At 62.6% G+C, this 55151-nt stretch carries 52 protein-coding genes, 1 tRNA gene and 3 pseudogenes (2 of these 56 only partly in view); 22 read left to right on the forward strand and 34 right to left on the reverse strand.

The features are described 5' to 3' along the window. A protein-coding gene (locus CLU91_RS05050) for an efflux RND transporter periplasmic adaptor subunit (protein ID WP_100873267.1) crosses the window boundary here: on the reverse strand, positions 1 to 855 show its 5' portion. It extends 252 nt beyond the left edge of the window; the window shows 855 of its 1107 coding nt (coding positions 1-855); the start codon lies at positions 853 to 855; the stop codon falls past the left edge of the window. A gap of 83 nt (positions 856 to 938) precedes the next feature. Then, entirely contained in the window at positions 939 to 1559 is a 621-nt protein-coding gene (locus CLU91_RS05055; protein WP_100873268.1) for a TetR/AcrR family transcriptional regulator, read from the reverse strand. Between the two features lie 93 nt (positions 1560 to 1652). Here CLU91_RS05055 and CLU91_RS05060 point away from each other — a divergent pair, with 93 nt between their 5' ends. After that, positions 1653 to 3131 carry an efflux transporter outer membrane subunit gene (locus CLU91_RS05060; protein ID WP_100873269.1) on the forward strand — a complete coding sequence of 493 codons (1479 nt, stop codon included), beginning with the start codon at positions 1653 to 1655 and terminating at the stop codon, positions 3129 to 3131. Between the two features lie 7 nt (positions 3132 to 3138). On the opposite strand, the gene CLU91_RS05065 is transcribed toward CLU91_RS05060, so the two are convergent. The 6 genes from CLU91_RS05065 to CLU91_RS05090 all read right to left on the reverse strand — a co-directional run bounded on the left by CLU91_RS05065 (position 3139) and on the right by CLU91_RS05090 (position 9400). Further along, positions 3139 to 4230 carry a porin gene (locus CLU91_RS05065; RefSeq protein WP_100873270.1) on the reverse strand — a complete coding sequence of 364 codons (1092 nt, stop codon included), beginning with the start codon at positions 4228 to 4230 and terminating at the stop codon, positions 3139 to 3141. Positions 4231 to 4254: 24 nt separating this feature from the next. Next, entirely contained in the window at positions 4255 to 4899 is a 645-nt protein-coding gene (gene maiA, locus CLU91_RS05070) for a maleylacetoacetate isomerase (protein ID WP_100873271.1), read from the reverse strand. Further along, entirely contained in the window at positions 4896 to 6257 is a 1362-nt protein-coding gene (locus tag CLU91_RS05075) for an MFS transporter (RefSeq protein ID WP_100873272.1), read from the reverse strand. Before CLU91_RS05075 ends, maiA begins: the two co-directional genes overlap by 4 nt. A 65-nt stretch (positions 6258 to 6322) precedes the next feature. Beyond that, positions 6323 to 7030 (reverse strand): fumarylacetoacetate hydrolase family protein, encoded by a 708-nt coding sequence (locus tag CLU91_RS05080; protein WP_100873273.1) that lies wholly within the window; start codon positions 7028 to 7030, stop codon positions 6323 to 6325. A 106-nt stretch (positions 7031 to 7136) separates the two neighbouring features. Beyond that, positions 7137 to 8189, reverse strand: a complete 1053-nt coding sequence (gene gtdA, locus CLU91_RS05085; RefSeq protein ID WP_100873274.1) for a gentisate 1,2-dioxygenase — start codon at positions 8187 to 8189, stop codon at positions 7137 to 7139. Beyond that, entirely contained in the window at positions 8186 to 9400 is a 1215-nt protein-coding gene (locus CLU91_RS05090) for a 3-hydroxybenzoate 6-monooxygenase (protein WP_100873275.1), read from the reverse strand. The genes gtdA and CLU91_RS05090 overlap by 4 nt, the downstream gene beginning before the upstream one ends. Before the next feature lie 149 nt (positions 9401 to 9549). Between CLU91_RS05090 and CLU91_RS05095 the strand changes: the two genes are divergently transcribed. The 5 genes from CLU91_RS05095 to CLU91_RS05115 all read left to right on the forward strand — a co-directional run bounded on the left by CLU91_RS05095 (position 9550) and on the right by CLU91_RS05115 (position 12715). Beyond that, positions 9550 to 10470 carry a LysR family transcriptional regulator gene (locus tag CLU91_RS05095; protein WP_100873276.1) on the forward strand — a complete coding sequence of 307 codons (921 nt, stop codon included), beginning with the start codon at positions 9550 to 9552 and terminating at the stop codon, positions 10468 to 10470. A gap of 48 nt (positions 10471 to 10518) precedes the next feature. Beyond that, entirely contained in the window at positions 10519 to 10980 is a 462-nt protein-coding gene (locus CLU91_RS05100; RefSeq protein WP_100873277.1) for a GNAT family N-acetyltransferase, read from the forward strand. A 71-nt stretch (positions 10981 to 11051) separates the two neighbouring features. Then, positions 11052 to 11339, forward strand: coding sequence for a putative quinol monooxygenase (locus CLU91_RS05105; protein WP_100873278.1), 288 nt, complete (start codon positions 11052 to 11054; stop codon positions 11337 to 11339). Positions 11340 to 11417: 78 nt separating this feature from the next. Continuing rightward, entirely contained in the window at positions 11418 to 11984 is a 567-nt protein-coding gene (locus CLU91_RS05110) for a hypothetical protein (protein ID WP_100876591.1), read from the forward strand. Further along, the gene (locus CLU91_RS05115; protein WP_100873279.1) at positions 11984 to 12715 is read left to right on the forward strand and encodes a hypothetical protein; all 732 of its coding nucleotides are present in this window, start codon (positions 11984 to 11986) and stop codon (positions 12713 to 12715) included. The genes CLU91_RS05110 and CLU91_RS05115 overlap by 1 nt, the downstream gene beginning before the upstream one ends. Before the next feature lie 148 nt (positions 12716 to 12863). On the opposite strand, the gene CLU91_RS27775 is transcribed toward CLU91_RS05115, so the two are convergent. Both CLU91_RS27775 and CLU91_RS05120 read right to left on the reverse strand, forming a co-directional pair. Then, complete coding sequence (locus CLU91_RS27775; protein WP_157814604.1) at positions 12864 to 13160, reverse strand: hypothetical protein; 297 nt, start codon at positions 13158 to 13160, stop codon at positions 12864 to 12866. A gap of 72 nt (positions 13161 to 13232) precedes the next feature. Then, a complete protein-coding gene (locus CLU91_RS05120) occupies positions 13233 to 13802 on the reverse strand; it encodes a sigma-70 family RNA polymerase sigma factor (RefSeq protein WP_157814605.1) in 570 nt (189 codons plus the stop codon). A 337-nt stretch (positions 13803 to 14139) separates the two neighbouring features. On the opposite strand from CLU91_RS05120, the gene CLU91_RS28395 reads away from it, so the two are divergent. Next, positions 14140 to 14400: a hypothetical protein gene (locus CLU91_RS28395; protein ID WP_100873281.1), complete on the forward strand. Its 261-nt coding sequence runs from the start codon at positions 14140 to 14142 to the stop codon at positions 14398 to 14400. Positions 14401 to 14518: 118 nt separating this feature from the next. Continuing rightward, entirely contained in the window at positions 14519 to 14677 is a 159-nt protein-coding gene (locus CLU91_RS27780; RefSeq protein ID WP_157814606.1) for a hypothetical protein, read from the forward strand. Between the two features lie 56 nt (positions 14678 to 14733). Here CLU91_RS27780 and CLU91_RS05130 read toward each other — a convergent pair whose 3' ends face one another. The 7 genes and pseudogenes from CLU91_RS05130 to alkB all read right to left on the reverse strand — a co-directional run bounded on the left by CLU91_RS05130 (position 14734) and on the right by alkB (position 20779). Next, positions 14734 to 15468 carry a hypothetical protein gene (locus CLU91_RS05130; protein ID WP_100873282.1) on the reverse strand — a complete coding sequence of 245 codons (735 nt, stop codon included), beginning with the start codon at positions 15466 to 15468 and terminating at the stop codon, positions 14734 to 14736. Between the two features lie 54 nt (positions 15469 to 15522). Then, complete coding sequence (locus CLU91_RS05135; protein ID WP_100873283.1) at positions 15523 to 17976, reverse strand: penicillin-binding protein 1A; 2454 nt, start codon at positions 17974 to 17976, stop codon at positions 15523 to 15525. A gap of 74 nt (positions 17977 to 18050) precedes the next feature. Then, positions 18051 to 18446, reverse strand: coding sequence for a hypothetical protein (locus tag CLU91_RS05140; RefSeq protein ID WP_100873284.1), 396 nt, complete (start codon positions 18444 to 18446; stop codon positions 18051 to 18053). Further along, on the reverse strand, positions 18443 to 19261 hold the full coding sequence (gene blaOXA, locus CLU91_RS05145; protein WP_100873285.1) for a class D beta-lactamase: 819 nt from the start codon (positions 19259 to 19261) through the stop codon (positions 18443 to 18445). Before blaOXA ends, CLU91_RS05140 begins: the two co-directional genes overlap by 4 nt. 87 nt (positions 19262 to 19348) lie before the next feature. After that, the gene (locus CLU91_RS27785; protein ID WP_157814607.1) at positions 19349 to 19507 is read right to left on the reverse strand and encodes a hypothetical protein; all 159 of its coding nucleotides are present in this window, start codon (positions 19505 to 19507) and stop codon (positions 19349 to 19351) included. Between the two features lie 24 nt (positions 19508 to 19531). Then, positions 19532 to 20081: pseudogene (locus CLU91_RS05150) on the reverse strand (GTP cyclohydrolase, FolE2/MptA family). A gap of 35 nt (positions 20082 to 20116) precedes the next feature. Continuing rightward, positions 20117 to 20779 (reverse strand): DNA oxidative demethylase AlkB, encoded by a 663-nt coding sequence (gene alkB / locus CLU91_RS05155; RefSeq protein WP_100873286.1) that lies wholly within the window; start codon positions 20777 to 20779, stop codon positions 20117 to 20119. A 94-nt stretch (positions 20780 to 20873) separates the two neighbouring features. Between alkB and CLU91_RS05160 the strand changes: the two genes are divergently transcribed. Next, on the forward strand, positions 20874 to 21347 hold the full coding sequence (locus CLU91_RS05160) for a heme-degrading domain-containing protein (RefSeq protein WP_100873287.1): 474 nt from the start codon (positions 20874 to 20876) through the stop codon (positions 21345 to 21347). A 41-nt stretch (positions 21348 to 21388) separates the two neighbouring features. Here CLU91_RS05160 and CLU91_RS05165 read toward each other — a convergent pair whose 3' ends face one another. Together CLU91_RS05165 and CLU91_RS05170 are read right to left on the reverse strand one after the other, a co-directional pair. Next, on the reverse strand, positions 21389 to 22126 hold the full coding sequence (locus CLU91_RS05165) for an SDR family NAD(P)-dependent oxidoreductase (RefSeq protein WP_100873288.1): 738 nt from the start codon (positions 22124 to 22126) through the stop codon (positions 21389 to 21391). Continuing rightward, positions 22119 to 22841 carry a GntR family transcriptional regulator gene (locus tag CLU91_RS05170; protein ID WP_100873289.1) on the reverse strand — a complete coding sequence of 241 codons (723 nt, stop codon included), beginning with the start codon at positions 22839 to 22841 and terminating at the stop codon, positions 22119 to 22121. The genes CLU91_RS05165 and CLU91_RS05170 overlap by 8 nt, the downstream gene beginning before the upstream one ends. 135 nt (positions 22842 to 22976) lie before the next feature. On the opposite strand from CLU91_RS05170, the gene CLU91_RS05175 reads away from it, so the two are divergent. Then, a complete protein-coding gene (locus CLU91_RS05175) occupies positions 22977 to 23429 on the forward strand; it encodes an acyl-CoA thioesterase (protein WP_198521252.1) in 453 nt (150 codons plus the stop codon). Here the strand turns inward: CLU91_RS05175 and CLU91_RS05180 are convergent. After that, a complete protein-coding gene (locus tag CLU91_RS05180) occupies positions 23426 to 24109 on the reverse strand; it encodes a YoaK family protein (RefSeq protein ID WP_100873291.1) in 684 nt (227 codons plus the stop codon). The genes CLU91_RS05175 and CLU91_RS05180 overlap by 4 nt on opposite strands. Before the next feature lie 189 nt (positions 24110 to 24298). Between CLU91_RS05180 and CLU91_RS05185 the strand changes: the two genes are divergently transcribed. After that, a complete protein-coding gene (locus tag CLU91_RS05185; protein ID WP_100873292.1) occupies positions 24299 to 25663 on the forward strand; it encodes an amino acid permease in 1365 nt (454 codons plus the stop codon). Positions 25664 to 25727: 64 nt separating this feature from the next. Here the strand turns inward: CLU91_RS05185 and CLU91_RS05190 are convergent, their stop codons facing one another. Continuing rightward, positions 25728 to 27350, reverse strand: a complete 1623-nt coding sequence (locus tag CLU91_RS05190) for a hypothetical protein (protein WP_157814608.1) — start codon at positions 27348 to 27350, stop codon at positions 25728 to 25730. 423 nt (positions 27351 to 27773) lie between these two features. On the opposite strand from CLU91_RS05190, the gene CLU91_RS05195 reads away from it, so the two are divergent. From CLU91_RS05195 to CLU91_RS05220, 6 genes are all read left to right on the forward strand, one after another. Continuing rightward, positions 27774 to 29489: a methyl-accepting chemotaxis protein gene (locus CLU91_RS05195; protein WP_100873294.1), complete on the forward strand. Its 1716-nt coding sequence runs from the start codon at positions 27774 to 27776 to the stop codon at positions 29487 to 29489. 23 nt (positions 29490 to 29512) lie between these two features. Continuing rightward, positions 29513 to 30142 (forward strand): adenylyl-sulfate kinase, encoded by a 630-nt coding sequence (gene cysC, locus CLU91_RS05200; protein WP_100873295.1) that lies wholly within the window; start codon positions 29513 to 29515, stop codon positions 30140 to 30142. A gap of 33 nt (positions 30143 to 30175) precedes the next feature. Further along, positions 30176 to 31291, forward strand: coding sequence for a sulfotransferase family protein (locus CLU91_RS05205; RefSeq protein ID WP_100873296.1), 1116 nt, complete (start codon positions 30176 to 30178; stop codon positions 31289 to 31291). A 115-nt stretch (positions 31292 to 31406) separates the two neighbouring features. Beyond that, a complete protein-coding gene (locus CLU91_RS05210; RefSeq protein ID WP_100873297.1) occupies positions 31407 to 32750 on the forward strand; it encodes a sensor domain-containing protein in 1344 nt (447 codons plus the stop codon). A 48-nt stretch (positions 32751 to 32798) separates the two neighbouring features. Then, positions 32799 to 33185 (forward strand): hypothetical protein, encoded by a 387-nt coding sequence (locus tag CLU91_RS05215; RefSeq protein WP_100873298.1) that lies wholly within the window; start codon positions 32799 to 32801, stop codon positions 33183 to 33185. 67 nt (positions 33186 to 33252) lie between these two features. Then, entirely contained in the window at positions 33253 to 33693 is a 441-nt protein-coding gene (locus CLU91_RS05220) for a DUF411 domain-containing protein (protein WP_100873299.1), read from the forward strand. Positions 33694 to 33785: 92 nt separating this feature from the next. Here the strand turns inward: CLU91_RS05220 and CLU91_RS05225 are convergent, their stop codons facing one another. The 7 genes and pseudogenes from CLU91_RS05225 to CLU91_RS05265 form a co-directional block, all read right to left on the reverse strand. After that, complete coding sequence (locus CLU91_RS05225) at positions 33786 to 36017, reverse strand: NADP-dependent isocitrate dehydrogenase (RefSeq protein ID WP_100876592.1); 2232 nt, start codon at positions 36015 to 36017, stop codon at positions 33786 to 33788. Between the two features lie 655 nt (positions 36018 to 36672). After that, positions 36673 to 38210 (reverse strand): annotated as a pseudogene (locus CLU91_RS27790) (IS3 family transposase). A gap of 78 nt (positions 38211 to 38288) precedes the next feature. Then, positions 38289 to 38570, reverse strand: a complete 282-nt coding sequence (locus CLU91_RS27795) for a hypothetical protein (protein WP_157814609.1) — start codon at positions 38568 to 38570, stop codon at positions 38289 to 38291. Positions 38571 to 38615: 45 nt separating this feature from the next. Then, positions 38616 to 38690 (reverse strand) — tRNA-Val (locus CLU91_RS05250). Positions 38691 to 38772: 82 nt separating this feature from the next. Further along, positions 38773 to 39489 carry a DNA polymerase III subunit epsilon gene (gene dnaQ, locus CLU91_RS05255; protein ID WP_100873304.1) on the reverse strand — a complete coding sequence of 239 codons (717 nt, stop codon included), beginning with the start codon at positions 39487 to 39489 and terminating at the stop codon, positions 38773 to 38775. Positions 39490 to 39576: 87 nt separating this feature from the next. Beyond that, positions 39577 to 40014 (reverse strand): ribonuclease HI, encoded by a 438-nt coding sequence (gene rnhA, locus CLU91_RS05260; RefSeq protein ID WP_034784447.1) that lies wholly within the window; start codon positions 40012 to 40014, stop codon positions 39577 to 39579. Further along, a complete protein-coding gene (locus CLU91_RS05265) occupies positions 40007 to 40783 on the reverse strand; it encodes a class I SAM-dependent methyltransferase (protein WP_100873305.1) in 777 nt (258 codons plus the stop codon). The genes rnhA and CLU91_RS05265 overlap by 8 nt, the downstream gene beginning before the upstream one ends. 19 nt (positions 40784 to 40802) lie before the next feature. On the opposite strand from CLU91_RS05265, the gene gloB reads away from it, so the two are divergent. Beyond that, positions 40803 to 41612, forward strand: coding sequence for a hydroxyacylglutathione hydrolase (gloB, locus tag CLU91_RS05270; protein WP_100873306.1), 810 nt, complete (start codon positions 40803 to 40805; stop codon positions 41610 to 41612). A gap of 79 nt (positions 41613 to 41691) precedes the next feature. Here gloB and aceB read toward each other — a convergent pair whose 3' ends face one another. Then, the gene (aceB, locus tag CLU91_RS05275) at positions 41692 to 43290 is read right to left on the reverse strand and encodes a malate synthase A (RefSeq protein WP_099763521.1); all 1599 of its coding nucleotides are present in this window, start codon (positions 43288 to 43290) and stop codon (positions 41692 to 41694) included. Positions 43291 to 43506: 216 nt separating this feature from the next. Here aceB and CLU91_RS05280 point away from each other — a divergent pair, with 216 nt between their 5' ends. Next, positions 43507 to 44418, forward strand: coding sequence for a LysR family transcriptional regulator (locus CLU91_RS05280; protein ID WP_046682926.1), 912 nt, complete (start codon positions 43507 to 43509; stop codon positions 44416 to 44418). 290 nt (positions 44419 to 44708) lie between these two features. On the opposite strand, the gene CLU91_RS05285 is transcribed toward CLU91_RS05280, so the two are convergent. The 4 genes and pseudogenes from CLU91_RS05285 to CLU91_RS05300 all read right to left on the reverse strand — a co-directional run bounded on the left by CLU91_RS05285 (position 44709) and on the right by CLU91_RS05300 (position 48074). Then, a complete protein-coding gene (locus tag CLU91_RS05285) occupies positions 44709 to 44912 on the reverse strand; it encodes a cold-shock protein (protein ID WP_010398811.1) in 204 nt (67 codons plus the stop codon). Positions 44913 to 45210: 298 nt separating this feature from the next. Next, positions 45211 to 45573, reverse strand: a complete 363-nt coding sequence (locus tag CLU91_RS05290) for an Hpt domain-containing protein (RefSeq protein WP_100873307.1) — start codon at positions 45571 to 45573, stop codon at positions 45211 to 45213. 21 nt (positions 45574 to 45594) lie between these two features. Then, positions 45595 to 46245, reverse strand: coding sequence for a uracil phosphoribosyltransferase (gene upp, locus CLU91_RS05295; RefSeq protein ID WP_096235746.1), 651 nt, complete (start codon positions 46243 to 46245; stop codon positions 45595 to 45597). 146 nt (positions 46246 to 46391) lie between these two features. Further along, positions 46392 to 48074: pseudogene (locus tag CLU91_RS05300) on the reverse strand (isovaleryl-CoA dehydrogenase). Between the two features lie 395 nt (positions 48075 to 48469). On the opposite strand from CLU91_RS05300, the gene CLU91_RS05305 reads away from it, so the two are divergent. Continuing rightward, positions 48470 to 50209 (forward strand): putative bifunctional diguanylate cyclase/phosphodiesterase, encoded by a 1740-nt coding sequence (locus CLU91_RS05305; protein WP_100873308.1) that lies wholly within the window; start codon positions 48470 to 48472, stop codon positions 50207 to 50209. Continuing rightward, positions 50206 to 51702, forward strand: a complete 1497-nt coding sequence (locus tag CLU91_RS05310) for an HDOD domain-containing protein (RefSeq protein ID WP_100873309.1) — start codon at positions 50206 to 50208, stop codon at positions 51700 to 51702. The genes CLU91_RS05305 and CLU91_RS05310 overlap by 4 nt, the downstream gene beginning before the upstream one ends. Positions 51703 to 51817: 115 nt before the next feature. On the opposite strand, the gene aroC is transcribed toward CLU91_RS05310, so the two are convergent. Continuing rightward, positions 51818 to 52912 carry a chorismate synthase gene (aroC, locus tag CLU91_RS05315; RefSeq protein WP_099667641.1) on the reverse strand — a complete coding sequence of 365 codons (1095 nt, stop codon included), beginning with the start codon at positions 52910 to 52912 and terminating at the stop codon, positions 51818 to 51820. A gap of 433 nt (positions 52913 to 53345) precedes the next feature. On the opposite strand from aroC, the gene CLU91_RS05320 reads away from it, so the two are divergent. Next, positions 53346 to 55151, forward strand: partial view of a putative bifunctional diguanylate cyclase/phosphodiesterase gene (locus tag CLU91_RS05320; protein WP_100873310.1) — the 5' portion only. The gene runs 456 nt beyond the window's last position; only the first 1806 of its 2262 coding nucleotides appear in the window; the start codon lies at positions 53346 to 53348; the stop codon falls past the right edge of the window.

Raw genomic sequence — 55151 nt, forward strand, 5'->3', positions numbered from 1 at the left:
GTCGCCGGCAGCTTGCGCGCCGGCCAGGCGCAAGGTGACGGTGGCGCCCAGCGGCGCGCTTGACAGCGCCGCGTCGAGCACATAGCGCGCCTCGAAGGTGCGCGTTTGCCGGTCCGCCGTCTGCGACAGCTGGCGCAAGGTGGCCGGCACGCTGGCGCCCGGCCTGCCGAACAGGGTCGCCTGGCCCGTGGAGCCGAGCGCTGGGCGCAAGGTTTCCGGCAGCTGGATCGCCGCTTCGCGCCGGCCGTCATGGGCCAGGCGCACCACCACCTGCCCGGCCGCGACCACCTGGCCCGGTTCGGCCAGGGTATCCATCACGACGCCGTCGGCGTCGGCCAGCAGCACCGCGTACTGCAGCGCATTGCGCGCCACCCCGGCCTGGGCTTCGGACGCCTTGAGCTGGGCGCCGGCCGCGTCAGCCGCCGCCTTCACCTGGTCGTAGCTGGATGCCGAAATGGCGCCCGTGCCGCGCAAGTCGCGGTAGCGCGCTTCTTCGTCCGCCGCCTGGCGTGCGCGGGCGCGGTCGGCGATGACGGATTCCTGCCGCGCCTGCGCCAGCAGTTGCAAGTCGTCGGCGTCGAGGCGCATCAATGGCTGGCCACGGCGCACGGCCTGGCCGGCGTCGACCAGCCGTTGGCTGACCTTGCCGGCCACGCGAAAACCGAGATCGCTCTGCACGCGCGGCGCGACCACGCCCGTGAAGCTGCGCGCGCCCGCTTCGGCGCCCTGCACCGTGACGGCGCGCACCAGCGGCGTGGCCGTGCGCGGATCGGCCTGCGCCTTGTCGGCACAGGCGCTCAAGGCCAGGGGTAAGGTGGAAATGACAACAGATGAAGCGAGGCGGCGCCAGCGCATAGGAATTCCATGAATGAGTGATCAGAGCCCTCATTCTGGTACTAGTGACCAATTAAGTCAATCGTCACTTATCATTGAAGCGCTTACGGCGACAAACTGCGCAACACCAGGCTGGACAACTGCACCACGGCCGTTTCGCTGCTGTCGACGCTGTGTTGCAGCAGCAAAGGATTGACGTAGGGGCGCATCACCAGGTAGATGGCGCTGGCCGTCTCGTCGAGCGGCGTCTTGCGTTCGAAGTCGCCCGTCTTGCGCCCCTGCTGCAAGATATCCTGCAGCAAGGCGCCCATCGCCAGCTCGTAGGCTTGCACCGCCGGCCAGCGCTCGGTGGCGGCCGAGGCGGCGATGTCGTACAGCTTGCGGTCCTGGAAAAACAACCGCAAGCTGGCCTCGACGCTGGCCTTGAACATGCGCCGCAGCTGCTCTGGCGGCCGCCCGGCCGCCGCGACGGCCGCCTTCACCTCCGTCTCGATCTGGCGCAGGCAGTTGCCGCAGATATGCTCGCCGATGGCTTGCTTCGATTCGAAGAACTTGTAGATATAAGCCTTGGAAAAGCCGATCGCCCTGGCCAGATCGGAGACGGTCGTCTTTTCATAGCCGTAGCGGCTGAAGTAATCGGTGGCGGCGGCAACGATCTGGTCGCGCACGTCGTGGCCGGCGGGGCCGCGCGCAGGGCTGGGTGTGTCGGGTGTAGTGGAATTCATGGCGACAGCTTAACGCGCCGCGCCGGAATGTACAATAAGTGACCGAAATGTATTATAGTCACACATTATTCTCTTTTGAACTGGAAGACCACCATGCCACTGCCACGTCTGCGCCTCCCCTTTCTGCTGATCGCCGCCGGCCTGGCCGCCACCGGCTGCACCGTCGGTGGCGATTACCGCCGGCCCGAGCTGCCGCAAGCGGCGCAGTATCTGCACCAGGCAGCGCTCGGCGCGCGCCAGGGTGCCAATGCCGCCGACGCTGCAGAACTGCGGCAATGGTGGACGGCCTTCGGCGACCCGCGCCTGACCCGCCTGGTGACGGTGGCGCTGGCGCAAAACCTCGACCTGGCGCAAGCGCAGGCCAGGGTCAGCCAGGCGCGCGCCGCCACCGGTGCGGCCGACGCCGCGCTGCTGCCGTCGGCCAGCCTGGGCGGCCAGGCGGCGCGCGCCTACCAGTCCGTGCAAACGCCGCTGGGCCAGGTCTTGAACGCCACGCCAGGCTTTGAGCGCGCCGGCAGCGCGCGCGAATTGAACCTGCAAGCGTCGTGGGAACTCGACCTGTTCGGCGGCTTGCGCCGCGAACGCGAAGCGGCGCGCGCCGATTACGCAGCGAGCGAAGCGGGATGGGCCGCCACGCGGCTGGCCGTGGCGGCGCAAACGGCCGACCTGTACCTGTCCATCCAGGGTTTGCAGGCGCGGCTCGACCTGGCGCGCCGGCAGGCCGGCACCGACGCGGCGCTACTGGAACTGGCGACGCTGCTATATGACAAGGGATTGGCGAACGAACCAGCGCTGCGGCAGGCCGAAGCGTCGCTGGCGCAGGCGCGCGCCGTCGTGCCCGGCCTGGACGCGGCGCGCGAAGTGGCGCTGCATGCGCTCGACGTGATGCTGGGCGCGGCGCCAGGCACCTACGCCGGTGAGATGGCCGCCGTCGGCGCGATGGCGCGCGCGCCGCGCATCACGGCAGGCGGCTCGCCGGGCGAACTGCTGCGGCGCCGGCCCGACCTGATCGCCGCCGAACGGCGCCTGGCCGCCGCCAGCGCGCGCACCGGCGCGGCCGTCGCCGAGTACTACCCGAAACTGAACCTGGGCGCGCTGTTTGGCAGCGCCACGGCCGGCGGCGCCCTGTTCGGCAGCGGCTCCGGCCAGGCCGCCGGCATGCTGGGCCTGCGCTGGCGCCTGTTCGATTTCGGCCGCATCGACGCGCAGATCGAAGCTTCCCGTGGCCGCGAAGCGGAGCTGCTGGCGGCCTACCGGCTCGCCGCGCTGCACGCCGTCGAAGACGTGGAAAACGCCGGCTCGGCACTGCTGCGCCATGAAGAACAGGCCGCGTTGCTGGCGCAAAGCGTGCAAGCGTTTGAGCGCGCCCGCGCCGCCTCGCTGGCCGCCTACGAAAAAGGCGTAGTCAGCCGGCTCGATGTGCTGCAGGCCGACTCCCGGCTGCTGCGCGCAGCAGACGCGCGCGAACAGGCGCAAACGGCATCGGCGCGCGCCGCCGTCGCCACCTACCGGGCGCTGGGCGGCGGCTGGCAGGCGCCGCAAGCCGGGTCAGAAGCGGTGGCAGCCCGGTAAGACTGCGTCAGAAGAAATGGCGCACACCCGCCATCACGCCATTCTGCGTGCGCCCCGCGCCCACCGTGCCGCCCGCGTCCAGCGCCACGGCGGCCGCGCCATCATTGTCCATGCGGCCGATGGCGGCGTAGATGGCCGTGCGTCTGGACAGGTGATAGGTCAGGCGCGCGGTGGCCAGGGTGGCATCGTTCGGGCTATCCTTGATGGCCAGTTTGGCCACCTGGCCATCGAGCACCAGCGCGGGCGCGACGGGCCACGCGGCGCCGAAATACAGCAGTTGCGAGTCGACGGGGCCCGTGGCGGCGCGTATGGTGCGGTCGATGATGCCGCCGCCCAGCTTTAACTGGCCGAGCATGGCGTAGGCGCTGGCGATCACGCGGCGGTCGAAGTGGCGGCTCGACGTCAGGCCGTTGGCCGCGCCCGCGTTACCGTACAGGATGTCGTACGAGGCCGTGGCGCCATAGCGGCCCGTGTCGTAACCGAGCAAGGCGGTGATCTGGCGGCAAGCCTTGGCATTGCCCGCCACTTCGCCCGCGCAGCCAGTGGCGGCCGGCCCGCCCGCCGCCGAGGCATCGCGACCCAGGCTGTAGGTGGCACCCACGGTCACGTCGGAAAACGTGCCCAGGTAGCCGATGGCGTTGTCGCTGCGCGCATTCGGCAGGTACAGATCGAGGCTGCTGATGGAAAACAGGGCCGGGCCCATGATGTCGGACTTTTGCGTGGCCCAGAACGACATATTCATTTGCCGCCCCAGCATCACGCTGCCATAGCGGCCCTTCAAGCCCACATATGACTGGCGGCCGAACAGTCTCCCGCCCTGCCCCACGATGCCGGTATCGACGCCGAATCCCGATTCCAGCGCAAAGACGGCCTGCAGGCCGCCGCCCAGGTCTTCCACGCCCTTGAGGCCGAAGCGCGATGGCAATGAACCCGTCAAGGTGGGCATCTTGGTGACGCTGCCGCCGGCCGCATTGGCATTGCTCGTGTAGGCCAGCGAGCTGTCGAGCACTCCGTACAGGGTGACGCTACCTTGTGCATATGCGGTGCTGCAGGCGCACGCGCCCAGCAGCGCCATGGTGATGGCCTTGGTTTTTTTCATGCTTGTCTCCGTTTTTGTATTTATTTATTCGGCGTCGGGCTGCGCATCCGGGTGCGCTTCGCTGAACGCCGGCAGCGCCTCGCACTGCGCGACGATGCGGCGTATCGTCGGATACAAAGCCAGGTCGCATTGGAAGCGCAGCGCGTTGTACACCTGCGGCACCAGGCAGCAATCGGCCAGGGTCGGCGTGTCGCCATGGCAGAACCGGCCCGTGTGCGGGCTATGCACCAATTCCGCTTCCAGCGCGGCCAGGCCCAGATGGGTCCAGTGCTGGTACCACGTATTCTTCTGCTCCTGCGACAGGGCCAAAGGCCCCGTCAGGTAATTGAGGACGCGCAGGTTATTGAGCGGGTGGATGTCGCAGGCGCACACCATGGCCAGCTGGCGCACGCGGGCGCGGCCCAGGGCATCGGCCGGCAGCAGCTTTTGCCCTGCCTGCGTCTCGTCCAGGTATTCGATGATGGCCAGCGATTGCGTCAGCACGGCGCCGCCGTCCTCCAGCACGGGCAACAGGTGCTGCGGGTTCAGGCTGGAAAACGCCGGCGTGAACTGCTCGCCGCCATTGCGGCTCAGGTGCACATAGGCCGTGTCAGCGTGCAGATTTTTCAGGTTCAGCGCGATGCGCACGCGGTAGGACGCGGAGCTGCGGTAATAGCCATGCAGTTTCATACGGTGCTCTCTTTCAGGGTAGCGGGAACGGCGCTGGCGACAGTCCGGGTGCGTATCAGCCGGCCCATGGCCAGCAAGGCCAGGGACGCCAGCACGGCCGGGATGGCCAGCAAAAAGAAGATGGTTTCGTTATCGAGTTTCAGGGTCAGCATCAGACCGCCGGCCATGGAGCCGAGCACGGAGCCGCTGCGGCCCACGGCGGCGGCCCAGCTGACACCCGTGGCGCGGCTCGACGTGGGGTAAAAGGCGGCGGCCAGCGCATTGGCGCCCACTTGCGAGCCGCTGACGCCAAAGCCCACGCCAAACACGGCCAGCACCAGCAGGGCCAGGCTGCTGCCCGACAGGGCCACGACGACGATGCAGCCGGCGGCGGCCAGGTAGGCGATGCTCAGCACTTTATGCGGGCTGTAGCGGTCCATCCAGCGCCCCAGCAGGATGGCGCCGACGGTGCCGCCCACCTGGAACATCATCGTCACGAGCGAAGCGTTCGACAGGGACAGGCCATTGCCATTCAACAGAGTCGGCATCCAGCTCGACAGCAAATAGATAATCAATAAACTCATGAAAAACGTGGACCACAGCAGCAAGGTGCCGCCGATCACGCCGGGACGGAACAATTCGGCCATGGGCGAGCCGGCGAGTTTTTTATCGCTGACGACGAGGCGCGGCAAGGCGGCCAGGGTGGGCGCAATGCGGCGCACGATGTTCAGCACCACGCTGCCGTCGCGGCCCTTGAGCACCAGCCAGCGCAAGGACTCCGGCAGCGCCAGCAGCAGCACGGGCACCAGCAGCAGCGGCAAGGCGCCGCCCAGCACCAGCACGCCGCGCCAGCCGATCAGGTGCAGCAGCTGCGCCGAGGCCAGTCCGCCCAGCGCGGAACCGATGGTAAAGCCGCAGAACATCATCGTCACCAGACCGGAACGGCGCTGCTGCGGGCAGTATTCGGACGTCATGGTCACGGAAGTGGGCATGGCGCCGCCGAGGCCCAGCCCCGTCAAGAAGCGCAGCACCAGCAGCATCGTCAGATCCGTCGACCAGGCCGACAGCAGGCTGGCGGCGCCGAAAAACGCCACGGAGACGATCAGCACGGGACGCCGGCCATAGCGGTCGGCCAGGGGACCGAACAAAAACGATCCCGCCATCAAGCCAAACAGGCCCGCGCCGAACAGGGGCGCCAGCGCGGCTGGGGTCAAGCCCCATTCGGCGCGGATGGCGGGCGCGATGAAGCCGATCGAGGCCGTGTCGAAACCGTCGATGGCGACGATCAGAAAGCATAGCCAGAGGATCAGCTTCTGGTAGCGGGAAAACGGGTGCTGGTCGAGGAATTGCTGGACGTCGGTACTGGCGTGGGTAGTCATGGTCTTGTCTCCGTTGTTATTGTTCGCTTGGGCTGCGCGATCTGTGCCGCGCTGGCCCGGTGGTTTTACTTGACGGCGACGGTGATCGGCGTCAGCCCGGCGATGCGCGCCGCCATGGTTTGCCCGCTGGTGACGGCGCCCACGCATTCGGGCGTGCCCGTCATGATGATGTCGCCCGGCTGCAGCTCGAACAGCGTGGACAGATTGGCGATGACTTCATTGACGGACCAGATCAGGTGCGTCAGGTCGCTCGTCTGCACGACCTTGCCGTCGACTTCCAGCACGATGGCGCCCGTGGTGATCTCGCCGCTGTCGGCCATCGACGTGAGCGCGCCGATGGGCGCCGAATAGTCGAAGGCCTTGCCGATTTCCCATGGCCGCCCCTGTTCGCGCATGCGCATCTGCAGGTCGCGCCGCGTCATGTCCAGGCCCACGCCGTAGCCGAAGATGTGCGAGGCCGCGTCCTCCAGGGCGATATTGCTGCCGCCCTTGCCGATGGCGACCACCAGCTCGATCTCGTGGTGGTAGTTCGACGTCTGCTCCGGATACGGCACGCTGGCCGTCACGCCGGGCAGCACGGGCACGACGGACTTGTCGTCATTCGGCTTGCAAAAGAAGAATGGCGGTTCGCGGTCGGGGTCAAAACCCATTTCGCGCGCATGGGCGGCGTAGTTGCGGCCCACGCAGTAGATGCGGCGTACGGGGAACTGCGCGTCCGTGCCAAGGATGGGCAGGCCGGCGATGGTTTGGGGGGCGAAGATGAAGTTGGTCATGATTTTTAGTGGTCCGTTGAGGGAAATTGAAATCTGGGGTCAGTCCCTGCGGGATCGGAATGCGTCCCACTGGGACGCATTCCCCCGGCGGGTCTGACCCCGGCATTTAGTCAGTCAAAAACTGCTCGCGCAGCACGCCCATGGCAAGCTGCACGGGGCGGTCGGAAAAACTGAACAGCACGACGTCGTCCTGCGGGCAGTCGAAGGAGACGACGGCCCATGACGGCACGACGAAGGTGTCGCGCGGGGCGAAGTCGAATACCTGCGCGCCTATCGTCACCTTGCCGTGGCCTTCGACGACGCTGTAGACGGTGCCGTCGGTGCTGCGCGCTCGCTTGCCCTTGAAACCCTTGGGCAGCAGCTGCATGAAGGTGGCCATGGTGGGCATGGGCGAGCCGCCCGTCAGCGGGTTCACGTATTTGAGCTTGTAGCCGTGCCAGTCGTCGATGGCGTCCGTGCGCGACAGCAGGTCCAGCGCTTCGCGCGAGCGGGCATACGGGTAGTTGAAGATGGGCGAGGTGGCGCCCTGGTGCAGCGACTTGACGGGTGCCATGTTGTAGCCGTAGCGGGCGAAGCTCTGGCCTTCCGGACGGCTGACGGACTGGCTGTCCTGCGTATCGTTTTCCGCGAAACCCGAGTCGAAATAGCGCAGCATGGGAATATCGAGGCCATCGAGCCAGACGACCGGCTCACTCACGCCATCGACGCCGAGGTTGCCATGGTCATGCCAGGTCCACGACGGGGTGATGATGAAGTCGCCCGGGTGCATGGTGGTGCGCTCGCCCGCCACCGTCGTATAGGCGCCCTGCCCGCTCACGACAAAGCGCAGCGCCGACTGGCTGTGGCGGTGCGAAGGCGCCACTTCGCCGGGCAAAATCAGCTGCAGGCCCGCGTACAGCGATTGCGTGATCGACGAGCGGCCCGGCAAGGCCGGGTTTTCCAGCACGAGGACTCTGCGCACGGCTTCGTGGGCCGTGATGACTTCGCCGGCGCGCGCCAGCTGGGGCGCGATATCCGCATAGCGCCACAGGGCCGCCGCATACGGCGCCGTCGGATGCTGCGGCACCAGGGTGTGCAGGGATTGCCACAGCGGCGACAGATGCATGCCGCTCAGGGCTGCATATAAGGCTTCGCGTGCGGGCGTTGGATGGGACGTCATGCTGCCTCCTTCTCGGTGGTGGCCAGGCAGTTGTGCGCCGTCCAGCCATACAGCCAGGCCAGCGCTTCATAAAATTGCGCGGGCGTGCGGCCGCGCCACAGCTCATTGCGCACCAGGCGCTCAACGCCTTTGGCGTGGTACAGCCGGCCCATTTCGCGCGCCGACAGCACGACCCTCGCCGTGCGGGCGATGCGCGAGCTTTGATACAGCTGGAAGGCGGCGGCCATGTCGAAGCCGCAGGCGCGCACGGCTTCGCCCAGGGTGACGGCGTCTTCCAGCGCCATGCAGGCGCCCTGCGCCAGGTATTGCAGCATCGGGTGGGCCGAGTCGCCCAGCAGGGTCATGCGCTTGGTGCTCCAGTTGGCGACGGGGTCGCGGTCGGCCGTGCTCCAGCGTTTCCAACTGGTCGGCTTGTGCAGCAGCTGGCGCGGCTGATCATGCACGCCGTCGAAGTAGGACAGCACTTCTTCCTTGCTGCCGTCCGTGACGCTCCACTGTTCCTGCTCGCGGCTGTGGAAAGTCACCACCAGGTTGTATTGCTCGCCATTGCGCAGCGGGTAGTGCACGAGGTGGCAGTTCGGCCCGGCCCAGACGACGGGCGCATTCCAGCGCAGGTCGGCCGGCATGTCGGCGGCCGGCACCACGGCGCGGTACACCACGTGGCCGGAAACGCGCACCTGGTCGCCCACTATGCGCTCGCGGATGACGGACTTGACGCCATCGCAGCCGATCAGCGCATCGGCGCGGAAGCTGCGCCCCGCCGCATCGAGCACGGTGACACCATCGGCGTCTTCCACAACCTGCGTCACGTGCGAGGACGTCACAAACGTGATCAGCGGCGAAGTGCGCACCGCGTCGAGAATGGCGCCGTGGATGTCGGCCCGGTGGATGACGGCGTAGGGATTGCTGAAGCGCTCGCGGAAGGCCGCATCGACGACAAAGGTGCCAACCTCGCTCGCATCGACGGCGTCCATCATCACCAGGCGTTCCGTGAAGACGGCCTTGGCACGCGTGCGTTCGCCCACGCCCAGCGCGTCGAGCGCGGCGAAGGCGTTGGGCGCCAGCTGGATGCCGGCGCCGATCTCGCCCAAAGTGGCAGCCTGTTCCAGTACGGTGACGGCCAGCCCCAGGCGCGACAGGGACAGCGCGGCGGCCATGCCGCCGATGCCGCCGCCGACGATCAAGACCGACGGTTTGTGGGTAGCTTCCATTTCTTTCCTCCAATTGATCTGTGTGCTTGCGCAATGCACGTTTGCCGTGCTCTTGGTATGGCAAACAGTGTGCCGACAGGTCAATATTTGGTAAAGCGATGGAATACAATAACAACAATCACATTTTTAAATAATGGTGGAATCCTCTTATGTCGCGCTTCGATATCGAACTGCTGTTCATCTTTGACGAGATCTATAAAAGCCGCAATGTGACGCGCGCGGCGGAAAACCTGGGTTTGCCGCAATCGACGGTGAGCATCGGCCTGGGGAAACTGCGCACGCATTTCGGCGACCGCCTGTTCGCGCGCACCTCGAAAGGCATGGAACCGACGCCGCGCGCGCAGAACGCGGTGCAGGACGTGCGCGCCGCGATTGCCGCCTGGCAGCATGCGCTGGCCGACCAGCCCGTGTTCGACCCGGCCGCCAGCACGCGCGAATTTGCCATCTGCATGACGGATATCAGTGAAATCGTGCTGCTGCCCACGCTGCTCAACCACCTGCAGCAGATCGGCCCCCACATCACCCTGGACGTGTCGAAGATCGCCACTGACACGCCGGCGCGCCTGGAAGGCGGCGAAGTGGACCTGGCCGTGGGCTTCATGCCGCACCTGGAATCGGGGTTTTATCAGCAGAAACTATTCGACCAGCATTTCGTCTGCCTGGTGGCCAGCAGCCACCCGCGCATCCGCGACACGATGACGGCGGAAGAGTTCCTGCAAGAGGGGCATATCGAAGTGAAAAGCTCGGGCACGGGCCACTCCATCGTGGAAAAGGTGCTGGCGGCGGCCGGCGTGCAGCGGCGCATCGTGCTGAAACTGCCCAGCTTCCTCGGCGTGTCGCGCATCGTCGCCGAAACCGAGTACATCGTCACGGTACCGTACCGCTACGCGCTGCAGATGCAGGACCACGAAGCGTTCCGCATCCTGCCCCTGCCCGTGGCGCTGCCCAGCTTCTCAGTCAAGCAGCACTGGCACGAGCGCTACCATGAAGATGCGTCGAACCGCTGGCTGCGCCAGACGATGGCGCAGCTGTTTGGGGCGGGTGATGGAACAACGTTGCCTATTGAGTAATTTTTCCCCATACTGGCAAGCCGTGTCCTTGCATTCCATTGATTGAACATGCTCATCAGCCTGCGCCCCGTCACCGTCGACAATTTTGACCTCATCAGCGACCTGCCTTTGCTGCCCCAGCAACGCGACTATCTGGCCAGCAACGACTATTCCATCGCGCAAGCGAGTTTCCACCCCGCCATCCTGCATACGCGCGCCGTGTATGGCGACGAGGAAGTGATCGGCTTCCTGATGTTCGTCTCGCCCGACGCCGATGATCCGCCCGGACACTACCAGATCTGGCGCTTCATGATCGATCACCGGCGCCAGGGGCAAGGCCATGGCCGCGCCGCCCTCACCCTGGCGCTGGCGGAAATCCGCGCCCGCCCGGACGCGCGCAGCATCGAAATTTGCTACAAGCCCAGCAATGCCAACGCGAAACAGTTCTATGCCAGCATGGGTTTCGTGGAAAAAGGCTTGGATGCCGATGGCAATGACATGCTGGCCGTCATTCAGCTAGCTCCGGCCTGACTGGGCATGGCAGGCAAGAATGGGCAAACTACGCTAAGCTGCACCCGCCCCACCACTTTACAAGGACCACCATGACCCTGATCGTCGTTGCCACCATCGATGCCCAAGCTGACCATATCGACACCGTGCGCGCCGCCCTGGAAGCCGTCGTTACGCCTAGCCGCGCGGAAAGCGCCTGCCTGCGCTACGACTTGCACCTCGACAACAAGATTCCCACGCGCTTCATCATGCTGGAAGAATGGAGCGACCAGGATGCGCTGACGGCGCATTACGCGACGCCCCACTTCAAGGCGCTGGTGGCCGCCGTGGGCGACAAGACCGTCAAGATCGACGTGGCCGAGTTGAGCAAGCTGAAGTAACCGCACGGCAGCGTTCAATCGCGCGTTCCCCAAAGAAAGTTGCCACTTATAATGTGGCAACTTTCTTTTATGGCCATCATGACACCATTTTCCTCGATACGCGGCGCCGCAGCGGCAGCCGCCATGACACTTTGCGCTGGCGCCTTCGCGCAAGCGCCCATGCCCAAGCTCGTGGGCGAATACAATCTGCTCTCGTCGAAGACCGTGCCGCCCAGCAACTGGGGCTATTCCAAGGCCCGTGTTTCAATCAAACAACTCGACGACCATCACTTGCTGATCCTGCTTGCCTGCGAGTGGAAACGCGAGCCGAAGGCCGTCTGCGGCGACTATTTCTATGCCCAGTGGCGCGACGACGGCCTGTATCTGCAGGACATGAACACGTTTGCCATGCGCCTGTACTTCGATCCCGCCACGCGCAAGCTCACCATCATTTCGCGCGGCGCCGACGCCAGGCAAAGCGTGCGCCACGAAGTGTTCGGCACGACGACCGAGCCGCTGGTCGACACCGCCCTCGTGCGGCGCATGAAGCGCGAACAATCGAATGCCGACAGCAAGGAAAACCGGCGCGTGTTCGGGCCCTACACCAAGTGGCAGTATCAGGAAAACCGCATCGAATTCCAGCGCCAGGACTTGACGGCACCGTGATGGCGCGCCTGATCCAGCCCCTGCGGCGCCAGCTGCTGCGCCTGACTGGTGCCCTGCTATGCTCTCCCGTGCTCGCGCGCGCGGCCGGCGGCGGCCTGCCCGACGCAGTGCGCCAGCGCATCCTGGCCACCCTCGACGCTCCGCTGCCCACCGTGCTCAATGTGCACCATCTGGCGCTGATACGGCGTTTCAACATCGGCTGGTCGCCCGTGGAAAGCGGCGCGCCCATGCTCAATCCGGTCTACCCGCTGGGCAAAGGCGATACCCTGCAACTGGCCATGCAAGCCATCGCCAGCAAGGATGCGGCACTGGCCGCCCAGCGCCTGATGGAGGCGGCGCTGCTGCTGCCCCACTTCGTGCAGATGGCCGACCTGAAGCCGGGCAGCTATGCCAACGGCAAGGCGCCGTTTACCTTGACTGCCCGGCATCTGACGCTGCTGCGGCAACAGTCGTGGATGACGCTGGAAATGCTGGGCATGGGCGTGGAAGACTACCTGGCCGAAGGCTTTTGGCCCACCCCGTCCGTCGACGGCAAGCGCCCGTATGGCGACTTCACGAATTACCCGGTGGAAATGGCACAGGCGCTGGGCCTGCCCGTGCGCAAGGAAGCGGACGGCAGCCTGGCCATCACGCCCGCGCTGAGAATGGAACTGCAAGCGCTGCACCAGCAGACCATGGCGGCGCTGCAAGTATTCGTGCGGGAAGCGGGCTTGCGGCGCAATACGGTCTGAAGCGTAACCGGCTTCCTGTCGTTTACGTAAGCCCCCCCCGGCCGAATATTATCCCAGCCGATGAGCAGCCCCCACCGCCGTCCGACGCGGTACCGAAGCGTGACATTTGCCCTCACATTTAGACGCATGGCAGCTTGTTTTCTAGCCTTCAATCTGATTTCCCTCTTGTCGCGGTCTGCCTGGACTGGAAGCAATTGGCAGGCCCATCCTCGAATCCAATCATTTTTGGTGGCGACGGTTCTTTTCTGTGAGCATATGTCAACACACGCAATGCGACAGATAGCGGCACGCCATTTGTTCGCAAGTATTTTGCTGCCACTGCAGTGCCAAGCATTTCCTGGAAAATAATCGCAACGTCTATTTTTTGTGCGGTCAATGCATCGATCCGTCTTCGGCGATCAAGCTCCTCTTGCGCCAGGCCACTGATGTAATTTTTATTTACCATGTAAATTTATGTTAAGTAGAGACAAATAATCGCCACTTGCGCCTGTGGTAGCGCAATGATGCGGGACTGGATTCAATCATCCTTTTCCAGCCTCTTGCGTATCTCTGCCCTGACCCTGTGAATACGGCTTCGCACTGTTCCCATAGGGCATCCCATCTTTATTGCAATCTCACCGTAGCTCATTCCATCATTCTCACGTAGCAATAATGCCTTTTTCAACAGAGGTGGCAAGTTGGCGATCAATCCAACAATCTCCCGCCCAGTTTCCGTTGCAATACATATTTCTTCTGGACTATTTTCATTAGAAAGATTGAATGCATCAACAGCATCCTTCATGCCGTTGAATGAGAAAAATATACGTGATTCAATCTCCAATTCATTAGAATAATATTTTTCGATACTATGCATGGCTATTGAGTACAACCATGCATATAACGTCGAATAGCTACGACATTCTTTAAACCATAGAAATGCATTGAGAAAGATAATCTGAACCATATCATCGATATCTTGCCTATGATGAACATGATGACTTACTAAACTTCTCATATGAACACTGTATTTGACATAGAGCGTATGAAATGCCGATGTATCCCCGACACAAATTCTTTCCCTTATGAAATTTTCATTATTTTCAAGCATGAATTGCTCATCAACACCAAGGATGAGCTTGCATCCTAGCAGCAAGAATTTATCCTGAGATCAATACACCAATAATCTTGATTTATATCAAATTAAAAAAGTATCATCGGAAAATTAATTAAATAAATACTTTCCAAAGACAACAATTAAAATTGGAAATTATTTTTCCTCTCTGCAACACAATTTATCCATAAAGAAATTTTAATTTATTTTTCGAAAACATTTTTTCATTTTGGAAATTTTTCAGGAATTTATTGATGTGCTCGTTTTCGTGTGCGGCGAAAAATTTTTATATAGTAATATTTAAAAAATTTACGCACCTGGCTGAGCATTTTTGATGATTAAAAATACAAGAACTTCATACGTCATCGAGTTCACGCAGCGAACGACGCGGGTATTAAGGTCGCTCGATGTCGATTCTGGCCGAATGAAGATTGATATAAAAGACACGACGATGCCGTTCGACACGCGCATAGTTGATGCCTGGGTCTGCATGGAAGACGGTGTCCTGTGGCTGGAGCATGAAACGGAAGGGGAGCAAACGGTGAAAATCAGACTTGCTAAAGTGCTACGTTGGTCACGTCAGCCCAGATGGTAGCCAAACTGCAGACGTCACTCTGCAATTCGACGCCTGTTCCCATCATATAATCTACTGGCCCACCCCATCCGTCGACGGCAAGCGCCCGTATGGCGACTTCACGAATTACCCGGTGGAAATGGCACAGACGCTGGGCTTGCCCGTGCGCAAGGAAGCGGACGGCAGCCTGGCCATCACGCCCGCGCTGAGAACGGAACTGAAAGCGCTGCACCAGCAGACCATGCCGGCGCTGCAAGTGTTCGTGCGGGAAGCGGGCTTGCGGCGCAATACACTATGAAGCCGGCGGGCATCAAGGCCACAAGCATCGCAGCTATCGCTCCAGGCTCTCGCCGCTCACTCCTTATCCAGGAAAAATCCGACAGGAAACAGGCACTTGAGTTCCGCGCGCCGTCGTAAAAACATTGGGAAATTATTTTCAACATCTTCAATACGTTCCGTTACCCTGACCAGGATACCCTCACCCATCTGTTCCACGAAAAATCCAGCAGCCAGCAGCCGCTCCACATCGATGCGCGGACAAAAATCTGGCCCATAGAACATGGCCCACGCTGCTTCCGGAATGTCCGGCCTGAGGGACGCATTGAACGATCCCAGGCGAAAACTATCGTAGCGGCCGAGGCTTGCCAATTCAAGTGGAACGAAGGGATGCAGCATCGCGATCTGAGGCGGAAAGATATGGCACCACTGCTTGAAGAGCATGTGGAAATCGACGTTCTGGCTATACGCTGACGTGAAACTCACGCCACCGGGTACGATCTGGCCACGGATATTACGCTTTGTGTGACTCACATAGCCGGTGGACTTGATGGCTTTTTTTCGTCGCCATGCGAATTCTTCCGCCACTTCAAACATGCCGCCGTCAAAACGCAAGGTACAAGGTGCTGCCCAGCACTCTTCCATCGCCATTTTTCCGGCGTAAGATTCGGTGAATTTATCCGGATTATGCGATATCTGCTCCGGCAAGAGCAATCCGGCGTGCTCCTCCAGCGTGCCGATGAACTGTTCGCCAACCGCCCATGACTCCGTGGGCGCCTTCGTGCGTATGGTAAGTTGAATATATGGTTTCACGCGTTAGCGGCTTTCCAGAAGTACTGCGTCCCCCAACCCCATCGACACAGCGGATTAACCTTGCGGTGCAGGCGCCGGCTGCGGATTCGGCGCAGGCACAGGCGCCGGCTCCGGCACCGCCTTGCCATGCGTGTCCTGCTCGCCTTCGGCCGGCACGGCCAGCGGCGCTGGCGGCACGCCTTCCTGCAGCAAGTCTCCCGGCTCTTCCACCGGCTCGTCCTGCGGCTCATCGACCGGTTCCACATGGCGCAGCGGTGGCGGTGGCTTGCCGCCGGGGAAGATGGCGTCGCGCGACAGCTTGCCCGTGTCCAGCGCCGTCTTGAAGAAGTCGCCCACTACCAGCACGGCGTTGTGGCCGCCCTGGCCCCAGTAATTGCTGCGCATGGTGACGCGCGCGTCATTGAAGCCCACCCAGGCGCCGCCCACCAGTTGCGGATGCATCAAAATGAACCAGCCGTCCGCATTGTTTTGCGTGGTGCCGCTCTTGCCGGCCACGTCGGAGCGGATGCCGAAGCGGCTGCGGATGGCCGTGCCCGTGCCGCGGTCGATGACGCCGCGCATCATGTCGGTCAGGGTGGCCGCCGATGCCGGCTGCATGGCGCGCTGGGGCTTGTCTTCGCCGAAACGGGCGATGACCTTGCCTTCGCGGTCCGTGATGTGCGTGACGACGAACGGCAAACGCGCCTCGCCCTGCGCCGCGATGCTGGCGTAGGCGTTGACCATTTCCAATAATGTGACGGGACTGGTACCCAGCGCCAGGGACGGCACTTTTTCCAGCTTGCTGTCGCGGATGCCGAGCGCGCGCGCCAGTTTGATGATCGGCGGCAAGCCCACGTCCTGCATCACTTGCGCCGTGATCGTGTTTTTCGAGTACACGAGGCCGTCGCGCATGGTCATGTCGCGTCCCGTGGTACCGCTCATGTCGGTCGGGCGCCATTTGGTGCCGTCGGCCGCCTTGATATCCATCACTTCATCGCGGTAGACGTGGTCAGGGCTTAAACCCTTTTCCAGCGCCGCGCCATACACGATGGGTTTGAAGGTGGAACCGGGCTGGCGCGCCGCCTGCGACACGTGGTCGAATTGCTCGCGCGCAAAGTCGCGGCTGCCCACCCAGGCGCGCACGGCGCCCGTGGCCGGGTCCATGGCCGCAAAACCCGCTTCCAGGCGCGTCTTCGACTTGCGCAAGGCCGCCATGAAGGCGCGGTCGCCCTTCAGTTGCGCCAGCGCCGCCTCGGGCGTGCTGCCGGCCGCCGTCAGCTTGCGGTAGTCGGCCGACTCGCGCACGAAGGCATCGAGCAGGGCCGGACGCGATTTCCAGAAATACTCGAAGGCCACGCTGCCAGCCTGCATGCCCGCGTACATGCCCGTCGACGTGGACGATGGCACGCCCGCGCGGCTCCATTCCACATCGGCAATCGCCTGCAAGGCATTCGCCTGGCGTTCGACGGCGCGCTCGGCCGCCTGCTGCAAATCGTGGTCGAGCGTGGTGTGCACCACCAGGCCATCGCGCTCCAGGTTGTAATCGTTCTCGTCGGCCCAGTCGATCAGCCACTTGCGCACATAGGCCGTGAAATGGCTGTCCGATTGTGCCCGCTCGCTCTGGCGCTCGAAATGCAGGCGCAGCGGACGCTTGATCAACTGTTTATAGCGCGCCTCGTCGATGACGTCGTGCTTGCGCATCTGCCCCAGCACCACATTGCGCCGCTGCAGGGAACGCTCGGGATTACCCACGGGATTATAGTAATTCGTGCCCTTGAGCATGCCGACCAGGGTGGCGCTTTCCAGGATGTCGAGGCGCGAGGCGGGCTTGTCGAAATAGGTGCGGGCCGCCATTTCGATGCCGTAAGTGTTGTACAGGAAGGGTACCGTATTCAAATACGCTTCCAGGATTTCCGTCTTGCTGTAGGTGGCCTCGATTTTCAGGGCCGTGATCAGCTCCTTCAGCTTGCGGTTCAGGTTGCGCGAACGGCCGATTTCCTCGGGGAACATATTGCGCGCCAGCTGCTGCGTGATGGTGGAACCACCCTGGGGATTGCCGCCGGCCGTGTGCAGGATGGCGCCCGCCGTGCGCGTGAAGTCGATGCCGTGGTGTGCGTAGAAACGGTGGTCTTCCGTCGAGATCAAGGCGCTGATCACGTTCGGCGAAATCTGTTTCAAGGTGACCCGTTCCTGCAAGCCCTGGTCGAAACGCACCAGTTCCTTGCCGTCGGTGCTGACCATGGTGCTCGGTGCGGCCGCGCGCGCCTGGCGCAAATCGTGGATGCTGGGCGTCAAGGGGATCAGCAGCAGCAGGTATAAAATCACCAGCGCCAGCACGGCCAAAAATGACCATAAGGCCAGCACCAGCGCGCGCCGCACGGGCGGCAAGGTCATCAAGTGCGCATGGCCGCGCCGGTACAGCGCCACTGCTTTTACCCACGCCAGCCCTGCCACACGCACGACCTGCGCGCGCGCCAGTATCCACGCCTGCCGTGCTTTTTCCTGAAACTGCTCCATGCCTGATGCCATGCTTGTAACCTTGTCTGATGCCGGATGATCCGTTTCAGCAAGTATATAGGGCGGGCAACAAAGCGGGCCGGATTTTACGCCAGGCAAGCATCGAGGCGCGCCAGCGTGACGCCGACATACGCACCCACGCAGCGCGCATCATGCGTTGTAAACGGGTTTTCCACTTGCAGCAGGCCACAGTCGCAGACGACGGGGTCAACCTGGGTCACGACGCCGAGCGCCAGGTAGCGCCAGCCGTCGAGCCGGCGCAGCCCCTGCTCCCGGCCCGGATTGGCGCGGAAGATGGCGTCCCAGTCGTCACGCTCGCTGGGCATGGGCGACAGTGCGAGCTGAACTTGCGTGCCGGCGGCCAGTTGCGCGCCGCCAAACTCGTCCATCACGTGCAGGCGCTGGCCAGCCACGTCGATGACCGCTTCCAGATAGTCACCCTCGGTAGCGATGAAGGTGGCGGCGACGATGCTGGCCGTCACTTCTGCGCCTGCTCCAGCAGAGCCGGCAATTCCTTCAGCATGGCGTCGCGCGTGCGCAAGCCAGCCGACTGCTCACCCTTCTTATCGTCCTGCACCAGGCGCGCAAACACGATGCTGCGCTCCCCCTTGCTGGCCCAGCCCACGAACCAGCCGTAGCCATGCGCTTCGTCAAAGCTGCCGTCGGCCTTGCGCGGGAAGGCGGCGCCCGTCTTGCCGTGCACTTGCCAGCCATCCACGTCCGCCAGGCGCGTCAGGCGCTGCGTTGCCTGCATCGCCTGTTTCGTCACGGGCAGCTGGTAATTGACCAGTTTGCGCAAGAAACCCAGCTGTTCCAGCGGAGAGATCTTCAGCGAAGAGCTGATCCACGAGCGCTCCAGGCTATTGTCCTTGCCCTTGTCGCCCGACACATCCGCATTGCCATAGCGCAAAGCCTTGGCGTACTTCTGGAAGCGCTCGGCGCCCAGCGCCTGCGTGATCTGCTGCGAATACCAGACGACGGAATACTGCATCCAGCGCGACGGGTCCGTATCCTGGCGCCACGCTTCGCCGCCCCAGTCCACATAGCCCTGGCGGTATGGCAGGGCCGGCTTGTGCTCGTCCTTGAGGAAGCCGGCGTCATAGCCCATCAGGCTGAGGGCGATCTTGAACGTGGATGCGGGGGTGACTCTGTCGAGGCAATTGCCCTCTTGCAGCAAGACGGCGCCCGTCTTGGCGTCGGCCATGGCGGTGCAGATGGTGGCGGCCTGGGCTTGCGAAGCGGCCAGCGGGGCGCCTGCCAAGCCGAGGATGAACGGGAAGAATGCGCGGTATTTCATGGGCCTCCGGGGTTGGGGGAGAAGGACAAAGCGAAATTGTACCGGGCTGCACGGCGCGATGCCAGCGCTGATAACATTGCCTTGACGTTAGTGACCGCCCGGTTGGCGTTCCCGCTTCAGCCGCTCCTCTTCCAGCTCGTCCATGCCCAGCTTTTCCTCGTCGATCAGCGCATGCTCGCGCCGTTCGCGCTCCAGTTCCGCTTCCAGGCTGTCATCATTGACTTCCCGCTCGATTTTCTCCGGCATGCTGTCCTCCTCCACGGTGGTTGACTAGTAATCTCCGGCAAGCTTGCCCGCCTGCGCCACGGCATCGTGCGGATGCAGGCTTTCCATATGCCGTACGGTAACACGCGCCTGCGCATGATGTTGCGCCAGCGCCGCCTGCACGCGGCGGGCCGCGTCTTCCACATACATCAGGTTAGCACCATTCAAGCGCGCGAACGCCTGCTCGTCGGCCCGTTTCACGGCCGTTGCAGCGGCGTGGCCAGGCTGGCGTGTTCCTGCAGCCAGTCGCACGCGGCCGCGCCGTCGATGCCGCCCGCGCCGCAAACGCGTCGGCCAGCAATTGACGCGGCTGCGCGGCGGCAAACGCATCGAGCAGCAGATACAGCCGCGGCATGTGCATGCCCTTGACTGTCGGATCGGGCAAGTCCACCTGCACATCGGCCCAGGCATGCACTTGCTGTGCCTGCCCGCCCTCTTCCAGCCACACGGGCAAGGCGATGCCCTGCATGCCCACCCATTCCAATGGCAAGGGGTGGCCCAGATGGGGGCCGGCCGCCACGTCAGGCAGGGGTGAGGCAATCGAATCACGCTTCATGGTGATGGCTTCATATAATGAGAGATGCCAACAGATCAGCTGGCCTTGCGAAACGTCAGATTGATGCGCTGCGCGCCCAGCAGCGCGTGTTCGCCCTCCTTCAGCGGCGCCACACCGTGGAAGCGCAGGCGGTCGGCGCCGCCCCACACCACCACGTCGCCATGCAGCAAAGGAATGCGGGCCGCCTTGTCGGCCCGCTCGGCGCCGCCGAACAGGAAGGTGGCGGGCAAACCGAGCGAGACGGAGACGATGGGCGCGGTAAAATCGCATTCGTCGCGGTCCTGGTGCAGGGCCATGCGCGCGCCGGGCGCATAACGGTTGACCAGGCAGGCGTCGGGCATGAAGCCCGGATAGCCGGCCGCCAGCGCCGCCTGCTGCGCCAGGCGCAGGAACACGGGCGGCATCGGCGGCCAGGGGCGGCCGCTGGCCGGATCGAGACGCGCATAGCGGTAGCCGCGCCCATCCGTGATCCAGCCCTGGGCGCCGCAATTGCTCATGGCAACAGACATGCGCAAGCCGCCCGGCGTGGCCATGTGGCGCAGGGGCGCCGCCAGCACGATGGCGTCCAGCGCTGGCAGCACCTCGTCCACATACGGCAGCGCGAAAGCGCGCAGCAGGAGCGACGCGGACGCGCCCGGCACCAGCGGCGCGGGAGCGGCCGGCGCCTGGTCTTCATCAGCAAACAGAGGCAGGTTCATGGCGCCTATTGTAGGCGCGGCACGGAAAAAGCGCGCGCGGCTGCTCCATGGTGCGCTACAGTAGCGTTTCCAGCCACTCCCCGACTACCTGACGATGGATCATTACGCCGATTTGCTGCAAACACTCGCGCAGCAGGAAGAAACCCTGCAATTCGAACGCTTCGACAACGACGCCGCGCTGGCCGTGGGCCTGTGGATCGTCGAGGAAGTGCGCAAGCGGGGCAAGGCCGTCACCGTCAACATCACGCGCAACGGCCAGGTCCTGTTCCACCACGCCATGACGGGCGCCACGGCGGACCAGGCGGACTGGATACGCCGCAAGAACCAGACGGTGCAGCGCTTTTGCCGCAGCTCCTACTACATGGGCATCTCGTATAAAAGCCGCGGCAGCACCTTCGAAGACGTGAAATACCTCGACGACATCGAGTATGCGGGCCACGGCGGCGCGTTCCCGTTGCTGATACGCGGCGTGGGAATGGTCGGCACGGTGAGCGTTTCCGGCCTGGCGCAGGCCGACGACCACGCGCTGGTGGTGGCGGCGCTGCAGGCGCAGCTGGACGCGCACTGAGGCCTCGCAGGCGCCATCGGCGCCGGCTACCGGGACAGGTTCTAAATGCGCTGGCCGCCGTCGATGGGAATTTCCGCGCCCGTGATGTACGAGGCGCGCTCGCTGCACAGGAACTCCACCAAATCGGCCACTTCGGCCGTCGTGCCCAGGCGGCGCAGGGGAATTTGCGTGTCGACGATGTGCGAGGTGCCGGGCGACAGAATCGCCGTGTCGATCTCGCCCGGCGCAATCGCATTGACGCGCACGTTCAGCGGCGCCATGTCGTTGGCCATTTCGCGCGTCAGCGACGCCAGCGCCGCCTTCGAACTGGCGTAGGCGGAACCGGCAAACGGGTGCACACGGTAGCCGGCGATCGAGCACAGGTTCACCACGGCACCGTGCGCATTCGACAATTCCTGCGCGAAGCCGCGCGTCAGCGCCAGCGGCGCAAAAAAGTTGGTGTTGTACATTTCCTGCCACGTCTGCATGTCGGTGGTCAGCGAATTGACGCGCGAGCCGCCCGGCCCCTTCGGCGACACGCCCGCATTGTTCACCAGCGCGTGCAATTTGGCGTCGCCCAGCATGGGGCGCAGCGTATCGACCATCTGCCCGATCTGGCTCAGGTCCGACAGATCCATGCACACATGCGTGTTGTGCTCCTGGCTGCGGGGACAGCCGCCGGGAATCGGGCTGCGCGAGACGGTGATGACCCGCCAGCCCAGACTGCGGAAGCGTTCCGCCACGGCGTGGCCGATGCCGCGGCTGGCGCCCGTGACGATGGCGGTTTTTTGTTCACTCATGTTCCTGTTCTTCCTTGCTCTGTTCTTGTCCGGTTGTGCCGGCGTGGAGGCGCTCCTGGCGCATGACATAGGCCAGCATCTGCGTGCCGCCGTCGAGGATGTCCTGTTCGATGGCGCGCCGCGCGGCCGCACCGTCGCGCTGGCGCAGCGCGCTGATGATGGCGTGGTGGTGGCCGACCCGCATGTCGGGCGAAAAGCTGGCGTAGCCGGCGGCGATCAGCGGCGCCGTCTGCATCCACAGGTGGTCGACGAAGCGTTTCAAGGTCGGCATGCCGGCCGCCTGCGCCAGCCCCAGGTGAAACGCCTGGTTGCATTGCAGGGCCGCCGCCAGGTCGTGCCGCGCAATCGCCTCTTCATTGGCCTGCAGCAGGCGCTCCAGGTCGGCCAAGGTGGCGTCGTCGATGCGCTGCGCCGCCTCGAACGCGCCCAGCCCTTCCAGTTCCAGGCGCAGCGCGCGGATTTCCAGGTAGCGCGCCACGCTGAGCACGGGCACGCGGAAGTCACGGGGCGAGCGCAGCACCAGCGCCTCTTCCTGCACCAGCTGCAGCATGGCGTCGCGCACGGGCGTGACGCTGGTGCCCAGCTGCAGCGCCAGTTCGCGGATGCGCAGCCGGTCATTCGGCTGGAAGCGCCCGGCCGCCAGCGCGTCGCGCAGCATCGCGTACACGGACTTGCCCAGATTGACGTGCACCAGACTGTCCAGTTGATGGTTCATGCGTGTTCTTGATCTTTTGAAATTATGATGCATCATACATCAAGAAGAAAAACAGTGTTTTTCCAGACGTGCGCCGCAGGCAGCAAACGCCGCCAGCACGTACAATCAGCCGCCACCGTATTAAAAGGAATGCACTTGAACTGGGATTATCCGCACGCCCACACCCTGCCCGTCACGCCGGAACCAGGCGACATCGACGGCTTGCAGCACACCAACAACGCCGTGTATGTGCGCTGGTGCGAGCATATCGCCTGGCACCATTCGGCCAGCCTGGGGCTGGACCTGGACGATTACCGGCGCCTGGACCGGGCCATGGCAATCCGCCGCGGCGAATACGACTACCTGCTGCCAACGCGGGCCGGCGAAACGCTGACCCTGGCCACCTGGCTGTGCGCCAGCGACGGCCGCTCCAGCATGGGACGGCGCTTCCAGCTGGTGCGCGATAGCGACGGCGCCACCGTCGTGCGCGGACGCTGGGAATTGATCTGCATCGAATTGAGCAGCGGCCGCGCGCGCCGCCTGCCACCGGAATTCCTGGCCGTGTACGAACCGGCCATCGTGGCGGCGCACCAACCGGTGCAGGTTTAGCTGGCCAGGCGCGCCGGCTCCAGCGCGATCAGCACCAGCAAAATGGCCAGCGGCACGGCCAGCGCGGCAAAGCCCACGGCCAGGTAGGCAAAAGCGGCCAGAATGGCGCCCGCGGCAAAGCCCAGCAAGGGCCAGAAGAATTTCACGCAGCGTTCGCGCGTGGCGCCATCGGCCGCGCCGCGCAGCACGTCGACCGTGTCGATGACGACTTGCGTGACATTGCCGGTCATCATGGACGTGGGCGCCAGGTGCGCCAGCAGCAGGCGGCTGATGGCGCTGTGCGCGCCCATGGCGGCCGCGCCGAACAGGCCGGCCGCCATCGCCAGCGCGCCCGGTTCCGCCGCCAGCGGTTCGGCCAGCACGCCACACACCATGAAACCGAGCAGCAGCGCCAGCTCCAGCAGCAGCGCCAGGCGCAGCGCCGGTCCGCCGCGGCGCTCGACCGCCACCGTCAACAGCCGCGCCGCCGCCACGCCCACGATAAACGCGGGGAACGCCAGCAGCTTGAGGGCGATCGAGGCATGCGTGGCATTGGCCAGCGCCGCGCCGATCAGCACGAAGTTGCCCGTCACATGGGCTGTGAACAGGCCGAACAGGGCGACAAAGCCCAGGGTATCGACATAGCCGGCCAAAAAGCCCAGACTGATGCCTTGCAAACGGCTGCGCTGCGCAAGATTCATACACACTCCTTGAAATTGGCCATCATGATACCGTGCCGCCATCGCCCACGGCAGCGGTTTTGCGCGCCGTTCGGCGAAGATGCGAGGCTTTTCCTGCGCCTGCGCAGTGCAACATGCATTTCGCTCCTGCTTTGCGCGCCCATGCTTTAGAATCAGCGACCTCAGCCCCGTAAAAACAGGATAAAACATATGACGGCAGTCGGGAATACCGAACCACAAGAGCTCAAGCGCGGTCTGAAAAGCCGCCACATCCAGCTCATCGCCCTGGGCGGCGCCATCGGCACCGGCCTGTTTCTGGGCATCGCGCAAACCATCAAGATGGCCGGCCCTTCCGTGCTGCTGGGCTATGGCATCGCCGGCGTGATCGCCTTTTTGATCATGCGCCAGCTGGGAGAAATGGTGGTCGACGAACCCGTCGCCGGCTCCTTCAGCTACTTCGCCGACAAATACTGCGGCCACCTGCCCGGCTTCCTGTCGGGCTGGAATTACTGGGTACTGTATGTACTCGTCAGCATGGCCGAGCTGACTGCCGTCGGCATCTACGTGCAGTACTGGTGGCCGGACGTGCCCACCTGGGTCTCGGCGCTGATCTTCTTTTGCGCCATCAACGCCATCAGCCTGCTCAACGTGAAGGCGTTTGGCGAAATGGAATTCTGGTTCGCCCTGATCAAGGTGGTCGCCATCATCGGCATGATCGTCTTCGGCGCCTGGCTGCTCGCGTCTGGCGACGCCGGTCCGCAAGCGTCGGTGGCCAACCTGTGGCAGCACGGCGGCTTCTTCCCGAATGGCTGGCAGGGTCTGGTGATGGCCATGGCCGTCATCATGTTTTCGTTCGGCGGCCTGGAACTGGTGGGCATCACGGCGGCCGAGGCGGACGACCCGAGCACGACGATTCCGCGCGCCACCAACCAGGCCATCTACCGCATCCTGATCTTTTACATCGGCGCGCTGGGCATTTTGTTGTCGCTGTACCCGTGGCAAAACGTCGTCACCGGCGGCAGCCCCTTCGTGCTGATCTTCCATGCGCTCGACAGCAACCTGGTGGCCACGGCCCTGAACGTGGTGGTGCTGACGGCCGCCCTGTCCGTGTATAACAGCGGCGTGTACTGCAACACGCGCATGCTGTTCGGCCTGGCCAAACAGGGCAATGCCCCGCGCGCCCTGCTGCACCTGAACCGCCGTGGCGTGCCGCTCGTCGCGCTGGGCGTGTCGGCCCTGGCGACGGGCGCCTGCGTGGTGGTCAATTACTTCATGCCGGGCGAAGCATTCGAAGTGCTGATGGGACTGGTGGTCTCGGCGCTGATCATCAACTGGGCCATGATCAGCTGGATCCATTTGCGCTTCCGCGCGCAAAAGAAGGCCGAGGGCAAGACGACCTTGTTCCAGAGCCTGGGCTACCCGTTCACCAACTACCTGTGCCTGGTCTTCCTGGCCGGCATCCTGGTGATCATGTACCTGACGCCGGGCCTGCGCATCTCCGTCTACCTGATCCCCGTCTGGCTCGCTGCGCTGGGCGTCGGTTACTGGATCAAGCAAAGCAAGGCCAAGGCCTGACGCGACAGCTTCACCAACGAAAAAGCCCGCCTTCTTGTATGAAGGCGGGCTTTTTTTCTGCACGCTAGGCGCCGGCCGCCCCCTTATTGGCTTCCTGCGCCTCGGATAGGGCGTCCCCCTGCCACGGGCTGATCCACAGGCCGGGATAGGATTGCAGCATGATGTCGTCGTTCAGTGTCAGCAAATCCTGTTTGTGCCGCTCGGCTCTTCCCTCGACAGTCTCGTCCGTAGTACCCGTCTTGTAAGGCAACAGCTGCGTGAGCAAGTCGCGCTGCACCGAATGCTGGGTCGGCGTGGTCGTGTCCGACTGCAGTTTGCCCATCACATAGGTCATGACCTGCGTGGACTGGGTGGCCGTCTGGCGCAGGCTCGCTTTGACCAGCTTGCCTTCCTTGTAGGCCAGTTGCGCATCGCTGCTGGCCGTGTCGTCGATCTGGTGGTAGGTGTAATTCTGCGATTCCGCCGCTTCCGTCAAGCGCAACGGCACGCCGGGGATCAAGGGCATGTGGAAGCTGGCGCTCAGCTTTGATTGCTGCTGCTGCTGGATCGAGCGCTCGTCCTGGCTGGCGCCGGCCAGGGTCGTCTGTTGCGACAGCTCATAGTTGAAGCCATCCGTTTCCGCCAGGCGCATGGAATTGCTCGATTTCGCCGTTTGCGACACCGAAGCGCTGAAGTCCGCCATGCCAGTCAGGATCGCCTTGTCCTCGGCTGCCAGGCGCCACTTGCCCGCTGCCGGTACGCCGCGCACATCCTGCGGCGCGGCGGCGTTGCTGTGCAAGGCGCCAAACGCATCCTTGAACATGGCCATCAGCGCGGGATCGCCATGCCCGCGCGACGCGGCCTGGCCGATCTGCTTCATATAACTGCTCATGGCCTTGGCTTGCTGTTCCTGGCTGCCCAGGGCATTGAGCTTGCTGGCATCGACCTTCACGTCCAGCGATCCGGCCACGCCCTTGAAGCTGACCTTGCGCTGCGCGCTGTCGGCCTGGAAGTCCAGCGTCTGCGTGCTTTGCGGCTCGGTGCGCACTTTCACTTCCGCGTGCAAGTTCACCGACGCCAGCACATTCTGGTCAAATTGCATCAGACCGCTCAGCTTGATCTTCGGCTGGCCCTCCGCCATGCCATCGATGGCTTGCTGGAATGCTTCCGCCAAGCCGCCCAGCGCGCCGGCCTCGGCCTCGCTGAGTTCGCCGCTCGTGCTCATGCGCACGGCCAGGCCATCGTCCTGGCTATCGAGCGACAGCTTGACCTCCACGCCGCTCTTGGTGGTAATGCTGAGAGTGACCTTGTCTTCGCCATTGCCGTGCAAGCTGGCCGCTTGCATGGCCCCGATGTCGCTATAGGTGTTGGGTTCCATGCGCGGCGGCGATTGCTGCACCGCCTGCGACACATTGCGCACGCCCCCCTTGATCTGTTCCAGCAAGCTCGCGCCCAGGCCGGCGAAACGGCCGCCAACCGTCTGCGAAAAGAAGTTTTTCGTCATTTGTTCACTGACGCCATCGCGCAACGGGCTTTCCCATATCTTCGGCGACGGCGCCAGGTCCACGACGGCTTGCCTGGCCCCGATGGCAACGATGGTAGACGGGCCCGGCGCCGGAGACGGCGCGGCATCGGCCTTGTTGGCCGCGGCACTGAGCGCGCGGGACGGACTTGGATTCCAGCTCGGGATCGAGGAGACGGAGGTCATGGGTCTTATGCCTTGCTAAACGAAGATCGGTGATTGAATAAAAGATGCATAACTTTCATTTTTTGATAACTATTTACATCTGAGCACGCCCAGGCTTTCACGGAGAAAGGAACGGGATGCATCTGAAACGCTAAGCAGACACAGCTATAACGACGCGAAAGGTGAAATCATGAGTGTAAAGTAGCATGAAAAATTTTCATTCTTGATACAAATCACGCTGCGCCGCCACGCCTGCGCCCGCGCGCGTTCGCCATCTAACTCAATCCGAACTGTTGCCTCAAGTAAATTTCTACTGTTGCTCAAATGCTGAAGGTGACTTTGTGTGATATTCCGCCTGCCCGCAATCACTATGATCGCTGGGTGCTTCACGATAAATCCGCATTAGCTGATGCGAAACGGCAAGCACAGCCTTAAGGAGGCAGCATGAGATTTTTGAACTTAACCATCGCCAAGCGGCTCGGTCTGGGCTTTGGCCTGGTCGCCCTGTTCCTGTTGCTGGTCATCGCGCTGGGACTGACCAGCATGCGGCAAATCCAGGACCGCATGGATGAAGCGACCAAGGTCAACAACGTCGAAACCAGGCTGGCCCAGACTATGGACTTGACAGTCACCGAGCGGGCGCTGGCGCTGCGCAATCTGATTTTGCTGAAAGAGAACAAGGAAATCCAGATCGAGGTCGCGCGCATCGCGGAGCAGGAAAAAAAATACGCCGCCGCCCAGCAAAAGCTGGGGACGATGTTCGCCACGCTGGAAGGCACCTCGGGCGAAGAAAAAAGCCTGCTCGAACAGATCCGCAGGCAAAGCGAGCTGGCGGCCCCCTTCATTCAGCGGGCCGCCGCGCTGGCGCTGGAGCAGAAGCAGGACGATGCCTACAAGCTGCTGCGTTATGAATTCCGCCCCGTGCAAAAGCGCTGGTGGGAATTGCTGCGCACCTTGATCGCCGTCGAGGAAAAGCAGAATCACGAAGCCTCCAGCATGGCCGAGGCGGCCTACAGCCAGGCCCGCCTGGTGATGCTGAGCATCGGCTCGCTGGCGCTGCTCACCAGCCTCTTGGCCGCCGTGCTGATCACGCGCAGCGTGACGCGCCAGCTCGGTTGCGAACCCGACGAAGCGGCGGCGATCGCCGGACAGATCGCCAGCGGCAACCTGGCCGTGCCCATCCATACCCGTGCCGGCGACACGCACAGCCTGCTGCACGCCATGCAATCGATGCGCGACAGCCTGGCGCAAATCGTCCAGCAGGTGCACGCCAGCACCGAGACCATCGCCACGGCGGCGGGACAAATCGCCATGGGCAACCTGGACTTGTCGTCGCGCACGGAACAGCAGGCCAGCACGCTGGAGCAAACCGCGTCGTCCATGGAAGAACTGACCAGCACGGTGCGCATCAACACCGACCATGCGCGCCAGGCCAACGGGCTGGCCGAATCGGCCTCCGATGTCGCCACCAAGGGAGGCGCCGTGGTGGCGCAGGTGGTCGACACCATGGCGGCCATCGATGTCTCGGCGCGCAAGATCGTCGACATCATCGCCGTCATCGACGGCATCGCCTTCCAGACGAATATCCTGGCGCTGAACGCGGCCGTCGAGGCGGCCCGCGCCGGAGAACAGGGGCGCGGCTTTGCCGTGGTGGCCACCGAAGTGCGCAATCTGGCACAGCGCTCGGCTGCCGCCGCCAGGGAAATCAAGGACTTGATCGGCGACTCGGTCGACAAGGTCCAGGCCGGCAACCGGCTGGTGGAGCAGGCCGGATCGACCATGCACGAAGTGGTCGCCAGCGTGCGGCGCGTCACCGGCATCATGTCTGAAATGATGTCCGCCAGCCAGGAACAATCGGCCGGCATCGAGCAAATCAATATGGCCGTGACGCAAATGGACAATGTGACGCAGCAAAATGCGGCACTGGTCGAGGAAGCCGCCGCCGCCGCGCAAGCGATGCAGGAACAGGTCAACAGCCTGAACGAGGTAGTCAGCGTCTTCCGTGTGGGCAACATCGACGCTGGCCGCGAGGCGGGACTGCGTGTGATCAGCCGTCCGCCGCCACCACGGCCGCTGGCGGCGCGGCGCCCGCCCGCCACGGCGAAGCCGGCCCGTCCGGCCGCCGCCAGGCCCAGCGAAATCGAGTGGGACCAGTTTTGAGCCGGTAACGGGGGGAGTGGCACATGGGTAAACTGGAACAGATCGCCGCCGCGGCCGACGTGGTGGCGACGCACATCTTCCCGCATGCGGGCCATATCGGCAAGGAACAGCGGGGGCCGCTGGCCGGCCAGCGGGCCGCGACGCTGTGGCTGACCGGCCTGAGCGGCGCAGGCAAGTCGACGCTGGCGTACGCGCTGGAACGGCGGCTGCTGGCGGCGGGCCGCCTGAGCTGCGTGCTCGACGGCGACAATATGCGGCACCACCTGAATGGCGACCTGGGCTTTTCTGCCCGCGACCGCCAGGAAAACATCCGCCGCGCCGCCGTCGTGGCCAGGCTGATGAACGACGCCGGCATGATGGTCATCTGCGCCTTCATCTCGCCGCTGCGCAGCGACCGCGACATGGCGCGCCAGATCATCGGCAGCGACGACTTTATCGAAGCCTACGTCAGCACGCCATGCGCGCTGTGCGAGGAACGCGATCCCAAGGGGCTGTACAAGAAAGCGCGTGCCGGACTGATCCCGGCATTTACGGGCGTCTCGGCGCCCTATGAAGCGCCGCTGGCGCCGGCGCTGACGCTCGATACCAGCACGCTGTCGCTGGAACAGGCTTGCGAACGGCTGTACCAGCAGCTGTGCCCGCGCTTCATCTGATGCCGCGCACCCACCTGTTCGAGGAATGATGCGATGAGCAGCCACCACCCCGGCCACGGCGCCCGCCCGCGCCCTGTCATGATGATCCCCCTGCGCCGCTGCGGCAGCCATGCCCTGCGCCTGCGCCTGAACCTGTCGCCGCAGTTTTATTCACCGTATCCGCTGCACCTGGTCGACATGATGCCGCTGCTGCCCCTGTACGGCGACTTGCGCGATGACCGCGCCTACTTTCGCCTGGTGGTCGACGTGGTCGGCCTGGCGGCGGTCAGCATGGTCAAATGGCCCGGAGTCGTCTTCGATCCGGTGGAAGTGTTCGAGACGCTGCGCGGCCAGCCGCGCAGCATCCACCGCGTGGCATGGGAGCTGCTGCTGCGCGCGGGCGAACGCCGCCAGGCGCAGGTGGTGATGGACAAGTCGCTCGACAGCGTGCACTACGCCGACGACATCGTGCGGCTGTATCCGGACATGCTGTTCCTGAACGTGGTGCGCGATCCACGCGCGCAAGTGGCGTCGATGAACCGCGCCATCATCCACGATTTCGACACGCTGCTCAATGCCAGGACCTGGCTGGCCGCCCACACGGCCGCCGACCACGTCGTGCAGCGCTATCCTCAGCGCGTGCTGACCATACGCTATGAAGATTTCCTGGCGCGGCAACACGAGACGCTCGAAACGGTATGTGATTTTCTCGGCATCGCCTTCCTGCCGCAAATGCTGGACGTGGCCGCGTCGGCCGAAGCGCGGCACATCGCGCAATTGTCGTCGCTGTGGTCGGCCAACTGCCATGCGCCGATCGCGGCCAACATCGATAAATTCCGGCAGCAACTGTCGGACGATGAGATCAACCTCATCGAAACGCTCGCCGGCCCGTATATGGACCGCTACGGCTACACGCGCCTCGCCCGTGGCGACGCCGCCATCACGCCCGCGCTCATCGAACTGGCGGGCGTGCGCTCGGCGCAAGGACGCGAACGCGCCTGGCGCGCCCTGGAACACGATAACTTCCGCGACTACGCGCTGCGTCGCTGCCGCGCCGACTATCTGGCCCAGCTGCATGCACGCCTGAGCCAGAGCGGCGGCGCACCGCACAGCGGCGCCATCGTCACGCTGGATCCGCTCGACCCGGACGCGTTTGTCGTCGATGACTGACATGCTGGTGCCGGCCATGCCCGGCGCCAGCGGCATGCCGCCGTCGCTGCCTCTTTGTTTTCTAAAAACAACAATTACCATATCGATCGGCAATGTCCACTAAAATAGTGAACATATGAAACATCTGATTAGCGCGCCGGTCGCCAGCTTCACCGATTTGCTGCTCGACGCCGTGTGCATGGTCGATGTGAAGGGACGCTTTGTCTTTGTCAGCGCCGCCTGCGAACGTATCTTCGGCTACACCCAGCAAGAAATGATCGGCATGGTCATGCTCGACCTGGTCGCGCCAGCCGACCGGCAGCGCACCATCGCGGCGGCGCAGGCCATCATGGACGGCCATGCCCAGGTCCACTTTGAAAACCGCTACACCCGGAAAGACGGGCGAGTCGCGCACATCATGTGGTCGGCCCGCTGGTCCGCCACCGACCAGCTGCGCGTGGCCGTGGCGCGCGATATCACGACGCTGAAACAGACGCAGGCGAAGCAGGCGGCGCTGTACGCCATCTCCGAGGCGGCGCATGCGACCGAGGAACTGCCGGCCCTGCTCCAGCGCATCCACCAGATCGTGCGCGAACTGCTGCCCGCCTGCGGCCTGACAGTCTCCCTGCGCGACGAGCACGGCCAGCACTTGCACCATGCACAGCAGGAGCTGGAGCTGGACGGCACGCCGGCAACGCATGCCGCGCTGGCGGGCTTGCTGTGCGAAGAAGTACAGCACAGCGGCCGCGCCTTGCTGATCGAACCCGGCCAGCTGGCCGGCTTGCCGCCCGCATTGCAGGGAGCCGCGGCCGACCTGCCTGAGTACTGGCTCGCCGTCCCGCTGCAGTCGTCGCGCGGCATCATCGGCGTGCTGGTATTGCAAAGCGGCCAGGGAGCTGCCACCGGCAACGAACACGAGCTCGATTTGCTGCAATTCGTCGCCAAGCAACTTGCCATCGCCATCGAGCGCAAACAACTGCAGAGTCGCATGCACTTCATGGCCATGCACGATGAACTGACCCGCCTGCCGAATCGGCGCCTGTTCCATGACCGCCTGCAGACGGCGTTTGCGCGTGCCCAGCGCCATGATGGCCGGCTGTCGCTGCTGTTTCTTGACCTGAACCGCTTCAAAGTCATCAATGACCAATACGGCCATGCCTGCGGCGACCTGCTGCTGCAGGCCGTGGCAAGCCGGATCAGGGCTTGCCTGCGCGAAACCGATACCCTGGCCCGCCTGGGCGGCGATGAATTCGTCGTGCTCTTGGAAAACAATCCGCTGTCGCACGATGTGATGCTGATCGAGCAAAAAATCCACGCGGCGCTGGCCACCCCGCTGCGGCTCGGCGATGAGCGCCACCTGCGCATCAGCGTCAGCATCGGCGTCGCGCACTACCCGGACGACGGCGATACCATGCAACTGCTGCTGCGCCATGCGGACCGGGCCATGTACGCATCGAAGGCGGGCGCCGCCGAGCGCTAGCAGCTGCCTGCTTCTGGCAACAATGCCCGTATGCTATACTTTCCGGCGATGCTAAGACTCTTCAAAACATGGCTGATCCTGCTGCTGATCACGGCGATGCCGCTGCAAGCGGCAGCAAGCGGCGCCAAGCGGATGTGCGCGCCGCTCGCTGCCTTGCCTGCCGCCATGATGGCAGCGGACTGCCAGCATCACGCTGCGGCGCACCCAGCCGCGCCGGACAGCACTGGCACAGCCAAAGAAGGCAAGGCCGATGCCAAGCACCCAGCTTGCGGCGTCTGCTTGAACTTTTGCCTGGGCGCGCTGATGCCGCCCTGCCTTTCCCTGCCTGCCGCAGCCTGCACCGGCGCGCAACAAGTCACCATCGCAACGGCCACCTTGCTGACAGGATTCATTCCTGACGGCCCGCGCCGGCCGCCAAGACCGCTTTCCGCATAACCCCAAGCACGTTCCAAACGGGCCACAAGCGTGGCCACGATAGACCTACTTCGTCTGAAAGCAGCACATGATCAAACATTTATTCGTGCGCGGCGCCGTCGCCGCCATGCTGGGCCTGCCCGCGTTCGCCATGGCGGCCCTGCCCGTCATTGACGTCTACAAGAGCGCTTCCTGTGGCTGCTGCACTGCATGGATCAAGCACCTGGAAGCGAACGGTTTTAGCGTGCGCGCCACGAACGTCGAGATGCCGGCGCAATATCGCCAGCGCGCCGGCATACCCGACCAGTTCGGCTCCTGCCACACGGGCATCGTCAACGGCTACGCCATCGAAGGCCACGTGCCGGCCAGCGACATCAAGCGCCTGCTGCGCGAGAAACCCCAGGCCAAGGGCTTGGCCGTGCCGGCCATGCCGATGGGCTCGCCAGGCATGGAAGGACCGCGCAACGATCCCTACGACGTGTTCCTGGTGAAAGCCAATGGCACTACGGTCTACCAGCACTACAAATAAAGGCAGGAAACAAAAAAACGCCGCCGGAATCGCTTCCGGCGGCGTTTTCATATCAGGCAGCAGTAAAAAACCTGCTGCCTGTCAGGACTGCATCAGATGGTGTCGAGCACCGCATTCAGGCTGGCGCTAGGGCGCATGACCGCTTCCGTCTTCGCCGGATCGGGCAGGTAGTAGCCGCCGATATCCGTTTCCTTGCCTTGTACTGCTTTCAGCTCGGCAACGATCTTTTCTTCGTTGTCGGCCAGGGCTTTGGCCACTGGCGCGAAGTGCGCCGCCAGTTCCGCGTCGTCCTTCTGCGTAGCCAGGGCTTGCGCCCAGTACAGGGCCAGGTAGAAATGGCTGCCGCGGTTGTCGAGCTCGCCGGTACGTGGCGATGGCGACTTGTTGTTGTCCAGCAGCTTGCCGGTGGCTTCATCGAGGGTTTTCGCGAGGATTTTGGCCTTCGCATTGCCCGTCTTGATGCCCATGTCTTCCAGCGACACGGCCAGGGCCAGGAATTCACCGAGCGAATCCCAGCGCAAATGGTTTTCTTCCACCAGTTGCTTGACGTGTTTCGGTGCCGAACCGCCGGCGCCCGTTTCGTACATGCCGCCACCGGCCATCAGCGGCACGATCGACAGCATCTTGGCGGACGTGCCCAGTTCCAGGATCGGGAACAGGTCGGTCAGGTAGTCGCGCAGGATGTTGCCGGTCACCGAGATGGTGTCCAGGCCGCGGAAGGCGCGTTCCAGCGTGTAGCGCATGGCGCGCGTCTGCGACATGATCTGGATATCCAGGCCCTTGGTGTCGTGATCCTTCAGGTAAACCTGTACCTTCTTGATGACTTCGTTTTCGTGCGGACGGTAGGAATCGAGCCAGAACACGGCCGGCATGCCCGAGTTGCGCGCACGCGTCACGGCCAGCTTGACCCAGTCGCGGATCGGCGCATCCTTGACCTGGCACATGCGCCAGATATCGCCCTCTTCCACCGTTTGCGTCAGCAGCACTTCGCCCGTTTCCAGGTCGGTGATGTTGGCGATGCCGCCTTCGGGCACTTCAAAGGTCTTGTCGTGCGAACCGTATTCTTCCGCTTGCTGCGCCATCAGGCCCACGTTCGGCACGGTGCCCATGGTCTTCGGATCGAAGTTGCCATGCCATTTGCAAAAACCGATCATTTCCTGGTAGATCCGCGCGAAAGTCGATTCCGGCATGACTGCCTTGACGTCTTTCGGACGGCCGTCGGCGCCCCACATCTTGCCGCCGATACGGATCATGGCGGGCATGGACGCGTCGACGATGATGTCGTTCGGCGAATGGAAGTTGGTGATGCCCTTGGCCGAGTCGACCATGGCCAGTTCCGGACGATGCGCGTGGCAGGCGTGCAAATCTTTCAGCACTTCATCTTTTTGCGACGCTGGCAGGGTTTCGATCTTGTCGTACAGGTTGCTCATGCCATTGTTGACATTCACGCCCAGCTTGTCGAACAATTCAGCGTGCTTGGCGAACGCGTCCTTGTAGAAAATGCGCACGCAGTGGCCGAAGACGATCGGGTGCGAGACTTTCATCATGGTCGCCTTGACGTGCAGCGAGAACATCACGCCCGTCTTGAAGGCGTCGTCGATTTCCTTCTCGTAGAACTCCAGCAGCGCTTTCTTGCTCATGAACATGCTGTCGATGATTTCGCCCGCTTGCAGCGCAACCTTCGGTTTCAGCACGATGGTCTTGCCCGAGGCGGTCACCAGTTCCATCTTGACATCACGGGCCTTTTCCAGGGTCAGCGATTTTTCGCCATGGTAGAAGTCGCCATGATGCATGTGCGAGACGTGGGTTTGCGACGCCTGGCTCCACTCGCCCATCGAATGCGGGTGCTTGCGTGCATACTCTTTGACGGCCTTCGGTGCGCGGCGGTCGGAATTGCCTTCACGCAGGACCGGATTGACCGAGCTGCCGATGCACTTGCCGAAACGGGCCTTCAAGGCTTTTTCTTCTTCCGTCTTCGCGTCTTCCGGATAGTCCGGCAGCTTGTAGCCACGGCCTTGCAATTCGCGCACGCAAGCGATCAATTGACCTTGGGAAGCGCTGACGTTCGGCAATTTGATGATGTTGGTGTCTGGATTCTGGGTCAATTTGCCCAGTTCAGCCAGGGTATTCGGGACTTTTTGCGCGTCCGTCAGGAATTCGGGAAATTCGGCCAGTACACGCGACGCCACCGAAATATCCGTGGCGACGATATCCACGCCAGCCGGCGCGGTGAATTTTTTGATGATTGGCAGCAGGGAATACGTCGCGAGCAGCGGCGCCTCGTCAGTCAGCGTGTAGATGATTTTGGATTTTTGTGTTGCCATGTTCATTCCCTTGTATGCGGTGATGCCTGGTGGTTAACTTTCTTCATTCCAAACACAGGACGGTTAGCCTTGCTTTGGACGGCTAGTGTGCCGGCGGTGACGCCGTGCTTGCCCACCACGTATTTTAGACTGTCCTGCCGCTGTTTGTGTATCCGATGGCGACGAATCTTATATAAGACAGCAAATATCTGATGGCGCCGGGCCCAAACGACCGTTTTCCGCCTTGAAATGGGCGCAGAAGAGTAGCACGGCATGTATGCGGCCACACAGAATCATTCTATATTGACAATATCCAAGTGGGAGCGACGTCAGGCCCGCCCGTTCTTGGCGATGCCGCGTGCTGCTGCTCCACAAAACCCGGAACCCGATGCGGCGGCGCGCGCCTGCCGGGCCTGCGCCACTTCCGCGCAAATCTTCAGCCGGCTTGATATCGAATAAACCCGCTGACTAAAACGGTCATACGATAAGCAGGCTTTCTCTTTTTATTCATACATTGTTTGTCTTTTCTCAACTGAAAGGTATTTCAAATGAAACCTGTTATGCGGAAAATCAAGTCAATACGGCAACAATTGGGACAGGGCATGCGGTACGCGTCAAGATAGTTGTCGCATAAATCTATTTTAGAATGCGTCGATTTTGTCCTTTCCTCAGCAGGTCATGCGGCGTGGCGCTGGTCAAGTTTGGACGGCGGGTTAAGCCAAACCTCGTCGGCTACCTGCCACGCGCGTGGCAGCCGTTTCCAGCGCAACGGATGGCGCTCCCGCGCTGTGCGTAGACTTCCCGCCGCTGCCGCAGAACGGCGTCGGCTACGCCGCTGTGGCGCTGTTCTGGTGTCACGAAGGATAGGCCGCTATGCAAATGCTCGCCGTTGTACCAGGTGACGGATTTCAGCACCCATTGCCGCGCCAGGTCGATGTCCGCGAATCCATGCGGCGGGTAGCCTGGCGCGTACTTGCAAGTGCGGAACCAGGCTTCGATATGGGCGTTGTCGTCCGAGACGCCGGGGCGCCTGTACGACGGCGTGATGCCCAGCGCCTCCAGCTTGGACTTGAGCGTGTGCGCCTTTTGCGCCGCGCCATTGTCAGCGTGCAGCACCAGCGGCTTGCTGTGGGGGGCGGCGCTCGCGCCAGCAAGCCCGTTCCATCAACGCGGCCGCCTCGTCGCCGCCCTCGCGTGCATGCACCTCCCATGCGACCAGCTTGCGGCTGAACAGGTCGATGACGGCGTACAGATAGAAGAACATGCCGCGCACCTGGCTGGGCAAATAGGTCACGTCCCAGCTCCACACCTCGTTGGGGCCGTGGGCCACGTGGCGCTGCTCGGCGGCCTGCGGCGCCTTGGTGCGGCCGCGATGCTGCTGCTCCTGCGCCGCGCGCAGTATGCGATAGAACGACGATTCGGATGCCAGATAGGTTCCCTCGTCGGCCAGGCGCGGCACGATTTGCGCCGGTGGCAAGTCGGCGAAGCGCACCTCGTGACAGACGTCGAGCACGCGCTGGCGTTCTTGCTCGCTCAGCTTGTGCACTGGCGCCGGTCGGGCCGCCGTCGGTCTCGCATCGACTCAGACCTCGCCCGTGCGGCGCCAGCGCTCGACGGTGCGCGCACTCAAGCCCAGTTCGGCACAAGCCAAACCAAGAGGGGCGCCATCCTGGCAGGCTTGCTCAATATCGGCGACCAACTCCTGGCGCTGCGGCAACGCAATCATGCGTCCTCGCCGTCGGTCCACAGCGCTTCGTACTTTCGGGACAGCACCAGCAGTGCCGCCGTCTCGGCCAATGCCTTCTCCTTGCGGCGCAAATCCCTTTCCAGCTCCCGGATGCGCTTCTTGTCCGTCGCACGTTCGGTGGCGCCTGCTCGGTTCTGTCCAGCCGTCAAGGCCGTGTGGACTTCAGTGCGCCAGCGTTCCAGCTGTTCCACCAGCAATCCCTTGCGACGGCAGTACGCTGCCAATTCAGCCGCGTTCAGTGGGGCCGCCTCCAGCACCACCGCGAACTTGTCGGCGGAACTCCATTGCTCGGGATTTTGTCCATCGCCAGGCACCGCGCGGCCTTGCTCGCGCGCCTGCTTGCGCCACAGGTACAGCGTGGCTTCCGGCACGCCGGTGAGCTGCGCCACTGCGGCCACGGGCTTGTTATGCGGCGCGCTCATCTGGCTGAGCGCGTGCTCTTTCTTTTCGTTGGTGTATTTCGTCATCGTCAAATCCATCGCCCCAGGGCAGATTAGAACTCCAATTGCTGGAGGCGACAACTATTTTGACAGAGGGGGGCCGCGCTAGACGCTCATGTTGCGGCCTGCAGCGAACTTGAACCAGCCAGAGTAAAAATGGCCCAATTCCTGCTGGAATCGGTCATGAGCAAGGAGAAGTTGCAAGACATAGACTGCATCCGCAAGACCGAGATTTACAAGAAATACTTCGAGATAGAATACGGCATACTCAGGACAAGCAGCACCGAAGTCAGGCAACGCCTCTGTCAGCAAGAACTCAGTGATCGCAAGCCAGCAGATCAGTAAATGAGATTGCGATACGACCGGCAATAAAAAAGCCGACTTCATGATGAGTCGGCTTTAATATAAGTACTTGATTGTATTGCGAATTCTTGGTGGGAAGTGCAAGTTTCGAACTTGCGACCCCTGCAGTGTGAATGCAGTGCTCTACCCCTGAGCTAACCTCCCGAAGCGAGGCGAATTATCGCATAGGTGTTGCGGCATCTGCAAGGGCTGGCAAGAGGAAATTTAGCACGCTCCGCTTTTTTTCTCAGGCGGCCGCTGGCGGCGCCGTGACGGCGGTCCAGATGCACTGGCCTTTGGCAGCCTTGTCGAGACCGGCGATGGTGGCTTCGTGGGCGGCGAGTTCATCGGCCGTGGCGCTCTGGAAGATGACTTCGGCCAGCGGCACGATTTCCAAGGCGGCGCCGTCGGCAGCCACTTCCACTTCTTCTTCCATGCTCAGGCTGTTTTGCCCGCGCGTCATGGCCAGGTAGACGTCGGCCAGCAATTCCGAGTCGAGCAGCGCGCCGTGCAGTTTGCGGTGGGCATTCGAGACGCCGTAGCGGTCGCACAGGGCGTCGAGCGAGTTGCGCTTACCCGGATGCATTTCCTTCGCCTGCACCAGGGTGTCGATCACGCCATGCACTTGCTCATGCACAGGCGGCAGGTTCAGACGCTTGAATTCCGCGTTGAGGAAGCCGATATCAAACGGGGCATTGTGGATGATCAATTCGGCGCCAGCGATGTAGGCGCGGAATTCGTCGGCGATTTCCGCGAATTTCGGCTTGTCGCTGAGGAATTCCGTCGTCAATCCGTGAACGGCCAATGCACCCTCTTCCGAATCGCGCTCGGGATTGATGTAATGGTGGAAATTATTCCCCGTCAACATGCGATTGTTCAGTTCGACCGCCCCGATCTCCAGGATGCGGTCGCCCGTACGCGGATTCAGGCCGGTGGTTTCAGTATCGAGAACAATTTGACGCATGGTGAATTCAGTCTTAAAAGCAAAAAGCGAAGGGCACAGTATAGCAAACCTGTGCCCTGCGATGACAACTCCCGAGCTTGGATATGCTTACGCGCGCACGGTTTCCACGCCCAGGTTGGCCAGCTGATCGGCCCGCTCGTTGCCCGGATGGCCATTGTGGCCACGCACCCAGCGCCATTCCACTTCATGAACGGCTTGGGCCGTGTCGAGCGCCTGCCACAGATCGACGTTTTTCACGGGCGCCTTGGCCGCCGTTTTCCACCCGCGCGCCTTCCAGCCGTGGATCCATTCGCTGATGCCCTTTTGCACGTACTGGCTATCGGTATACAACACCACCTGGCAGGGACGTTTGAGCGCCGTCAAGGCTTCGATCACGGCCTTCAATTCCATGCGGTTATTCGTCGTATTGAGTTCCCCGCCGTAAATTTCTTTCTTGGCGCCATCGGCCACCATCAGCGCGCCCCAGCCGCCTGTGCCGGGATTGCCCTTGCATGCGCCATCGGCGTAAATCTCTACCTTATCCATCTTGCTGTTCCCGCCTTTTGTTCGTGACCGGTGCGCCTGCGGGCGCCGTCGCCGGTTTCTTGGTCCACGCCGGACCGATCAAACGCATCCCTTTGACGCGCTTGATCGCCTGCACTATATACACTGCGCCCAGATATGGCCACCAGCGCGCACCGGCCTTGTCCATGAAAGCGTTGCGGCGCAGCCATTTTTCTGTCTTGCAGGCAGGTGCGTAGCAGCCGAAGTAGCTTTGGCTGACGCCCATGTTCAGCAATTTTAACCAGTCTTTCATGCGCGGCATAGAGATCAGCTCGCCCGCCCGCGGCAGGTAGTGGCGGCCCGTGACTCTTCCGAGGCCCTGGCGCATGCCCCACAGGCTGGCCGGATTGAAGCCGCAGACGATCACCCTCCCCTCGGGGATCAGCACGCGCTCGACTTCGCGCAAGACCTGGTGCGGCTCGGCGGCAAATTCGAGTACGTGCGGCAAGACCACCAGATCCAGGCTTTGCGAGTCGAACGGCAACTCGTCGAAGGCCGACACCAGGGTCAAACGGCTCTCTTGCTGCGGGCGCGACGGCAAGCGCGCATCGAGCAGCCATTTGTTCGGCATGCGGTTGGCCGCCAGCGCGTCGAGCTGGGGCAAGCCGATCTGCACGGCATTAAAACCGAAAATATCGACGGTCAGGCTGTCGAGGCATTGCTGCTCCCAGGCGCGTACGTACAGACCGGCCGGCGTCTGCAGCCAGCCGTCAAGCGCTATAATGGATTTTTCGGATGCCACACTGTCCATTCAGTTTTCTCTTTTGCTCATGACACACTCCCCTGAACACGCTTTATCGGTACTTGCCGTGCCCGCCTTTGCCGACAACTACCTGTGGCTGATCCATGATGGCCGCCACGCCGCCGTGGTCGACCCCGGCGATGCGATGCCCATCCTTGATGCGCTGCAAGCCCATCAGCTGACCTTGTCCGCCATTTTACTCACGCATCACCACGCCGACCACACGGGTGGCGTACCTGAATTGTTGCAGCATTTCGCCGTGCCCGTCTTCGGCCCGCGCAATGAGGCTATCACAGCCATCACGCAAGCGCTTGGCGAAGGCGATGTCGCCTATGTGCCCGAGCTGGGTTTGCAGATGACAGTCATCGACGTGCCCGGCCATACCAAGGGGCATATCGCCTACGTGCGCCAGCGCTCGGAGCAAGGCGATGCACCATGGCTGTTCTCCGGCGACACCCTGTTTGCCGGCGGCTGCGGCCGCCTGTTCGAAGGCACGCCGGGCCAGATGGCCGATTCCTTGGGCAAGCTGGCCGCCCTGCCCGACGATACCGAGGTATTTTGCGCGCATGAGTACACCTTGTCCAATCTGCGCTTCGCCAACGCCGTCGAACCGGGCAACCTTGCCTTGCAGGAACGCATCGCCATCGACACGGAAAAGCGCCAGCAAGGTTTAGCCACCGTGCCGTCGACCATTGCCCTTGAGAAAGCCACGAACCCCTTCCTGCGCTACCGCGAACCGGCGATTTTGACGAGCCTGAAGGTGGAAGGCAAACTGGCCAGCGACGCTTCGCCCGTGGAAGCATTTGCCGCACTACGTATGTGGAAAAACAATTTTTAAGCTTCTGTTTCTAAAAAGAAAAATCCCGGCGATACCATCAGGCATCGCCGGGATTTTTTATGCGTCTACTTGATCAGGATCAGATTTCTTCATACAGCGGCAAGGTCAGGAATTCAGCAAACGATTCCGACGTCGACATTTCCTCAAAAATCTGGCCCGCGCGCACATAGGTCGGACCGTTGCCGCCTGGCGCATCGCGCTGCACCTTGGCCAGTTCTTCCGGGATCATGGCGCGCACCATGTCGGCCGTCACCTTGCGGCCGTCTTCCAGCACGCCCTTGCTGGATCGAATCCATTGCCACACTTGCGAACGGCTGATCTCGGCCGTGGCCGCATCTTCCATCAGGTTATGGATAGGCACGCAACCGTTGCCAGCCAGCCAGCTGCCCAGGTAGTGGATACCCACGTTGATGTTGTAGCGCAAGCCCGCTTCCGTGATCGGCGCTTCCGGCTGGAAGTTCAGCAAATCCGACGCTTTTACGTCGATGTCGGGACGCTGTTTCTCGATCTGGTTCGGCTTGTCACCGAGCACTTTGGTGAACTCGCCCATGGCCAGTTCCACCAGGCCCGGATGGGCAACCCAGCCGCCGTCGTAGCCATCGGTGGCATCGCGCGCCTTGTCGTTGCGCACGCCGCCCATGGCGATGTCGTTCTTTTCGGGATCGTTCTTGATCGGGATCAAAGCTGCCATGCCGCCGATGGCGGGCGCGCCGCGCTTGTGGCAGGTTTTCAGCAACAACAAGGCGTAGGCGCGCATGAACGGCGCCGTCATCGTGACTTTCGCGCGGTCGGCCAGGCAGAAATCCTTGTCCAGCTTGAATTTCTTGATGCACGAGAAGATGTAATCCCAGCGGCCCGCGTTCAGGCCCGAGCTGTGCTCTTTCAGTTCGTACAGGATTTCATCCATTTCAAACGCGGCCAGGATGGTTTCGATCAGCACGGTGGCCTTGATCGTGCCTTGTGGCAAGCCCAGCTCGTTTTGCGTCATGACGAAGATATCGTTCCACAGGCGCGCTTCCAGGTGCGATTCCATCTTCGGCAGGTAGAAATACGGGCCGGCGCCGCGCGCCAGCTGTTCCTTGGCGTTATGGAACATGAACAGGGCGAAATCGAAAATGCCGCCGGAAATGCGCTTGCCGTCGACCAGCACGTGCTTTTCATCGAGGTGCCAGCCACGCGGACGCACAACCAAGGTCGCGATCTTGTCGTTCAGCTTGTACGACTTGCCATTTTGCTCCAGTGAAATCGTCTTGCGCACGGCGTCGAACATATTGATCTGGCCCGTCAGCTGGTTATCCCAGTTCGGCGTGTTCGAATCCTCGAAGTCCGTCATGTAGCTGTCCGCACCGGAATTGAAGGCGTTGATGACCATCTTGCGTTCGACGGGTCCGGTGATTTCCACGCGGCGGCATTCCAGCGCCTTCGGGATCGGCGCGATCTTCCAGTCGCCGTCGCGGATATGCGCGGTTTCTGGCAGGAAATCAGGACGTTCGCCCGCGTCGAGGCGCTTGGCGCGTTCCACGCGCACGGCCAGCAACTCCTGGCGGCGCGGCTCGAATGCACGCGTCAGCTTGGCCACCAGCGCCAGCGCTGCCGGCGTCAAAATCTGTTCGTAGCCAGGGGCGATGTCACCCGTGATTTGCATGCCTTCTGGAAGTGCGATCGTGTTCTGCGTCATGAAGTTCTCCGGTTTTTAATAAAGATAAGCAAGGGTAATCTGGCGATCCAAGTATAAGCTGAATGACTGCGCGGACAAGCGGGACAAAGGCGTAAAAACACTCTGCCGGGCGGCCCTTTTGTTCTATAGTATTGCACTATAAGGCATGGAAACGAGATTAAAAATCACTTCATCTATGCGTTTTTATCACAAGTGACGAGATAGCGAGCACAACATATGGGCCAGTTCAGACAAATATCGACCTTCGTGGAAGTGGTGGCCAAAGGCAGCCTGTCGGCGGCCGCGCGCGCCGAAGGCATCGCCCCGGCGATGATAGGCCGGCGCCTCGATGCGCTGGAGCAGCGCCTGGGCGTCAAATTACTGCAGCGCACGACGCGCAAGCTTGCCTTGACGAATGAAGGCGCTGCCTTCCTGGAAGATTGCCAGCGCATCCTGGGAGAACTGGAAGAGGCGGAAGCGGCCGTGGCAGTACGCAGCGTGAAGGCCAGCGGCCATTTGCTCATTTCCGCGCCGGCCGGCTTCGGGCGCCAGCACGTGGCGCCATTGATCCCCTCGTTTGTCGCCGAGCACCGCGACGTGACGGTGTCGCTGAACCTGAACGACCGCCTGGTCGACCTGATCGGCGAAGGTATCGACGTGGCCATCCGCATCGCCAGCCTGTCCGATTCCTCACTCGTGAGCACGAAACTGGCGGACAACCAGCGCGTGCTCGTCGGTTCGCCCGCCTATCTGAAACGGGCGGGCACGCCGCGCATCCCGGCCGACCTGGCGAAACATAATTGCCTGGCGATCAGCAGCGAAGGCAGCCAGCGGGGCTGGACCTTCCGTGAAAACGGCAAGAATGTGATTTTGAAGGTGGCCGGCAATATGGTGTGCAACGATGGCGAAGTGCTGCACGACTGGGCCTTGGCCGGCAAAGGACTGGCGTGGCGCTCGATGTGGGAAGTGGGCGCCGAGATCGCCTCGGGCCAACTGGTGACGGTACTGGACCAGTTTGCAGCGCCAGGCAACGATATTTATGCCGTGTTCGCCCAGCGCCGCCACTTGCCGCTGCGCATACGGGCGTTTGTGGATTTTCTAAGGCACTCTTACTCCCAGCCTGACTACTGGCGTGAACGCGCTATCTGAGGACGCGGGACCAAACCTGCTGCGCGTCGGCATAGGCGGCCTGCGATGCTCACCGTACTAGAGTACGGTTGCGCTTCTCGGTCACCTCTGCCTTCCGCTCGCGACGGTTTTGTCCGGCGTCATGACGCATGAGGGGACAAGCTCAGCGCCCGACCCACGCGGTGATGTAAAGCACGTTGAAAAGACCGCGTAGCCCATAAAACACTCGCAAAACCGATACTTCACGGAAATTTAGACGAAAAAAAATCCTCGGAGACCGAGGATTTCTTTATTTCGTTTGATCCAGCGTATTAGATTGGCTGAATGTTCGAAGCTTGCTTGCCTTTAGGGCCAGCGGTCACTTCAAAAGAAACGCGTTGGTTCTCTTGCAGGGACTTGAAGCCGTTCGACTGGATAGCCGAGAAGTGAGCGAACAGATCTTCGCCGCCTTCGTCAGGGGTAATAAAGCCGAAGCCCTTCGAATCATTGAACCATTTTACGATGCCAGTTGCCATTACAATTTCCTATTTCAGTTAAGTTGGGCTTGCGCCCGTTATATCGTTTGAAGCAAGAAAGAAATGACAGACAAACTGCACTACTACCTCGAATCCAACGATGCCCAATTATACCAACAAAACTGAGAAAAACCATTCTTTCGCAAAATAAACTTGCGAACACTACTTTAATAGCCAAATCCCCGTCTTGCGGCGCCCTGTACCAGCGGCATGGAGACACTATATCCTAATCTGCGACGCCGACGCTTTGCGTTGCATCAAATGAATCATTGCAACCACATCTCTACGGTGCTGTCACTTACACACTGAAATGGGTGGCGGCCGCATCGCGCGCGGCCCAGTGCAGCAGCGCCTCCACTTGCCCCCGCACGGCCGGCCATTGCGCCACCGCTTGCGCTGGGGCGTTGAGCATGGCGCGCACCAGTTGTTCGATGCGCCGGCACTCCTGGCCCAGCGCAGCAAAGCCGAAGGTAGCGGCCGAGCCGGCCACCGCGTGCAGCGCGCGGTGCAACTGCGTCAACGGCTCCAGACGGGGGCCTTCGCTGTCGCAGCGGCCGCTGGCCTGCGCGATCGCTTGCATCATGGCCGGCACGCCAGCCGCATATTTGTCGTTCAGGGCGCGCAAACGCGCGCGAAAATCCGGGTCGATCAAGGTTGCCATCGCAATACTCGCCGAAATGGCTTACTTGGTGCCAAAGATGCGGTCGCCGGCGTCGCCCAGACCCGGCACGATGTAGGCGTGGTCATCGAGGTGCGAATCGAGCGAAGCGCAATACATCTTGACCTTCGGATGCGCATTCTGGAACACGGTCACGCCTTCCGGCGCGGCAACCAGAGCCAGGAAGATGATCTGCTCGTCCGTCACGCCCCGTTTCTTCAGCACGTCGACGGCGTACACGGCCGAATTGCCGGTCGCTACCATCGGGTCGCACAGGATGAAGGTGCGCTCGCTCAAATCCGGCAGGCGCACCAGGTATTCCACCGGCATGTGGGTGGTGGGATCGCGGTACACGCCAATGTGGCCCACGCGGGCCGATGGCACCAGGTTCAGCAAGCCATCGCTCATGCCGATGCCGGCGCGCAGGATGGGCACGATGGCCAGTTTCTTGCCGGCGATGACGGGCGCGTCGATGGTCACCAGCGGGGTCTTGATTTCACGCGTGGTCAGCGGCAGGTCGCGCGTGATTTCATAGCCCATCAGCAAAGTGATTTCCTTGAGCAATTCGCGGAAGGTGCGCGTGGACGTATCGTGCTCGCGCATGTGGCTCAGTTTGTGCTGGATCAAAGGATGATCGGTAATGAACAAATTCGGGAAGCGTGGATCTTGTTTCATATTGTTGTTCTTTCTTTGCTCTCAGGCGCGGCGGCAAGCATGGCCGCAGGCGCGCTGTATGTCGATAATGAATGAAGGATTGCCGCATTATCCCAGCCCACAGCCCCCCTGTGGCTGAAATTTTCGCAATAATCGGAATTTTGGCATCAATACTCGCGCAGTGCGCGCGCGAGGATGGCCGCGCAATCGGTGCCCGCCGGCAAGCGGCCATACGCGCCGCCCGGCGCTTGCACCAGCCGCGACTGCAGGAAGGCTTGCGCGACAAACGGTGGCGCATGGCGCAGCAGCAAGGCGGCCTGCACGGCCAGCACGATGCGCTCGGATAATTGTCTGGCGCCAAATTCATCCGTTTGCGGCCCGTTCAGGTCGGCCAGCAGGCGCGCCCGGTACGCGGCAAAGGCGGAGTCGGCATCGCCGGCCAGCGCAAGCTCGGCCGCCAGGGCATCGCGCGCGGCCGGCGACTTGCCGAAGGCGCGCAAGACGTCAAGGCACATGACGTTGCCCGAACCTTCCCAGATCGAATTGACGGGCAGCTCGCGGTACAGGCGCGCCAGCGGCGCGTCTTCCACATAGCCGGTACCGCCCAGCACTTCCATGGCTTCCGCGCCGAAGCCGGGACCGCGCTTGCAGATCCAGTACTTGCCGGCCGGCGTCAGCACGCGCGCCAGCATCGTTTGCCCTGCATCGTCCTTTTCATCGAAACAGCGGGCCAGGCGCAGCGCAAACGCCGTGGCCGCTTCTGATTCGAGCGCCAGGTCGGCAAGCACGTTTTGCATCAGCGGCTGTTCGGCCAGCGGCTTGCCGAACACGGCCCGCTGGCGCGCATGGTGCAGCGCCTGCGTCAGGGCGGCGCGCATGATGCCGGTGCTGCCCAGCACGCAATCGAGGCGCGTGTGGCTAGCCATTTCCAGTATCGTGGGGATACCCCGCCCCGGCTGGCCCACGAGCCAGCCACAGGCATTGGTAAATTCCACTTCCGACGAGGCATTCGAGCGGTTGCCCAATTTATCTTTCAGGCGCTGCACGCGGATGGCGTTGCGGCTGCCGTCAGGCAAGTAGCGCGGCAGGAAGAAGCACGACAATCCGCCCTCGCCGGCCTGCGCCAGGATCAGGTGCGCGTCGCACTGCGGCGCCGAGAAAAACCATTTATGGCCGACGATGCGCCAGACGCCGCCGGCCTCGTCGCCGAACAGGGCCTGCGCTTCGGCCGGCGGCACGGGCACGGCGCGCGTCGTGTTGCTGCGCACATCAGAGCCGCCCTGCTTTTCCGTCATGCCCATGCCGACCAGGGCGCCGCGCTTCTGTTCCACGGGCAGGGAGCGGGGATCGTAGTCGCGCGAGAGGATTTTCGGCAGCCAGCGCGCAGCGATGTGCGGCAAGTCCAGCGCCTGGCGCAAGGCCGGCACCTAGGCATACGTCATCGTCACGGGACACTGCGTGCCGTTTTCCACCTGTCCCACTAATAGATAGGCGGCCGCGCGCGCCACCTGGGCGCCAGGGCCAGGCAACGCCCAGGGCGCAGCGTGCGCGCCGGCGCCCACGAGGATGGCCATCAGCTCATGCCAGGCCGGATGGAACAGCACCTCGTCGATGCGGCGCCCGGCCCGGTCGAACTGCTGCAGCTCGGGCGTGTGGATATTGGCCAGGCGCGCCAGCGCATAGGTTTCGGTGCGGCCCAGTTTCTCGCCCAGCGCGTCGAGCTCCTGCCGCGCCGCGCCGCCGCCCTCGCGCAGCAGCGCTTCGATCAGCGCCGGGTCGCAGGCGAACAGATTAACGTTTTCAAACGGCGTGGCCTGGTTGAAAACTTCATGCGTGTCAAAAGCATTCATGGGAGTCTCCCGCGATTTGTTATCATGGCACCCTTGCTGTCGCTGGCGCACCGTCAACACCGCCTGTCAGCCAGACTAGCGTAAAGCGCATGGCGGGGCAAGCGCGCCAGTGGAAGCCTGTACAGATAAATGTTTCCATGGGAAACAAAAATGCCTGCGCGTGCCGCGCAGCATGATTTTTTTCATGGAAGGCAGGAATATTTACAAAACCTGAAGCAATGTTGCTCTATTTCATGTAATCGCATGCTTTTCAATGATACATTTCGTGTGGATCGCGTTCCGATAGTTGCCCCAGGCCCACTATGGCGCGCGTAGCGCACGATGCACTCTTTCCGTTGGCGCCCTGCCCTGCAGCGTGCGCCGGCACTGAACACAAAAAGGTAAAAGCCAGCACGATGTTTTCCAGTACCCCATCCGCCGCCCACCGCGAGGCACGCCACGAGTTGGACAACCTCATGGAAGAGGCAGGCGACGTCGTGTTCCGGCTCGATACGGACGGCCTGATTCTGTTCGCCAGCAAGCGCGCGGCCACCCTGTTCTGCGCGCCCGCTGGCCTGTCCGGCCACTTGCTGCTGCCGCTGGCCGCCGAAGCATCACGCGCGGCGCTGCAGGCAGCGCTGGAAGATTCCCTGGAAGAACCGGGCCGCCTGGAAGTGCGCCTGCAAACGCCGGACCAGGAACTCTGGTTCGAGCTGCGCCTGTCTTCTTATATGAATGCAACGGGCGTGGCCGAATTGCTGGTGGTCGGGCGCGACACCTCGGCCCAGCACAACACGGAAGAGCGCTTGCGCCACATGGCCACGCACGATGCGCTGACCGGGCTGCCGAACCGCCTGCTGCTGTCGGACCGCATCCGCATGGTGATCGCCCAGGCGGCCCGTTCGGGCCAGGGTTTTTCGGTGGCCACCATCGGCCTCGATGGTTTTAAAAAGGTCAACGATGGCCTCGGCCACCCCGTCGGCGACGCCGTGCTGCGCCTGGCCGCGGCGCGCCTGCGCAAGACCCTGCGCGACAGCGACACCCTGGCGCGCGTGGGCGGCGATGAATTCGTCGCCGTGCTGCCGGGCAGCGCCACCGATGCGCAAATCAAGCTGGTGACGGGCCGCCTGCTGGCCACCTTGCAGGCGCCGTTCGAAGTCGATGGCCACACGATCTACGTGGGCGCGTCCGTTGGCGTATCGATCTATCCGCTGCACGCGGAAGATGAAGTGCGCCTGGTGGCGCTGGCCGATGCGGCCATGTCGCGCGCCAAGGAAACGGGCAAGGCCCGCTGCCTGGTCTACAGCCCGCGCCTGAATGGTCCGTCGGAACACGATATTTCGCTGGAAGCGGCCATGTTCCAGGCCGTGCGCGAAGGCGAGTTTTTACTCTTTTACCAGCCCATCGTCGATGCGCACACGCGGCAGATCCAGGGTTTCGAAACCCTGATGCGCTGGAAGCACCCGACCCTGGGCCTGGTGCCGCCCGTGCGTTTCATCCCGATTGCCGAAGCCAATGGCCTGATCAATCTGCTGGGCGCCTGGGCGTTGAAGGCGGCCTGCGTGCAGCTCAAACAGTTCCAGGACGTGGCCAAGCGGCCGCTGTACATCTCCGTCAACATCAGCCCGCGCCAGTTCCGCAACGACAAATTCCTCGACGTGCTCGATGACGCCATCGCGTTTTCCGGGCTGTCCGGCGAACACCTGGTGCTGGAAATTACCGAAGGCACCCTGATGATCGACCCCGTGCATGCGGAAACCATCCTCGTCAAGATGACGGAGCGCCGCGCGCGCATCGCCATCGACGATTTCGGCACCGGCTACTCTTCGCTCGCGTATCTGAAGCGCTTCCCCATTTCCGTACTGAAGATCGACCGTACCTTCATCAAGGACTTGCCCGAATCGAGCAAGGACGCGGCCATCTGCAACACCATTCTCGACCTGGCCAAGCATTTGAATTTGTCCGTGGTGGCCGAAGGCGTGGAAACGGAGGAGCAGATGCACTTCATCGAATCACGCGGCTGCCAGTATGTGCAAGGCTATTTGACGGGCAAACCGATGCCGGCCCATGCCGCGCTATCGGCCTTGAGCGAAAAAACCTATGCGGCGCTGGTGCCCACGCCGTCTGCCAATGAACAGCGCGGAGGGGTGCAATGAATCCAGGTCATTTCGCGGTACCGACACAGCTCGGCAAAAACACCCTGGACCTGCTGTGGGCGCGCACGCGCCAGCAGGGCGACATGCCCGGCTTCGCAAAAGCCATCAGCGCCATCCTGGGCGCCATGCGCGGCGAGGATGACCACGAATTCGACATCACGCAAACGGTGCTGTCCGATCCTGTCCTCACGCACAAGGTGCTGCGCCTGGCGAACAGCGGCATGTATTCGGCCTTCGGCCAGCGCGTCAACACGGTCTCGAAGGCCGTGCTGGTGCTGGGAATCGACGCCATCGGCCACCTGGCATTGGGCCTGAAACTGATCGAGGAGCTGTCGCAGGCCTCGCCCGACTCCGTCAGCGCCCACGTGGAAATGGAAAAGGCCGTGCTGGCCGGGATGGTGGCGCAGCAAGTGGCCACCAGCGCCGGCAGCCTGCAGGCGGAGCAAGCCGTCGTCTGCTCCATGCTGCACACCCTGGGCCGCATGATGGTGACGTTCTACATGACGGACTTCTGGGCGCGCATGCAGGCGCATGCGGGTCCTGGCAACGAGGCGGCCGCCGCGCGCGAAATCCTCGGCCTGTCGCTGCCGGAAGTGGGCTATGCCACGGCCGCCCACTGGGGCTTGCCGCAGCACCTGATCAACGGCATGCGTCCGATGGATCCATCGCCGGACAATTCAACCGTCAGCGGCGCCGACTGGATGGCAGGACTGTCGACCATGGCGGCGCGCTGCGCCGACTCGCTGTGGCATGACGATGCGGCCGGCGCGGCGCAGGTGCACGCGCTGATCGACGACTATGCGGGCACGCTGGGCATCGCTGCCACGGACCTGGTGGTGGCGGTGGACAAGGCGAAGATGATGGCGGCGGCCGACCTGTCGATCGCCCCCCTGTCGAAACCGGCCGAACGGCGCGCGCGCCAGCTGGCCTCGACGCGCATGCGCGCCGAGGGCAACCGCATCCTGATCGGCGGCCTGGCCGACCTGCGCAGCGCCATCGGCAGCGCCAGCCCGGGCCAGATGGTCTCGATGGCGCTCGAAACGCTGCACCAGGGCTTTGATTTTTCGCGCTCGGTGGCATTCGTGCGCAACCACCGGGATCATTTGTACTCGGCGCGCATCAGCATGGGCGAAGGCATGGCCGACCTGCAGGACCTGATGGTATTTGGCGACGCGTATGAGCCGAACGTCTTCCACGCGGCCCTCAATAGCGACCGCGTGATCTTCATCGACAATGCGCGCGACCCGAAATTTGCCGCCAAGCTGCCGCAATGGTGGAAAGCGACGTTGTCCGAAGCGCGCAGCTTCGTCGTGCTGCCCCTGTCGGCCAACGGCCACCCCACGGGCTTTTTATACGGCGACTGGGACGACAGCTTCCCGCCGATTCAATTGAATCAGACGGAATTCAACCTGATCAACGATATCCGGGCGTTGCTGGTGCAGTCGGTGGAGATGCGCCATCAATTAGAATTGGTGGCGAACAAGGTGGCGTGACAGGAAGCGCCAACCATGTTGTCGGATTACGCGCTTTGCGCTAATCCGACCTACACATGGCATGGGTCGTAGGTCGGATTAGGGCCGCAGGCCCGTAATCCGACAACATTTCAATTTACTTCAACTTTGGCGTATTCACGCTGACATCGCCGCATTGCGCGCGGTGCATCAGGGCGTGGTCGATCAGCACCAACGCCAGCATCGCTTCGGCGATCGGCGTGGCGCGGATGCCCACGCACGGGTCGTGGCGGCCGAACGTTTCCACCATCACGGGATTGCCCTCTTTATCGATCGAGCGGCGCGGCGTGCGGATCGACGACGTCGGCTTGATGGCGATCGACACGCTGATATCCTGTCCCGTCGAGATACCACCGAGTACGCCGCCGGCGTTATTGCCGATAAACCCTTCCGGCGTCAGTTCGTCGCCGTGCTCGGAACCCTTTTGCGCCACCGAATCGAAGCCGGCGCCGATTTCCACGCCCTTGACCGCATTGATGCCCATCATGGCGTAGGCGATGTCGGCGTCGAGCTTGTCGTAGATGGGCTGGCCCAGGCCGACCGGCACGTTTTGCGCAATCACGTCGATGCGCGCGCCGATGGAATCACCGTCGCGGCGCAATTGATCCATCGCCTCTTCCATGCGCGCGATCAGGTCCGCGTCGCCGCTGGCGGCAAAGAAGGGGTTCGCATGCACGTGCTCCCAGGACTGGAACGGCACGGGAATGTCGCCCAGCTGGCTCATGCAGCCCTTGAAGGTGGTGCCGTACTGCTGCAGCAGCCACTTCTTGGCAATCGCCGCCGCGCCCACCACGGGCGCCGTCAGGCGCGCCGACGAACGCCCGCCGCCGCGCGGGTCGCGCACGCCGTATTTATGCCAGTAGGTGTAGTCGGCATGGCCGGGGCGGAAGCTTTCCGCGATATTGCCGTAATCCTTGCTGCGCTGGTCTTCATTGCGGATCAGCAGCGCGATGGGCGTGCCCGTCGTCACGCCCTGGTACACGCCGGAGAGAATTTCCACCGTATCGGACTCCTGGCGCTGCGTCACGTGGCGCGAGGTGCCAGGCTTGCGGCGGTCCAGCTCGGGCTGGATATCGGCTTCCGACAGGATCAATCCTGGCGGACAGCCATCGATCACGCAGCCGATGGCCGGGCCATGCGATTCGCCGAAAGTGGTAACAGTAAACAGCTTGCCAAAAGAATTGCCGGACATAGTAGGAAGTGTGAGGACTGGAAAACTCAATTCTACCAGCCTGCGGGGCAGGCCATGCCGCTAATGCCGCAGCAAGGCCCGATATTCCCGCGCGTCATCACCATTTTCACATCCCGTGTTTTTTTTCATACAAAAAACACCGAATATGAGTTGCAATCATGCAATACAAGAAATATTGCTCTACGGAATAGGCTTAAAAAAACATTTTGCTTATTAAATAGCTATATACTTGAATGATGGACCATCAGAAAATGTGCGAGCCTCGGCAGCACCTGAGTGCTACATTTTCGATGCGCCCTGAGTGCATCAGAAATGGCCAGGGCTAGGCGCGGCGCCGAAGACAGTACGCAAGTACGGCGAGGCGCTGCAACAACGCCATGGACATTTCTGATGTGCTCACATTTCGTTCCGAGTCATCCTGGAGAAGCTATACATGCCCGCACCGATCATCCCCCTTGACGCCAACAAGGACGATCACGACGACCTGGTATTCCTCGATGAGCAACCAGCGCCGCCGCTGGCCGTCGCACCGCGCAGCGTCTGGCGGGTGATGATCATCGACGACGATGAAGACGTCCACTCCACCACCACTTTCGCCCTGGGCAACCTGGAAATGCAGCACCGCCCGCTGGAATTCGTGCATGCGTATTCGGCCGGCCAGGCGCGCGAACTGCTCAAGCATGAAGACGACATCGCCGTCATCCTGCTCGACGTGGTAATGGAACAGGATGACGCGGGCCTGCACCTGGTGCGCTACATCCGCGAAACGCTCAAAATGACGGACGTGCGCATCATCTTGCGCACAGGGCAGCCCGGCTATGCGCCGGAAATCGACGCCATCCGCGACTACGATATCAACGACTACAAGACCAAGTCCGAACTGACGCGCATCAAGCTGTTTACCACGGTGACGGCGGCCATCCGCTCGTACGAGCAGATACGCTCGATCAGCAACAGCCGGCGCGGCCTGGACCAGATCGTCCACGCCAGCACGCAGCTGATGGCGCTGCACGGCGTGCAGAATTTCTCGGCCGGCGTGCTGGCGCAGATCGCCGACCTGCTGGGCATCCGCGCCGACGGCGTGCTGTGCGTGCAAGAGATGCTGGACAATGGCGGCAAGGAGCTGCTCGTGTCGGCCTGCACGGGCAGCTTTTCCAGCCTGCCGCACAGCGCCCTGTGCGGCCTGCAAAACCCCCGCGTGATGGCGGCCATCGAGCACACGCTGGCGCAGCGGCGCAATGTGTATGCGCACGACTACGCCACGCTGTATTTCGCGGGCAAGGCCAGCCGCGATGCGGCCGCCTACCTGGTCCTGCCGCGCCCCCTCTCGGCCATCGATGAAAGCCTGCTGGAAGTGTTTTGCAGCAACGTCGCCGTGGGCCTGGACAATGTTGAACTGGTATCGCACCTGCACAACGCCGCCTTCTACGACCAGTTGTCGAAGCTGCCGAACCGCACGCGCCTGGTGGAAATCCTCGACGCCACCCTGGCCGGCCCCGCGCGCGACGACGCCACCCTGGCGCTTGTCGACCTCGACCACTTTGCCGAGACCAACGACGCGCTGGGGCACCAGTTCGGCGACACCCTGCTGATTGCCGTGGCGGGCCGATTGCAAACCCAGCTCGGTTCCCAGCTGACGGTGGCGCGCCTGGGCGGCGACATCTTTTGCGTGCTGGGCGACTCGTCGCAAGTCAACCCGGCCAAGATCCTGGCCCTGTTCCAGGCGCCGTTCTGCATCGATGGCCAGGATGTGCAATTGTCTGCCACCCTGGGCCTGGTACGGCTGGGCGAACATGCGGGCACGGGCGCCGATGCGCTGAAGGATGCCGATATCGCCCTGAAACGGGCGAAAAGCCAGCAGCGCGCCGGACACTTCTATTTTTCGCGCAGCATGGGCATCGAAATCCGCGAGCGAGTCCGCATGATGCACGCGCTGCGCACGGGCTTCAGCCAGGGCCAGCTGTTTGTCGTGTATCAACCGCAGATCGACCTGACCACGCGCCGCCCCGTGGGCGCCGAAGCGCTGCTGCGCTGGCAGACGCCGGACGGCAAGTTCATCTCGCCCGACCGCTTCATCCCGATTGCCGAATATTCGGGCATCATCATCGAACTCGGTGAATGGGTGCTGCGCACGGCCTGCCGCGAACTGGTGCTGCTGCGCGAACAGGGCCACCGCAACTTCGTCATGTCCGTCAACGTGTCGCAAGTGCAGTTCCGCCACCCGCTGTTCCTGGAAATG

Origin of the sequence: Janthinobacterium sp. 64, assembly GCF_002813325.1 — a bacterium.
Lineage (GTDB): Bacteria > Pseudomonadota > Gammaproteobacteria > Burkholderiales > Burkholderiaceae_D > Janthinobacterium.

What these genes read in the sequence shown, in the direction of transcription:
- CLU91_RS05195 (WP_100873294.1), top strand. Translation starts at nt 27,774, where the DNA reads ATGAGATTTTTGAACTTAACCATCGCCAAGCGGCTCGGTCTGGGCTTT.
- gtdA (WP_100873274.1), bottom strand. Translation starts at nt 8,189, where the DNA reads ATGACGTCCCATCCAACGCCCGCACGCGAAGCCTTATATGCAGCCCTG.
- CLU91_RS05170 (WP_100873289.1), bottom strand. Translation starts at nt 22,841, where the DNA reads ATGAACCATCAACTGGACAGTCTGGTGCACGTCAATCTGGGCAAGTCC.
- CLU91_RS05160 (WP_100873287.1), top strand. Translation starts at nt 20,874, where the DNA reads ATGGATCATTACGCCGATTTGCTGCAAACACTCGCGCAGCAGGAAGAA.
- CLU91_RS27780 (WP_157814606.1), top strand. Translation starts at nt 14,519, where the DNA reads ATGGCACAGACGCTGGGCTTGCCCGTGCGCAAGGAAGCGGACGGCAGC.
- CLU91_RS27785 (WP_157814607.1), bottom strand. Translation starts at nt 19,507, where the DNA reads ATGCCGGAGAAAATCGAGCGGGAAGTCAATGATGACAGCCTGGAAGCG.
- CLU91_RS05115 (WP_100873279.1), top strand. Translation starts at nt 11,984, where the DNA reads ATGGCGCGCCTGATCCAGCCCCTGCGGCGCCAGCTGCTGCGCCTGACT.
- CLU91_RS05215 (WP_100873298.1), top strand. Translation starts at nt 32,799, where the DNA reads ATGCTAAGACTCTTCAAAACATGGCTGATCCTGCTGCTGATCACGGCG.
- blaOXA (WP_100873285.1), bottom strand. Translation starts at nt 19,261, where the DNA reads ATGAAATACCGCGCATTCTTCCCGTTCATCCTCGGCTTGGCAGGCGCC.
- dnaQ (WP_100873304.1), bottom strand. Translation starts at nt 39,489, where the DNA reads ATGCGTCAAATTGTTCTCGATACTGAAACCACCGGCCTGAATCCGCGT.
- CLU91_RS05290 (WP_100873307.1), bottom strand. Translation starts at nt 45,573, where the DNA reads ATGGCAACCTTGATCGACCCGGATTTTCGCGCGCGTTTGCGCGCCCTG.
- CLU91_RS05280 (WP_046682926.1), top strand. Translation starts at nt 43,507, where the DNA reads ATGGGCCAGTTCAGACAAATATCGACCTTCGTGGAAGTGGTGGCCAAA.
- alkB (WP_100873286.1), bottom strand. Translation starts at nt 20,779, where the DNA reads ATGAACCTGCCTCTGTTTGCTGATGAAGACCAGGCGCCGGCCGCTCCC.
- CLU91_RS05095 (WP_100873276.1), top strand. Translation starts at nt 9,550, where the DNA reads ATGTCGCGCTTCGATATCGAACTGCTGTTCATCTTTGACGAGATCTAT.
- gloB (WP_100873306.1), top strand. Translation starts at nt 40,803, where the DNA reads ATGACACACTCCCCTGAACACGCTTTATCGGTACTTGCCGTGCCCGCC.
- CLU91_RS05185 (WP_100873292.1), top strand. Translation starts at nt 24,299, where the DNA reads ATGACGGCAGTCGGGAATACCGAACCACAAGAGCTCAAGCGCGGTCTG.
- CLU91_RS28395 (WP_100873281.1), top strand. Translation starts at nt 14,140, where the DNA reads ATGATTAAAAATACAAGAACTTCATACGTCATCGAGTTCACGCAGCGA.
- CLU91_RS05060 (WP_100873269.1), top strand. Translation starts at nt 1,653, where the DNA reads ATGCCACTGCCACGTCTGCGCCTCCCCTTTCTGCTGATCGCCGCCGGC.
- CLU91_RS05265 (WP_100873305.1), bottom strand. Translation starts at nt 40,783, where the DNA reads ATGGACAGTGTGGCATCCGAAAAATCCATTATAGCGCTTGACGGCTGG.
- CLU91_RS05080 (WP_100873273.1), bottom strand. Translation starts at nt 7,030, where the DNA reads ATGACCAACTTCATCTTCGCCCCCCAAACCATCGCCGGCCTGCCCATC.
- CLU91_RS05220 (WP_100873299.1), top strand. Translation starts at nt 33,253, where the DNA reads ATGATCAAACATTTATTCGTGCGCGGCGCCGTCGCCGCCATGCTGGGC.
- rnhA (WP_034784447.1), bottom strand. Translation starts at nt 40,014, where the DNA reads ATGGATAAGGTAGAGATTTACGCCGATGGCGCATGCAAGGGCAATCCC.
- CLU91_RS05305 (WP_100873308.1), top strand. Translation starts at nt 48,470, where the DNA reads ATGTTTTCCAGTACCCCATCCGCCGCCCACCGCGAGGCACGCCACGAG.
- CLU91_RS05205 (WP_100873296.1), top strand. Translation starts at nt 30,176, where the DNA reads ATGAGCAGCCACCACCCCGGCCACGGCGCCCGCCCGCGCCCTGTCATG.
- CLU91_RS05055 (WP_100873268.1), bottom strand. Translation starts at nt 1,559, where the DNA reads ATGAATTCCACTACACCCGACACACCCAGCCCTGCGCGCGGCCCCGCC.
- CLU91_RS05100 (WP_100873277.1), top strand. Translation starts at nt 10,519, where the DNA reads ATGCTCATCAGCCTGCGCCCCGTCACCGTCGACAATTTTGACCTCATC.
- CLU91_RS05165 (WP_100873288.1), bottom strand. Translation starts at nt 22,126, where the DNA reads ATGAGTGAACAAAAAACCGCCATCGTCACGGGCGCCAGCCGCGGCATC.
- upp (WP_096235746.1), bottom strand. Translation starts at nt 46,245, where the DNA reads ATGAAACAAGATCCACGCTTCCCGAATTTGTTCATTACCGATCATCCT.
- CLU91_RS05225 (WP_100876592.1), bottom strand. Translation starts at nt 36,017, where the DNA reads ATGGCAACACAAAAATCCAAAATCATCTACACGCTGACTGACGAGGCG.
- CLU91_RS05065 (WP_100873270.1), bottom strand. Translation starts at nt 4,230, where the DNA reads ATGAAAAAAACCAAGGCCATCACCATGGCGCTGCTGGGCGCGTGCGCC.
- CLU91_RS27795 (WP_157814609.1), bottom strand. Translation starts at nt 38,570, where the DNA reads ATGAAGTCGGCTTTTTTATTGCCGGTCGTATCGCAATCTCATTTACTG.
- CLU91_RS05090 (WP_100873275.1), bottom strand. Translation starts at nt 9,400, where the DNA reads ATGGAAGCTACCCACAAACCGTCGGTCTTGATCGTCGGCGGCGGCATC.
- maiA (WP_100873271.1), bottom strand. Translation starts at nt 4,899, where the DNA reads ATGAAACTGCATGGCTATTACCGCAGCTCCGCGTCCTACCGCGTGCGC.
- CLU91_RS05180 (WP_100873291.1), bottom strand. Translation starts at nt 24,109, where the DNA reads ATGAATCTTGCGCAGCGCAGCCGTTTGCAAGGCATCAGTCTGGGCTTT.
- cysC (WP_100873295.1), top strand. Translation starts at nt 29,513, where the DNA reads ATGGGTAAACTGGAACAGATCGCCGCCGCGGCCGACGTGGTGGCGACG.
- CLU91_RS05210 (WP_100873297.1), top strand. Translation starts at nt 31,407, where the DNA reads ATGAAACATCTGATTAGCGCGCCGGTCGCCAGCTTCACCGATTTGCTG.
- aroC (WP_099667641.1), bottom strand. Translation starts at nt 52,912, where the DNA reads ATGTCCGGCAATTCTTTTGGCAAGCTGTTTACTGTTACCACTTTCGGC.
- CLU91_RS27775 (WP_157814604.1), bottom strand. Translation starts at nt 13,160, where the DNA reads ATGGTAAATAAAAATTACATCAGTGGCCTGGCGCAAGAGGAGCTTGAT.
- CLU91_RS05110 (WP_100876591.1), top strand. Translation starts at nt 11,418, where the DNA reads ATGACACCATTTTCCTCGATACGCGGCGCCGCAGCGGCAGCCGCCATG.
- CLU91_RS05310 (WP_100873309.1), top strand. Translation starts at nt 50,206, where the DNA reads ATGAATCCAGGTCATTTCGCGGTACCGACACAGCTCGGCAAAAACACC.
- CLU91_RS05105 (WP_100873278.1), top strand. Translation starts at nt 11,052, where the DNA reads ATGACCCTGATCGTCGTTGCCACCATCGATGCCCAAGCTGACCATATC.
- CLU91_RS05135 (WP_100873283.1), bottom strand. Translation starts at nt 17,976, where the DNA reads ATGGCATCAGGCATGGAGCAGTTTCAGGAAAAAGCACGGCAGGCGTGG.
- CLU91_RS05285 (WP_010398811.1), bottom strand. Translation starts at nt 44,912, where the DNA reads ATGGCAACTGGCATCGTAAAATGGTTCAATGATTCGAAGGGCTTCGGC.
- CLU91_RS05075 (WP_100873272.1), bottom strand. Translation starts at nt 6,257, where the DNA reads ATGACTACCCACGCCAGTACCGACGTCCAGCAATTCCTCGACCAGCAC.
- aceB (WP_099763521.1), bottom strand. Translation starts at nt 43,290, where the DNA reads ATGACGCAGAACACGATCGCACTTCCAGAAGGCATGCAAATCACGGGT.
- CLU91_RS05120 (WP_157814605.1), bottom strand. Translation starts at nt 13,802, where the DNA reads ATGCTTGAAAATAATGAAAATTTCATAAGGGAAAGAATTTGTGTCGGG.
- CLU91_RS05190 (WP_157814608.1), bottom strand. Translation starts at nt 27,350, where the DNA reads ATGACCTCCGTCTCCTCGATCCCGAGCTGGAATCCAAGTCCGTCCCGC.